Below are 57,671 nucleotides of genomic sequence, written 5' to 3'. Positions count from 1 at the left end.
CTCGGCGCCAACGACGGGCGCGGGGGTTCCGCGCACGGCAATCGCTTCAAACTTTGATTTCAGGGGGAGTATCTTCATGGGGTTTATCGGGCCTCCACGGTCGGGAAACAACGTTTGCCACGAAGCTTCTCCTCAAGCGTGAGGATCCCTTCGATCAAGGCCTCAGGCCGCGGAGGACAACCCGGCACATAAACATCCACAGGAATGAGCTTATCCACACCCTCGACAATGCCATATTGGCCGGGGAACTTAAAAGGGCCGCCGGAGATGGCACAATTTCCCATAGCCAGCACCCACTTGGGCTCAGGCATCTGATCATAAAGCGTCACCACCGCAGGCGCCATTTTGCGACTGATGGTTCCGCTCACGATCATCAGATCGCTCTGGCGCGGAGAAGGCCGGAAGACTTCACAGCCAAACCGGGCCATATCAAATCGAGAAGCACCTGTCGCCATCATCTCAATGGCACAGCAGGCCAACCCGAAAGTCATCGGCCACAGTGAATTGGCGCGAGCCATATTCAACACATCATCAAGCATTGCGAAGTGGATTAAGCCTGGGGGGACTTCAACTTGCTTTTCCATGAAAAAACGCCTTTCTTCCAAGCATAAACAATCACCAACGCCAGGATCCCGACAAAAAGCAGAACTTCTCCAAAATCCAACCAACCGGGGGTTTCGTTGTAGACAAGGGCTACAGGAAACAGGAAAAGGACGTCAACGGAGAACGCCACAAATATCAGTGCATAAAGATAATAAACGACCCCGTACCGGATCCAGGCATGCCCGATGGGCGCCACCCCGCACTCAATGCTCCGCAGGGTTTTCTGATAGACCGTCCGGGTACGCTTCGGTGCAAGCAACCAAGCCATCACCATGGCGCCAAGACCGATAACCAGTCCAGCCAAAAGGAAGGCCAGTAAATAAATTAAGCTCCAAACAACGGTATTGGTCATAAACAAAATTGCTCCGTCCCCCACCCACCCAACCAGCCATAAAAGCCGGAATTGATATCACTCCAATGGCACCAGATCAACAAAAAAAGGGAATTATTACTAATTCTATCAGTCTAATAGCCTACCCTCTATTTTGCCTTCTCTGAATCAAGGGTTCTTTCTGAAATTTTGCAGACAAGCCGGTCAAAGAGGTAACCGTGGAAGGGCAGGAAAATATACCAGTAGAGCTTCCCGTACCAGGTGTCCGTATCATAATAAGCAACCACCGAAAGCCGGTTGCCGTTGGCTTCAGGCTCAATACTGAACTTGAGCCAGGCGAATCCGGGTAGTTTCATCTCGGCCCGGAGCAATACCATCCGGTTCTTATGCAAAGACTCCACCCTCCAGAAATCGACCACATCATTCACACGCAAGGTGGATAAACTTCGCCGTCCACGTGTCGTGCCCACCCCCATAAGGAGCTTGTCCAGCATACCCCTGAGCCGCCACATCCAGTTTCCATGTGACCAACCTTCTTTGCCTCCGATCAGACAAACGGATCGGAACAGATCATGACTACTTCTCGCCGACACCACCGAGGCCGAAGCGGTAAATCGGGGAGGATGAGTCAGTTCATGCAGCTTGACACTATACTCATGATGGGGGGGATACGAATCTGACCACCGGGTATGTACTGAGTCCTGGGCTTCATGAACCAGGGCTTCCCGTACGGCATCCCTGTAGGGGATCTGACGAAATGGGATCAGCGTGGTAATTCGCGAGTCAAGACACACCACATCATTTCTCAGCCCCTCCATCAAACTGCGCGTGATCGGAGCGGGCACAGGAGTCAATAAGCCGCACATATACGCGTATAACCTGACATCTGACAGGAAAATTGGGATGAAAAGGCGCTTTTTTCCCAGCACCTCCGCAACGACCCGTAACATTTCCTCGTAGGATAGAATGTCGGGTCCTCCAATGTCATAGGACTGTCCGGCAGTTTCGGGACGCTCCAGCACGCCCACGAGATACCTGATGACATCCCGAATGCTGATCGGCTGGCATTTGGTACGCCCCCACCAGGGGATGGCGATCACAGCCAGTCGCCGGACAAGATGTTGAATGATTTCGTAGGAGGCGCTTCCGGACCCGATAATGACAGCGGCCCGCAGAACGGTCGTCGGGACGGTGCCATTACCCAATTCCATCGCCACATGCATCCGGCTCCGCAGGTGAGGCGAGAGAACCGTACGCACATCCCCCAGTCCTCCCAGATAGATAATGCGCGAAACCCCGTTCGCAGTGGCTGCAATCCTGAAGTTTAATGCATTGGCGTGATCAGAGGCTTCAAATTCTTTGGGGCCCAGTAACAGGGAATGAATCAAGTAGTAGGCCGAATGAATCCCCTTCAGGGCCGAGGTCAACGAGGCTACATCCGAGGCGTCAGCCACCACAATCTCCGCCTCGGGCCAGCGCTCGGCATGTTCCGGCGACGCCTTTCTGACCATGACGCGTACAGTATACCCGCGGGCAAGGAGCTCATGGATCAATCTGCCTCCAATGTACCCTGTTCCGCCAGTCACTAATATCGGACCATCAGAGGGCCGGGGTTGCGTCGGCAAATCGACACAATACAAGGGTTCATGACTGGCGCCGCCAACTCCATTGGATATCGCGTGCTTCAAACTCATGAATCACTTAGGAGTCATACATCCTGGAATTGAGACCAGGCTGAGCTCTTTATTGTTCATAGTGTTCGTTACCTATTGACACGGCCGGAGGCATTGCCCTTCATGAGTGCAAGAACCTCTTCTTTCGTCACATAATTGAAATCGCCCTTAATCGAATGCTTGAGACAGCTTGCGGCAGCCGCAAACGCCAGGGCTTTCTCCGGGACGCACAGGTCAGGATTATTGAGCCCATAAATCAGACCGGCGGCAAAAGAATCCCCGCCCCCGACCCTGTCCACAATGTTGGCAATATCATAGGGCGAATAGTCACCGTTCTCGTTAAGCGGTCCATAGCTGGCTTTGCCGGAATCCGCATCGAATAGCATCGCCCCCCATTTATTATGAGTTGCAGACAGGCTTTCACGCAGCGTAATGGCAATATATTTCGCCTTGGGAAATTTTGACGCGAGTTTGATGGCCACCTCCTTGTAGTCCGAGTAATCAATCACGCCTTTTTCGGCACTACTTTTACTTGAGTGGATCCCGAAAACATCGGCCGCATCTTCCTCGTTACCAATGATCAGGGTGGCAAGAGCTGTTATTTCGCTCATGCATTTTCCCGCCAATTCCTTGGACGTAGACCCTTTACCCCAATTCCATAATTTTTTCCGGAAATTAATATCCACCGAAACCGGGACTCCACGTTTCACCGCCTGAGCCGCAAATTCAAGCGTGGCAAGATACGCTTTTTCACTCAAGGCGGGCGTAATTCCGCTCAAATGAAGCCATTTGGCATCTCTAAGAATTCCCTCGTAATCATATTCCTCAGGGCCGGTCTGCGAAATGACGGAACCCTCGCGGTCATACACCACATTTGAGGCTCTTTGGTTGGCACCGGTCTCCACAAAATAGATACCCATTCTTCCTGACTTCTTGTAGTAAATTTTATCCACGCCGACACCGAGCGATTTCATCTGCGCGGCAAACGATTCCGAAACCGGGTTGTCCGGCAGGGCAGTCGCATATCTGGACTTTTCACCAAAAATCGCAAGAGAGGCACAGACATTCGCCTCGCCCCCTCCGAATGTGGCCTCCAGCGCTCCAGGCAATACCTGTTTCAAACGCATGAATTCCCGGGGGCAAAGCCTGAGCATCACTTCTCCAAAACCGACAATATATTTTGAACTCATTTATAGAATATCCTTACTTGTTACTCATCCATGTTTTTTTGTATTTAACAATAGCCCCTGAGCCCGCGCCACAGTTGTTTTAATACTGCCCCGCTTTTGCTCAACCCACGCGGACGCACGATCTCCATAAGTCTTTCGCATCGTTTCATCGGCAAGCAGCTGATCCAGTATCTCTCGCAACTCTGCCTCGGACCCAACCTGAATCAAGGCATCCGCCGCCTTAAACTCACGGACAATGTCCGCAAAGTTTTCCATATTCGGTCCGACCACCACGGGTCTTCCGCACACCGCAGGTTCAATGATGTTCTGGCCCCCATGCTGGGTCAAGCTCTTCCCGATAAAAATCACCGTCGCCGCCGTATACAAATGCTTCAATTCACCCGTGGTATCGACCAGTAACACCTCAGGTGACTCACCGTCAATGGCCGCGTCGGCCTTACTCCGCTGGACGAACTTGAGACCCCGCTGTGCGATCATCGCCACCACCTCTTCACGTCGCTCGGCATGGCGCGGAACCAATACCAGTTTCAAGCCGGCATGTAACGATTTCGCCTGCACGAAATATTCCAACAGGACATCCTCTTCACCCGGCCAGGTGGAGCCGCCCAGTAAAATCAAATCACCCGGGCCCATTCGTCCGGAGGCGAGAATCGCTGAAGCCGTCGCCAGGTCTCCGGGCTCCTTGAGTGCCACATCATACTTGGCACTACCCGTCTCCTGCACATGTTCCGGGGCGGCTCCAAGCGCCAGGTATCGGTCCCGGTCTTGCGGACCTTGAACACAAAGATGATCCACCATTCTCAGTAAGGGGGTAAAGAGCCAGCGGAGTCGGTGATAACCTTTAAAGGACCTGTCGGACATGCGACCATTGATCAATAACACAGGAATGCCCCGTGCCTTACTCATCCGGATCAGGTTCGGCCAGAACTCACATTCCGTCAGTACCAGCATTTTCGGGTTAAGCAGGCATAGCACACGCCGAATGACCCAGTGAAAATCAACCGGAAAATACACCAGGACATCCACTTTGTTTAAAGCCTTTGACGCCAGGGTGTGCGCCGTGGAAGTATTGACGGTCATTACAAACGCAATGTCAGGTTGAACCTGCCGCCATTCCTCCATAAACCGGAGCGCCACATAGGTTTCCCCCACACTCACAGCGTGCACCCAGACTCGGGGTCGTTCACGGATGCGAGCCTTCAGCCCGACGTCATAGATCCCCAACCGTTGCATGAATCCTTTAGCGTAACCACCCCGACGACACATCCTGAACAGAAAATAGGGCAACATCGCCAGAAACAAAACTGGAAACAATAAATTGTAAATCAGCCAAATCATAATATTTCACCAAAACCCTGCTTACTCCTCTTCCCACTGCTCACTGCCCACTGCTTACTGCCCACTGCTTACTGCCCACTGCTTACTGCCCACTGCTTACTGCCCCCTGTCATCTACGCTCGTGGATGCGCATCATCGTATACTTTCTTCAATTTTTCCACCGTTACATGCGTATAGATCTGGGTGGTCGAAAGGCTAGCATGGCCCAGGAGTTCCTGCACACTGCGCAAATCGGCTCCAGCATCCAACATGTGGGTTGCAAAGGAATGGCGTAACGAATGGGGTGAAATATCGGGATTCAGGTTGGCGCCAAGCAGGTATTTCTTCAACAACCGCTCAACAGACCGGCTTGTCAGCTTGCCCCCATGCACATTCAGAAAGAGCGGACGGTCGTTCGGGCGCCGCCGTTCGATCTCCGGCCAAAGTTCATTGCGAAGCGCCAGCGAAACACGCAGAGCCTTGGCCGCCGGCCGCCCCAGGGCGCACAGTCGTTCCTTTTTGCCTTTTCCCCGCACCTGCACGACCCCGCTCAACGAGTCCACCTGCGGCTCCAGCAGACTCACAATTTCAGTAATACGCCCGCCGGTGCTATACAGGACTTCGAGAAGAGCCTGATCGCGCAAGGCGCAATATTCCACAAGCTTTCGCTCCCGGACCTGCGTGGGCTTTTTGACATCCCCCCACAACTTCATGGGCATTTCCAGCAGTCGGTTGATCTCATCACGTGACAGGAAATTCGGAAGCTTTTTGGCACGCTTAGGGGCCTTCAACCCGGCGAACGGATTCAACGCCACCATCGACTCGCGCTCCATAAATTTATAGAACGCTCGCAAACTGGATAATTTTCGGGACGTGGTGGTGGCTTCACTCCCCCGCTTCTGAAAATCGACCAGAAAGGCACGCGCTTTAAACCGATCCACGGTCCCCCAGGCATAGGGGGGTAGTGCATCACCCGTCCAGGCGAACTGGACAAACTGGGCGATATCCATGATATAATTAACAATGGTATGGCGTGAGGCATTCCGTTCATGTTCCAAATGCGCGGCATACTGCGACACACAGGGGTCGTCTGTCATCATGGCTCCCCCCTTCCCTGCCCCTCCGGGCGCAGAGACAGCGGAAGCCGAGGGAATGTGGTCAGGTTTGCGGGTTAGAGATTGATCTTTTGGTTCCATGACCGGACTCATAAATGTTCTTCCACTTTCAGTATACGGTAATGTTGGAGGGGGCCTCCGCCGCAAGGCAAGGCCAACCTTGCGATTATAGGACTCTGGGGAAAGCACCAATGCGGGACGGTGGCCCGCCTGCTCATGACCAGCCTGCGGAGTGAACGAAAGCCAGACGATATCGCCACGTTTCGGGCAATTGGACTTTTGTGATCATGCTATTCATCTCCTCGTGTATCTACTATAAAGATACGCTCCTAGTTATGTGACTACAAGCTAAACATGATCTTTCTGGTGTTTGGGATTGGCTTTTATGAAATCTCCCGTAGTTTTGGGTGACACGCATCCTTGACCCCGTTATATGATTAGTTTAAATTAATAAACCTTACTTGGGTGATCAATTCAGTTCATGAAGAGACTCGCACTAATATCACTGTTTTTGTTTGCTTATCTACTGTCCTGTTCTGCAGAACGACAAGAATGGAACGAACGCGCCCGCGTCATGTATCCCTCTGGCAATCTGACACTAACCGCCCGCTGGAATGCTGACAACGGACTGCGTCTCCGACTGACCCCCACGAATTCCATTAACTCTGTAATCCTGAATCTGAACCCCAAAAAGCCTTTTATTCAGTTTGAACCCAAAGATTGTTATCCCCAGGTTCCCATTGATGTATCGCAGTTCAATTTGGATACATTTCCCACCGGCAACAGGGAGTCCATCCAAGTGACAATCAAGTTCAGGCAGGAAACCTGGAGCATCTACATCGGGGACCGACCGATCATCGTGTTGCCCGCACCATTCCACCCTCCCGCCATCGTTTACCAATCGTCCGATACTCTGCCCACCACACTAAAGATGGAACCCCGCTTCCAAAAGACAGACGACTTCGTTTTCCACGATGATTTTCTAGTGTCCGAAGGCGACGAAAATGAACTGGCCGCATGGGAAGTGCAATCTGGCATATGGGACCTGCATTCCGTGGTGGACGACTTTACTCCAGGCCAACCTCGCAGAATCAAGGATAGGTCTAATGCCAGAGCCAACGAAAAAACCAACGAAAAAGCCAAACGCAAGCCCACCGCCTCCATGAGCCCCAACTTCTACTCGTTGCAGGGCTCCGGCACCAATGCCGTTCTGATAACCGGCTATGACTTCTACGACTCCTATACAATTGAAGGAGCCTTGCAAATCGGTTATGGCGAGGGAGGGCTGGTGTTCGACTGCACCGACTCGGGGGGATACCATGCCTTCACCGTTCAACCAGGCGATGATTCCGATACCGTCCGTTTGAGCCTCTGGAACACTGATTTTTCCAACGCCACCTCACGCACCGAACTGGCGGCTGCCACCACCGAAATCATGAACGGGCAATGGGTCAGGCTTAAGGTTCGCACCTTCCAGAATCGGATACAGTGCTTTGTCGACAAAACCAAGATCATAGACATTCCCGCAGAACTGCCGGTGGGCGGGCGCTTCGGGCTGTTCGCCGATTCGGACGTCCCGCTGCTTTTCGACGACGTTACCGCTCACTCGAATCACGATCTGGACTTTCTCGGGTTGAATGACATCCATCGCCACACGGTGGCCGAAAACGGGCAATTCTTTCCCCGCCGCGGATTCTTCAGCCTCTTTGCGCCTCGGGCGACCCCTTTTCTCTCACCTCCCCGGTCCAGTGCTCCGCAATGGTTGATTGTCGGGGCCACTTCTCATGGAGCGCATGTTTTCTCCACAGAGTTCACATCTCTCGATGCTTCCTGTAACATCGGCCTCATTGCCGGTTATGTCAGCAGTAATCACCCTTACCTGCGCTTTACCTGCCGCCGCACCGCCGCCGTCGAGACGTTTCGACTCGAAACCGTCAGCCCCACCAACGCCACCACTCTAAAGGAGTTGAGTCTGCCACGGTTCCCCTTGACGGCGGATACGCCTGAAACCATCAACCTCATGTGTGATGCCACATCAGGAAACGAACTTCGGTGTTATCGGAACAAGGAACTGGTTCTTGTGCATCACACTCCAACACCCGTCGGAGGAGCCTCAGGGCTCTATGTCGGGCCGGACAACAAAGTGCAAATTGCCCATCCTGAGTATAATTTCGAGCGGTCCGATCTTTACACGGATCAGTTTGAAAAGAACACCATCTTCGTTACTGATAATTTCATGCGCCACTGGTCATCCCCCGAAGGCCAGTGGAACGATGTGACCAATGGCACCGTCTGGTATAAAGGCGACGTCTTCGGACGCGTGTCAGTGCATATGCCGCTGGTCGACAATTCCACGGTTCATTTAGGCGTGGCGGACGGTGCCACGACCGGCGAATGGGTGGTTACCGTCACGAATCAGATCCTTTCGATAAAACAAGGCTCAGAACTGACGACATCGATAGCCCCTGTCGCCGCCATCCCCACCAATCGCATCACAGGCTTCGTTGGTTTGGCGACCAATAATGTCGTTGGCTACACCATTCACGCAGAGGGACTATGGATCTGGCTGACGAGTGGAAAAGAGTTGCTCTTTGAACACTCCTTGCCCGCGCCATTACAAGGGCGCCACATTATGATCAAAGGCTTTTCCACGGCAAAGTTGGCCTCCAGTCTGGTGGAACGGTACAACGTAAAGGATTTCCTCTTTAAGGAGTCACTCCACGAATGGACTCGCAACGGCGGCCGCTGGGAGATCATCAACCGGTTCAACTGCGATCCGCGCTGGTCGCACATGAACGGAGAATCCTCCAATACCCTGGCAGCAATCTGGAGCAAATACCGGTTCCGTGGTGACTTCTGCGTGGAAATGTACGCTGGCACCCGCCACGCCTACGAGAGCACCCCCGGGGATTTTAACCTGACGGTCATGAATCGCGATACAACCCCGAGCCAAGGGTACACCGTTACCTGTTCCGGCTGGGATTATGACCTGTCACGTCTCTACACCAAGCTTTATCGTAACGGTGAAATGTTGACCCAGTCCGACGCTTACTGTGCCCCGCGTGTCAGGGAGGGTGGCAAACGCAAGGTGCATCTCCCGCTGATAGGTACTAATCGCGATGTTCATGGGGCCTGGTACTATATTAAGTTCCGTCGCACCGGCAAGAAACTTGAGTTTTATTTCGACAACGAACTGATCTTCAGCGCCACCGATCCTGAGCCACTCAGCGAAGGCTCCATGGGCGTCTGGACGTTCATGAATTCCATCATGGTGGCACGAGTCAAGATCGCCGCGGAATCAGTCACCCCGCGACCCGTCACCTTCAAGCCGGTAGCCCTACGCAGTATTCTCACCCCTGCCGGCCCCACCCCGGCGACCACCAACCATCCCTCAACACCGCTCGCCTCAAACAGTGACCGCACAACGGGCCCCATGGATCGGGACTCGTGGGAAGTTGATGACCCGGTCTCACAGGCTCGCCTCGACTGGATGACTCCAACCAACTCCAGTCCCTATTTCGCGGTAACAAGCATTCTTGGCAGCGGTTCCCTTTTGACCCGCTGCACACTCCCCCCAGTCCCCTATTCCAGTCTTGCAGGCTGGCGTTTCGACGTCAAACGAACCGATCGGGGTCAGTTCAATCTGTATTATTCCATCGGCCGCCGCAACACCCAGGGAACCTATACACCGGAACGATTCTATTTCCACCAATTATCGGGTGAAAGTTTTTCAAAGGGCAAGTATCAACTAACAGGACAAACGGCTGTGCCAGGAAGCGCCCCCATCAATGGAATTACTGCATGGCACACCAACGGAAACTGGACGACCGCAACGGCTTGGATCCCTGTTGCAGACTGGGCCGCATCTATCAACGACTCCAACGTCCTCGTCAAGATTGAAGGATTGGGCAACCTACAAGCCGGTTACATCGTACAAGGGCTGACAGGCAACGGGCCTGGCGAAGGCTACGCGATCAAAAACTTCGCCTCCATCCCGCACCATGCCGCAACGACACAGCCTCTCTCATGTGCATGGAGCAAACAGCAACCAGACACCATCGAATTCCGGTCAACATCCGGTTCACCCGACCGTGCCCTTGCCGGCGCAACCGTCACCATTGCATCAACCAGTGCTTACACACGATTTCTGCCACCCAATACTCTGGAGGCCTCTGTGCCACGTGTGAGCGACGCCGCCACCGGACCCGTCTCGAATCTCATAGTCAAAGTTGTCCATGGTACCAACACCTGTGTATTCGCCTTGAAATGGGCTGACGCCACGCAGCGCACACCCCCAATGCTCCTGAAATTGGATGGCATCAGCCCGCTGATTGAATCATTCGAATCGCGTAAAGTCTGCGGTAGACAACCCTCTCAACGCACCCTGATATCCGATTGCGACCCCGTCCAACAAAGTTTCCTAACCACATATAATCAGGGCACTGCGCAACGCCTGAGTAGCTATTTCGAGGCTCCCCTGCCGTTCGCCCGGTATCCAGTGGTGCAGTTCCGGTATCGCGGAACATCCATGGCCCGAGTGTCGCTCGACTGTGGGTCGGTTGGCCCCGTCCGCCTGAGCGAACCGGACGGACCGGCGCGCGGGGTTCGTGGTGCCGGCAACCTGATCTTGGACAACCAGTGGCACACCTGGTGGGGACTAGTCACCGATGCATTGATCGAGAAGCCCTGCCAACCGGGGGTATTCAACGCGAGCGGACTCCGGTTCGGCTCGGTCAACAGTGTTGACCAAACCGGCCTATACACGGAACTCAGCTTGGACGACCTGATGGCGGGACCCTCCGTGGCAAAGGACGAACAACTGGCCTTCACCCCGCACTACTTTGATTTTGAGGGTGTCACAAAGGTTCAAATGGCACTCCGAAACGGCCCGGAGGACTACCCGTCCCTGAATTCCGCCCAATGCGCGGATCTCATTTGGCGCGACATCCCTAACAATCAACAGACTATGCCTGACATCAAATCCCTGAGAAATGGCTTGGCGCACATTTTCCTCAAAGCCGCGAATTACAGGGACGCCGTTTCGCCGGTCACATCGATCCCATTCTTGATAGACCGAACGCCTCCATCCGCTACCGGTACCTTTGAACCAGCCACCAACGCCATGGGCAACGGTTCCTCTCTGTGCGTAAAATTCAAGACGGATGGCGAGGCCCCTCTGGATATGGAAGCGCTTAAACTCAAATGGAACGATACCATCGTCCCCATCACTCACACGCTGGGCTCAACCCTAAGCCATTCAACTAATTACGACATCCTCGCGTTGAACTGGTCACTTATTTTCCGCCAACAATTGAATCAGGCGGACTCCGGCCAAGCCTTTAAAATCATCCTGTCGGAAATCAAGGATGGTGCGGGGAACGTCTTGCCCGACCTGGAATTCCCTCGCCGGATCAATTACGCTGCCGATCATACGCCCCCAACAGTGCTGTCTGCCTCTTATCCCTCGAACATATTCTGGACAACGGTCAGCGCAAGAATGGCAGAAACTAATCCTCCCTTTACCTCACTAGCCGGCGGGACTACAACCTTGGAATGCCAACTGGGCGAAGCTCCCTATCTTTCGCTGGTATCCGGAACTTCAACCGGAGCCATGACGCATGTGTTTTCCCCAAAATGGAACGTTCAGCGTTACCCCTTTCTCGCGTTTCAACTGCGACACCCCGTATTGATCTCTAACGAAAATCCCCGCGTCGCTATCATTCTGGAGACTGAAACGACCAATACGTTTAAATTTAGTCTGTCTGAAATTCCAGCGGACGCCATTCTCCAGGCCCCTCCCCGACCCTTGACTTGGGCCTCAAATGCCTGGCAATCATTCATCATTGATGCGGGCAAACTTCTCAAAAACCAGTTGCCGGCAGGATCTACGAACCAGTTTGTAGTAAAAAACCTGACCTTCATCTCTGACGGCAATGACAAACGCTTCCGGCAGCAACTGCAAAGCGTATTTGTCTTTGCCCCATGGAGTCCCACTGACCTGATAGAAATGGACGCCTATGATGAGAGTGGTATCGCCGGAATCCAATGGGAAAACACACTACAGACAAACGGCATGAGTCTGACGCCCTACTCCTTGCCCGCATCGGTTAAAGAAACCGGATGGCTGACATTGCGCGTACGGGATAAAGCTGGCAATCTATCCATGCCGCTGCATGTAGTGATTTTCGGCCGAGAACAGGAAAATAAATAATGGTTACAAAAGTCAAAATCCCAAAACTGACCGAAAACGACGAAGAACAGGCAATCACCGCCTGGCTGAAAAAAAAGGGAGAGTACGTCAATAAGGGAGATCCGCTGATCGAACTGTCCACTAGTAAGGTGGCATTCGAGTTGGAAGCACCACGCTCGGGAGTGTTGCTTGCAACACTGGCCGAAGTGAAGAGTAGTCTCCCGGCAGGATACGTTGTCGCCCTTATCGGAGACACGATCGACAGTTTGCCTGATGTGAGCGCCTCTAACCGCCGTCTGATGGAGACGCTAACACGGAAGGTTCAAAACGTTTCCTTGGAAAAAGGCAAACAAGCCGGAGCCGTGACCGGCGCACTCCGGGCCACTCCCGCCGCACGCCGACTCGCCCGTGAACACGGAACGGATCTCGCACTGGTGCAGGCTAAGTACAAGGTGGAGGTAATCACTGAAAACGTGCTGAACAAATACCTGATGGAGAAGAAGTAACCCAAAACATCTCATGAAACTAAAAGGTAAAGTGGCCATTGTAACCGGTGGTGCGCGTGGTATTGGCCGGGCCGTGGCATTGGCACTGGGAACCGAAGGCGTCCATGTGGTGGTGAACTACGTTAATCAGGCGGCGGCCGCCGAGGAAGTCGCCGTCCTTATCCGCGGTTTTGGCCAACAGGCCCTTCCCTTCAAGGCTGATGTGCGTCATCTGGATCAGGTCAAAGCTATGATTGAACAGACAAAGCAAGCACTGGGACGGGTGGATATCCTGGTAAATAACGCGGGAATTATCCGCGATAACTACGTCACCTTCATGAAGGACGAGGAGTGGAACGACGTGCTGGACGTTGATTTGAAAGGGGCCTATCACTGCATCAAGGCGGTGGGCCGCGAGATGATCCGGCAGAAGTCCGGACGCATCATCAACATCTCCTCTGACGCCGGACTGATGGGCGACATGATGCGCGCCAATTATGCATCAGCCAAGGCCGGCCTGATCGGGTTGACAAAATCCGTGGCGCGGGAATTCGCTCCCTCTGGCATCACGGTTAACGCCGTGTCCCCCGGTATTATCGAAACAGACCTGATTGCCGGCATGTCGGCAACACGCCGAACGAAGCAACTGGAGCGCATTCCCCAGGGTCGCTTCGGTCAACCCGATGAAGTCGCCCGTGTCGTCGCCTTCCTCGCCTCAGACGAAGCGCACTACATCACCGGCCAAGTTCTGTGTGTGGATGGAGGGCTGCACATTTGAAAACAATCGTCGTCACAGGGATGGGTGCTGTATCACCGTATGGAATCGGAGTGCCGCGCCTGTGGGAGGCCTTATGCAACGGTGAATCGGCCATCGGGGACCTGACCCGGTTCGACCTCAAGGATTTCGCCTATACACGGGGCGGAGAAATTCGCGATTTTCACCTGCCACAGGACTGCGCCGCAACAGGCGCAAATACCGACCTTGCCACGCAGTTCATGTTGGCGGCGGCGGCAGAGGCGCTTCGGGATGGCGTCCCTGACCCGGCCGAAACCGGAGTGGTGCTTGCCACTAATTTCGGCGGCATCATCTCCGGCGAAAATGTCATTACCGACCTGTCAGGCAAGGACACGGCACAACCGTCAGACTATTCAGAATCTTTGTTCCAGTCCTGCGCTGACCATGTCGCCAAACAATGGCATCTCGGCGGCCCCCGCTTCGTGTTGTCTCTATCGTGTGCCTCAGGCACGGCGGCGATCGGTTACGGGATGGACCTCATCCGGCATGGACATGCCAAAGCCGTGCTGACAGGCGGGTACGACGCCCTGTCCCGATTCGCCTGGAGCGGGTTGAGTGCCCTGCGAACCATGACCAAAGACGCGCTTCGCCCGTTTGATAAGAACCGCTCCGGTACGCTGTTCAGTGAAGGCGCAGGAGCCCTGCTGCTTGAAGACGCGGAATCCGCCCGCAAACGCGGGGCCACGATCTATGCCGAGATCGCGGGATACGGGGCCAATAACAACGCCTTTCACATGACCGCTCCGGCCAAAGAGGGAGCGGGTTCAGCCGCCGTCATGCAGATGGCACTCCACGACGCACGAATGAAACCGGAGGAAATTGACCACATCAACGCCCATGGCACCGGAACCAAACCCAATGATGTCACCGAGACACAGGCCATCAAAAAAGTATTCGGTACGCACGCCTATGCGATGCCCATTACCTCAATCAAGTCGTCATCCGGCCACATGCTGGGCGCAGCCGGCAGTATCGAGGCCATCGCCTCGATCCTGTCGATCAGGAACCGGGTGATCCCGCCGACCACAAACTACCGCGATCCGGATCCTGAATGCGATCTGCCCTGTGTCGCCAATGTCAAAAAGAGCATGGACCTCCGGGCTGTCCTGTCAAACTCGGCGGGCATCGGCGGCTGTAATGCGGCCGTGATTTTCCGGAGGGCAGAATGAAAACCAGGGAAGATAAAGGCGTGTTCATTACAGGGGTGGGACCAGTCAGTTCCATCGGCATCGGACGAGAAGCGTTCATGGAGGGCGTACGCCGCTACCGGAGCGGCATCGGACAATTTGCCGCCGAGATCAGCGATTTCAACGTGGTGGACTACCTGGAAACTGAAAAAGCCTATCTGGACCGCGCTTCACAACTCGCCTTTGCGGGCATGAGCCTGGCGATTGAAGATGCCAATCTTGACCTTAAGAATATGGATCGCTCCTCCATGGGCTTGATTCTGGGTTCCGCAACCGGCTGTCTCGCAAGCACCCAGCTCTTCTTCACCGATTACCTCGAGAAAGGCCCCCGCTTTGTCAAACCGATACTCTTCCCCCATGCCTACGCCAACACCACCATCAGCCTGCTGGCAATCGAGTATGGCCTGAATGGCTATCATCTCAATTTATCATCCGGGGCCACGTCTTCATCCGGCGCACTTTTGCAGGCTTATGACATGGTCCGGACGGGCCGGTGCCCGCTGGTCTTCGCCGGCGGGTTCGAAGCCCTGAGCCCGATGCTCCTGCGGGGAACTGAATTGAATGATGACCAACAAGGATTCATGCCGGGCGAAGGCGCCGGAATAGTCGTGCTGGAGAATGCCGACCACGCCCGGCAACGCGGTGCCGTTGTTCAGGGAGAGATTCTGGGCGGCGGTATGACGGGAGGAGACATCCGTAAGGCCATGCATCTTGCCTGCCGCAGTCTCGCCCAAAGGGAAGACGAGGTAACAGGCCTTTCAGCAGCAACCCCGGGCGGTGATCTTGATCCGGTGGAAATGGCTGCCATCAGGGAATTCCAAGGCGACAGACCGGAACGAATGCCCGTGAACCTCCTCAAGGCCATACTGGGCGAGACGTCGGGCGCCGACGCGGCGTTACGCGTGATCGCCGCATTGAATGCAAAAAACCACGGTGTCACACTGGTCAACTCCATTGATCCGGGCGGTAACGTGGTGTGTCTGGCTGTGCGTGGCATGGACTCCGGAACCTGAAATCATTTCTATGACAACTCAACAAATGCTCAATTGGTATCGCACCATGTTGGTCATGCGCCTCTTCGAAGAGAAGGTGGAAAGACTCTTCTCAGATGGCGTCATTCGCGGCACGACACATCCGGCCACCGGCCAGGAAGCGGTGGCGGTGGGCGTCTGCAGTGTGCTGAAAAAAGGGGATTACATTACCAGTACCCACAGGGGGCATGGCCATTTCATCGCCCGTGGCGGAGACCCACGCCGGATCATGGCCGAGATTTTCGGCAAGGCAACAGGCTATTCACGGGGCCGCGGAGGCAGCCAGTTTATGGCCGACTACAGGATGGGATTTCTCGGAGGCAATGGCATTACCGGCGGCAGTATTCCCATCGCCACCGGCGCCGCACTGTCGGCAAAAATGAAGGATACGGGAAAGATCGCGGTGTGTTTTTTTGGCGACGGCGCATCCAATCAGGGAACTTTCCACGAATCCCTGAATCTGGCCGGCCTCTGGAAACTGCCCGTCGTGTATGTCTGCGAGAACAACCTGTACGCTATGTCAACCCATGTGGACAAGGCGATCCCCATACCCTACATAGCCGATCGCGCCGCCTCTTATGGCTTTCCAGGCGTCGTGGTGGATGGCAACGACCTCCTGGCAGTCCGCGAGGTCATGCAGGCCGCCTGTATCCGCGCTCGTAACGGAGAGGGTCCTACGCTGGTGGAATGCAAGACCTATCGCCACTCCGGCCACTCACGCGGCGATCAGCGCATCTATCGCTCACGGGAAGAGGAAGCGTTATGGATGACTCGCGCCCCCATCCGGCGTTTCCGGGCTGTACTGATCAAGCGCGGCGCACTAAACCAGGAAAACGACCGGCACCTCCGTCGCGAAGCGCGTGCCATTGTGACTGAAGCGGTACGGTTCGCCAAGCAGAGCCCTGATCCCGATCCAGCCACGCTTGAAGAAGGAGTGTTCGCTTGAGAACAATCAGCTATACCGAAGCCCTGCGGGAAGCCCTGCAAGAGGAAATGATAATCAACCCGGATGTTTTTCTCCTGGGCGAGGACATCGGTATCTATGGCGGGGCCTTCGGGGTCACACGCGGGCTCCTTGACAAGTTCGGCGCCGAGCGCGTTCGTGATACCCCGATTTCCGAGCAGGGATTCGTGGGCGCCTCCATAGGTGCGGCGCTGGCGGGTTCCCGCCCGGTGGTGGAAATCATGTTCATGGATTTCATCACCCTGGCGGTGGATCAAATGGTGAACCAGGCGGCCAAGTTGCACTATGTTCTAGGAAAACAGGCCAGGTGTCCTATGGTGCTACGTACCGTGGGCGGCGGCGGACGCTGCTATGGTCCCACCCACTCGCAAAGTCTGGAAGCCTGGTTCACGCATGTTCCCGGCCTGAAGGTGGTGGCGCCGTCAACGCCAGCCGATGCCAAAGGGCTGCTGAAGGCCGCGATCCGGGATGATAATCCGGTTGTTTTCATGGAGCATAAATTGCTTTACGGCTGTCGCGGGGAAGTATCCGAAGCACCTGATACCGTAATCCCACTGGGCAAGGCAAGAATAGCCAGGGCAGGAACGGATATCACCTTGATCGCCTGGTCATGGATGAGCGCAGAAGCCGGGCGTGCGGCGGAGGAGGATTTAAACACACAGGGAATCAGTGCCGAGGTTATCGATCTTCGGTCATTAATCCCGCTGGACATGGATACGATCATCGCCTCAGTTAAAAAGACGCATCGCGCCCTGATTGTTCAGGAGTCCTGTCGAACCGGCGGATTCGGAGCCGAAATCAGCGCCCGCATCTCCGAGACTGTCTATGACTATCTCGATGCCCCGCTCCTCCGACTGGCTACACCTGATATCCCGTTATCCGCCAGTCCGGCGCTCGAGCGAGCCGCCATACCGGATCGAAGCCGGATATTTGAAGCGGCCCGGAAACTGGTGGAGGAGTAATGCCACTCACACTCACTTCAGTGGTCACACTGACTCACAACAAGCTAGATTACACCCGTCTCTGCCTGCCGTCATTACTGGCGTCCATAGGCGCAAAGTGGGAATTGATCGTCGTGGACAACGGCTCGACTGATCATACGCCTGATTGGGTAATCGACGAGTTGACCGCTATGGCCAGAACCGCAGGTGTTAACGTCCGACTGATACGCAACAAGGGGAATGTCGGATGTTCCACAGCCCGAAACCAGGGTGCCGCCATAGCGTCCGGATCCCGGCTGGTGTTTATTGATAATGACGTGGCGCTCCGCAGCCGGAGCTGGCTGGCAACACTGGGATCGACACTTGATGCCGACCCGTCTGTCGGCATAGTAGGCCCAAAATTGGTGTACCCCCTGCCCCCGCATCTGATCCAATGTGCTGGAGTCGGCATCTCACGCACTGGCCGGGTCTTATTTCGCGGCCGGGGCGAACGACGGGACGATCCCCGCTTCAGCCAAAAACAGGATGTCCAGTGCCTGATCAGCGCCTGTTTCATGATCCGACGCGAACTGTTTGAGAATGCCGGAGGCTTTGACGAGACTTTTAACCCCGTCGAATTCGAGGATTTTGATCTTTGTTACCGCGTCCGGAGCCAGGGTCATCGCATTGTCTTTGACCCCACGGTGGAGATGTATCATTTTGAAAGTATCACCACGGCCGGAACACAAACGCTACCCAACACTGGCTTGATTATCCGCCATGGCCTGCTATTCAAGCAACGCTGGCAGTCCATGTTCGAGAGTGAGCAAGGTCCTTCCGATGAGGAAACGCCCTGGCGCCGCCTGCGTGTCGGAAAGCTGACGGAGGTAACAACGCTGCCAGTGACGGAATAGCAGGCAATACCGCGCACCGGGATGACCTGAATACTTACGCATCAACCGTTAGTATTGAAAGTGCCGCCACAACGTGCGAGACTTCCTTTAGGAGTATTACTATGACTGAAGAAAACATTGAAGACCGGCTGAAACGCATGATCGCATCAAGGCTTTTTCTCAAAATCGCCCCAGAAGCGATTGAAGACAACAAATCGCTCATGGACGACTATGGAGTGGACTCGGTGAGCCTGCTCGAATTGGTGGTAGGCATTGAAGAAGAATTTGGCATCGTCATCCCCGACGAGGAGTTCAGCATTAAACATTTCGCAACTGTCGCCGCTCTGGCCGCGTTTGTAGGCAGCAAAATGACTGCCGAATGAGTATGGAACAATCCGTTCTGATTCCAAGAGGGCGTGACACCTTGTCCGGCATGCTCTACCGTCCGGAAGGAGAGATTCGGTGCGGAATGGTGATGTGTAACCCGCTCTTCGAGGAGCGCAAGAGTTCCCACCGGATTATGGTTGACGCCGCCCGAGCCTTTGCCGCCAACGGTTGCGCCGTCCTGCGTTTCGATTATTGCGGCTGCGGTGATAGTACTGGTGATTTTAAGGATTTCTCCTGCCCGGACTGGCGTGAAGATATCACCCACGCCGCTCGTTTTATGACCGGACAAATTGGATTGAACAGGCTCGGATTGCTGGGCTTGCGTCTAGGCGCGTCACTGGCTTTTGAAGCGGCCCAAATGATTGAGTCCCTCGAATTTACCGTACTTTGGGAACCCATTATCCATGGCCGCCGTCATTTTGATTATGAACTCCGCCGAAAATTGGTTCGGGAAATGGTGACGTTCGGGCAGAGCCGCGTGACGCGGGCAACCTTGCTGAAAGATTTGGAAGATGGCCGGCCGATAGATCTGGATGGCTATGCCGTAAACTCGCGGCTGTTTCATGACATCACCACAATTGATCTGATCAAGGCGGCGGCACAGAGGCCCCGCAAAGTACTGCTGGTTCATATTGCGCCAAGCGGTGCGGGGCCACGGGAATTATCAGCACTCAAGGAGGCAAGCCTTGACGGCGGGGCCCACATTGACCTTATTTCAGCAGAAGAAGATCCGTTCTGGAATCTGGTCGGACTGGTGGAGTGTCCATCGTTAATCGATAAGACCAAGGCTTGGATTAATTTGCTCACTTCTAATACCTGACACATTCCATGGAACACCCCATCCATTTCAAGGTAAACGACCAGACTCTTTATGGCATCGTTCATGAGCCGGAGCCGGATCGCGCGGGACCACTGGTCGTGTTCCTACACGGGTGGGCCGGCTCACGCCTCGGCCCGCACCGGATGTTCGTCCATATGGCTCGACGGTTGACCGCCCGCGGCTGTGTCTGCCTGCGTTTCGATTTCCGCGGACGTGGCGATAGCGGCGGCACTACTGCTGATGCCTCTATCCGATCGATGATCGCAGACGCAACGGCCGCCTTGGACTTTATCTTGCCACAGTATCCCGAACGCCAGGTGGTTCTGCTGGCCATCTGTTCCGGGTGCAAAGTCGCGATCGGCGCGGCGGCAACCGACGCGCGGGTTGGTGGACTGGCACTCTGGTCGCCCGAACCGATGGGGCCCATGCGCGACACCTCCAGCAAGAACCGCAAATCGCTGGATGCCCTGCGCACTTACGGCCGGAAGTTGCTACGGCTGGAAACGTGGCGCAAACTCCTGACGTTTCGGATCAATGTCAGGATGGTAAAAAAAGCGGTGGGAGCCAGGGAGGCCGCCGGACAGAGGGAAATCCATGATGAAACTCTCTGGTTAAACCAACTGCGCAACTTCAAGGGCCGCATACTTTGTATCCACGGCACAAATGATCCGGAGACGGCGGCCTCCAAGGCTGGCTACACATCGCTTTGTTCACGACTCGGCATCCCTCAGGAAGTCCATGAGATTACCGGCGCCAACCATAGTTTCTATGGGCTGGACTGGGAACGCAAGGTCATTGACCTGACCGATACGTGGATGGTGTCCCGGTGAAACCGGCGCGTATTCTCTTCGTCAACCATGTCTCACGCATCAGCGGCGCGGAGCGCAGCCTTCTGGACATGTTGCGGCATATTGACAGGAACAGGTTTGATCCGATCGTCGCGCTCCCCCCCGGCGGCGAGTTAACCGAATCGCTCCGGCAGTGCGGTGCGAGATGTCTGCCCCTCCCCTTGCGCAGGATCTGCAAAACCACGAATCCCTGGTGCCTCGCTGTCAGCCTGTTGAATATCCTCAAGGTTACCGTGCAGTTGACACGACTGATTCGCCGGGAACGGATTGCCCTCATTCATGCCAACAGCAATACCGCACAGATCTACGCAGGCCCGGCGGCACGACTGTCCGGGGTTCCCTGCATCTGGCATACTCGTGACATGGTGACTTTAGGCTTACTGGGACCCTGGCTGAACCGCTTCTCGTCCCGCACCATTGCCATTTCTGATTGCGTTCACCGTCATGTTTCACCGTGCATTCACCCGCCAAATAAACTGCGAACCATTTATAACGGCATCGATACCACCCTGAATGCACCCCACGGCAAATCGCAGAACAGTCTTCCGGACGAACCAGTGGGACCACAGACTGAACGCCTGCTTCACAAGGGGCCGGTATTTGGCATGATAGCCCAGTTGGTGCCATGGAAAAACCATGGCGCCTTTATTGAAACAGCCGTCCGGCTGGCCGCGATCCTGCCCGACGCCCGGTTTGTAATCGTTGGCGACGATCTCTTCGACGAACATCGCGGTTATCGGACGACGCTTGAATCCAAAATCGCGCAACTGGGTCTTAAGAACCGCCTGCTTTTCACGGGACACCTCCAGGATGTGACCCCGCTGCTGGAGTCAATAGATATCCTGATCCACCCCGCTGTGCGAGAGCCACTGGGTCGGGTCATACTGGAAGCCATGGCCAGGGGTAAACCCGTGGTGGCGGTGAATGCCTGTGGCCCTGCCGAAATAATTCGTCATGGCATTGACGGACTTCTAGCCGCAAGCGATCGGGCGGAGGATCTGGCTGGGGAGGCACTTCGCCTGATCCACAATCCGCTGTTGGCAGAACAACTCAGTGCAGCCGGGCGGCAACGTGTTGAACAAGACTTTAACGTCAGGAAAAGAATCATGGAGATAGAGGCGATCTATGACGAACTTCTCTCTGACAGGAGCACACCATGCGCATAGCCATAGATGGAATGCTTCTGGGCCACCGCCACTCCGGCGTGGAAGGCTCCATCCTGAACCTGGTGCAAGCCCTGGCCGCTTTCGGCAAGTATGATTACACCCTCTTCACGCAGTCCGTGGTAGACAAACCGGGCGCTACTCCACACGGCTTCGGCGGGCCGCTTAGCGCCCGCCGGTCAACGGCGACCCTATCTACCCGCTGGCCTGTCAACCTTCGTCCCATCCGCATCTTGTGGGAACAGTTGGTTCTCCCATCGTTTCTGATAAACCAGTGTTTCGATCTACTCCATGCGCCAGGCTATGTGGCCCCAATTCTGTCACGGATCCCGGTGGTGATCACCCTCTACGATCTGATCGCGTTGTCCCATCCCGAGCTTTGCACACTCAGCAACCGGCTTCACTACCGCCTGCTGGTGCCTCCCTCTGTCCGCAAGGCCACAAGAATAATCGTTCCCTCCGAAACCACTCGCACCGACCTGCTGCGATATTTTCCTGCCGCCGAGAACAAAGTGCGCGTCATACCGCTCGGTGTGCGCCCTGAATTCCGTATCCTGCTGGGCGAAGATGCCTTCAGTCGTATGCGCTTGGAATACCGTTTGCCGGAGCTTTTCATACTGTTTGTCGGCGGACTGGAACCCAAGAAAAACCTGACGCGCCTGATCAAAGCCTATCGCTTACTGCGACAGAACCCGGCCATCACCCATCAACTTGTGATCGCCGGAGTCCCATCATGGGATCAGGCCAACGTGAGACGCGCTATTCGTGAGCAGGATATGAAGCAGGACGTTATCTTTACCGGTTTTATTCCTTTTGATAAATTACCACTGCTATACAACATGGCCGCTCTTTTCGTATTCCCTTCACTTTATGAGGGCTTCGGCCTGCCCCCCCTTGAGGCCATGGCATGCGGAACGCCTGTGGTTATCTCCGACAGGGGCGCCCTGCCGGAGATTGCGGGACCGGCAGCCATCACCACGGACGCGCTCGCAACCGACCGACTGGCCGCTGCCATGGAAACGGTACTGACTGACGACAAAGTGAGAACCGACCTGATCGCGAGGGGCCTGAACCATGTCCGCAAATTCTCATGGGCCAACGTTGCGGCGGACACAGAAGTCGTGTATGAGGAGGCCGCCAGCCATGCCTGACATGAAACTCGCTTATGTGCTAGGAACGTTCCCTTCCCGGACAGAGACCTTCATCCAGAGAGAGCTTGATGAACTCCGGAGAAAGGGATTCAAAATTATCATCTTCTCCCTGCGACGCCCAGCCGTCATCTGCCGCCAGGCCGGGAACCTAACCCCAAAGCATCTGGTATATTACCGTCCGTCGCTCTTATCACCTGCCGTGATCACTGCTCAGTGGTATTTCATGTTGCGGCATCCGCGCCGCACACTTCGCGCCCTGCTGCAAACTCTGGCCGCTTCCCTGCATGACCCGATTGAACTGTTGAAGTGCCTTCGGAATCTCCCGGTAGCCGCCATCTTTGCTCGCCGGGCCGGGCACTTCGGCGTGGAACATATTCACGCGCATTTCGCCTATATGCCCACAGATGTAGCCCGTATGATGGCTACTCTGCTGAATATAAGTTTCAGTTTCAGCGCCCACGCCAGAGACATTTATCTTCAGTCACGTGCAGCCCTGTCACGGAAGGCGCAGGCGGCTAAATTTGTGTCCGTATGTACCAGTTACGGCTTAGATGAACTTAACCGGCGGGCTGGTCCGTTGCCGCCAGAGAAGGTCCACCTGATCTACCACGGCTTAACACCGTCCGAGTTCTCTTCGAGTGAAGCCCCGACACCAGTCAACGGCGGACAAATAACAGAACGCCCTGTCCCACCTCTAATTCTGGCTGTCGGTCGTTTGCAACCAAAAAAAGGGTTCGTCATCCTGATCGAAGCCTGCCGAATCTTGCGTGACCGCCACCTGGCCTTCCGATGCCTCATCGTCGGCGAAGGTTCCGAGCGCCGTAATCTTGAATCCGCAATTAACCGGTTGGGACTCGCTGAAACGGTTCAGCTGCTGGGCGAGTGTTCGACAGAGGAAGTTGTCTCCCTGCTCAAACAGGCCCATGTATTTGCTCTCCCATGCATCATCGCACCCGATGGCGACCGGGACAGCCTTCCAAATGTCATCCTGGAGTCTCTGGCAGCGGGTATTCCCGTGGTCACTACTCCGGTCGCCGGGATACCGGAAGTAATCGTCCACGGTCGTACCGGCCTTTTGGCCCCACCAGGTGATGCCCGGATCTTGGCGGAAATGATCGAAGAATTGTTGAAAAGCGAATCATTGTGTCGGATACTGTCAACTTTCGGTACCACCACCATACGGGAACGATTTGATATTGCCCGGAATGCAGCTCCATTGGCAGAGCTATTTAATAATATGCGGAAAACGATATGACAGCATCTTTCGGAAGCAAGGTTATCCGGGGCACTCTGATCATCAGTGCCTTTGCGCTTTTGGCAAGACTGAGCGGGTTCATCCAGAAAGTCGTAATCGCACAACAGTTCGGCACGGGAACCGCCGCCGACGCCTATACGTTCGCCTTCAGTAGTATCGTCTTCACATTCATGATCATCCCGCACAAGCTACTCGCCCCCTTTCTGCCCCTGTTCATCGAACGTAAGGAGTCCGGAGGTGAGTCGGCGGCCTGGCGTTTTACGGGCGCAGTGGTCGCCATCGTGGCGGTGGTAATGACGGCGGCGGTGGCTCTGGGAATCGTGCTGGCTCCCTGGATGGTGCATGGCCTCTCCTCGTTCCAATCAGAAGAAACGGCAAACCTCGCCATCACACTCGTCCGAATCATGTTACCGGCCGCCTTATTCATGGCTTTGTTCGCCTTGGCCACCCTGATTTTCAATGCCGACAAGCGTTTTGCACTGCCGGCTTTTGCAGATGCTGGAAACAAAATCATGGTTATTACCATCATGGTAGCGCTGGCCCCATTTTTCGGGATCAAAGGCCTGGCCATGGGCGTTGTGGCCGGCATGGGTGCCAGTCTGGCGATCCTGCTCATCGGCCTGAGATCCAAACTGAAACTGTTACGCCTTACGGTGGATTGGCATGATCCTCTGCTTAAAAAGTTCGCCTTGCTGCTACCGCCCACACTGGCATCCATCCTGATTGCACAGGCCCGCACCATGATCGATTACCGTTTTGCCTCAGGCATGGGCCCTGGCTTCGCTTCCAGCCTGGGCTATGCCAAGGGCTTGACGGATACTCTCATCAACCTGATCCCGTTCGCTGTGGGCGTGGTGATCTATCCGTTCTTCTCCGACCTCAACGTTGGTGGAGACCGCCGCAAGACCACCGATGCTGTGATGGGTGCGTTGCGCACCATGGCTCTGATTCTCGTTCCTATTTCAGTGACGCTGATGGTCCTGCGGGTGCCTGTGGTTCAGCTTGTTTTCGAACGCGGCAAGTTCGGCATGGACTCCGTTCTGCTCACCGCAGGGCCACTGCTGTTTTTCGCAGCCGCCCTGACTTCACTCGCCCTTGAAATTATTCTGATGCGGTTCTATTTCTCGGCCCAGGACACCCTCTCCCCAGCCATCGTGGGAGTCGTCTGCGTAATCCTGCATGTTGGCATTGTCGTCGCGTTGCATGACAGCATGCAGCATCGCAGTATTGCCCTGGCGACGTTGATCAGCAAAACCGCGAAAGTGTTGGTACTCTACCTCCTGCTAAAACCCAAGCTTGGTGATCTACGCCTGGGTGAGAACATCGTATTCGGACTGCGACTGCTGCTGGCCGCCGCCAGCATGGCCATCGTTGTCCAAGCCGTCCATAACGGATTGCTACACGGCCTGCCTCCTGTCGCAGGCGGTACAAGATGGATGGCCTCCGGACTTATCGCCGCGAGAATCGGCATCGCCTCAACGGCTGGGATTCTGGCTTTTGCGGGAGCAGTGATTGCCCTGCGGATGCCTGAAGTCCACGCCATGTGGAGCTTCGTCAGACGGAGGTGATTCGTGTCAGGTGTCAAGTGTCAAGTGCTGGAAATACTGGAGGCCACCACCGGGGGAACCCGGCGCCACCTGATGGACGTTGTGACCTCTCTGGATCCCTCCCGCTTTCAAGTCACGGCGGCCTGTTCAGCACGGCGCGATCCAGCCTTTTTCAATGATATTGCCATCATGAAGTCCAAAGGCATCACGGTTCATCTGATTCCCATGCGACGCGCAATCACTCCTTTCAGCGATCTACTGGCCCTGCTGCGCCTCATTCGTTTGATGCGACACACGCGATTCGATGTCGTTCACACGCACAGCTCAAAGGCGGGATTCCTCGGTCGTCTCGCCGCCCGACTGACAGGTGTTCCGCGCATTATCCATACTCCACACACCTTCCCTTTCCAAATGAAGTCGTCCAGGCCGGTCCGGTTCGTTTACTTTCACCTGGAACGGTTCGCCGCCCACTTCACAGACCGTATTATATGCGTCTGTCCCAGCCAGCGAGTTACCGCCCAACAATTGACAAATCCAGCCCACGTGGTGGTTATTGAGAACGGCATCGATGCTTCGCCGCCACCCAACGTCGAGGAACGGGATCGGCGGCAACGCGAACTGGGGATCGGCACCGGATGCCTGGTGGCCGGCATGGTTGGCCGATTTACACTCCAGAAAGGACATGTTCATTTTGTCGCTGCCGCGCAGCAGGTAGCGGCCCGTCTGCCTGATGTGCGTTTTATTTTGGTTGGCGCTGGAGAACTAAAAGAGCGCATTGAGCGCAACATCGCGGCGGCTGGTCTACAGGAACGATTCATCCTCCTCGGCGCACGTGAGGATGTCCCCGATCTTGTACCTCTCTTCGACGTCGTGGTTCTGCCGTCGCTGTGGGAGGGATTGCCTTACACTTTGCTGGAAGCCATGGCGGCAGGAAAACCAGTTATTGCTTCCAGTGTGGCAGGGATGGCGGATGTGATAAAAAACGGTGACAACGGGTTTCTCGTCTTCTCTGAGGATTCCACCGCCTTGGCTGACGCCATGCTGAAATTGCTTGAAAACGGGAAGTTACGGTCCACTATGGGTAACCGTGCACGCGAGTCCCTCCGGCACCGGTGCCGTCTCGAGGATATGATCGAACTTCTCTCGTCGGTGTATGAGGGAAGGCTTTGAAAGGAGTTCACTATGAAACAGCGCTTAATACTCGTGATTTCAGGAATGCTTTCCCTGCTTCTGGCACAATACCCAGCCTCCGCAGGTGACCGCATCTGTAGGGAGGCTGAATCAAGCGAAGGAATTGTGGAGCCCGTGCGCATAGTAGACGCCACGTCCAACTCGGCGTCGGTTGTGGCGGGAGCGTCAGGAGGCAGATATCTGGAAATTCCAAAGGGTGCCGGCAACCCACCAAAAGTCAATCAGGGCGAGGCCAAACTCCCGTTCGAAATTGTTGAACCCGGCGAATACACCCTGTGGTGTCGCGTCTATTGGATTAGCGAATGCAACAGTTCCTTCACTCTGTCTCTCGACGGCTCGCTTCCGTTCACCTTTGGCAAGGATGCCACCTTTCTCACCTGGCACTGGGTCAAGGCCCCCCCTCGCTTGAAGCAAATGAACCTGGCCAAGGGAAAGCACGTACTCACCATCCGGAATCGCCAGGACGGAGTGAAATTTGATCAAGTACTGCTGGTGCTTGACAAAAAGTACGTCCCAGTAGGCATAGAAGAGGCCACGCCGTGACAAGTCTGTTAGCCAAAATTATTCCGCGTCTGGTCTGGATCGGAATGCTGACTATCGTTGTAGTGTCGCCAACCCAATACGGCGTCCAACTTGCAAAGAACACTTACGTTTCCGTAGTGGATCCCCTGGTGTGGCTTGTGTTCGGTTTGTGGATATTAGGAAACGCGATTCAAAGACGGTTACCGGAGACTGACGCAACCATGAACAGCGCGAACTCTCCTGCATCGCGTTGTCCACCCTTAATGGTTGTCCTGTTCATTCTGATCGCCGCGTTATCGGTCAGTCGCGCCATCCACCCGATGAAAGGCGTCAAGGACATCCTCCAACTGATCGAGTATTTCGTCGCCGCTTTTATGCTCTTTGTGAACATTCCGGATCGCCAGCGTCTGCGCCGGGTGACGGATATCTTTCTGATAGTCGCCTCGGCGGTAATCCTTCTGGGAGTCGTCCAGTATCTGCTTCCCGGCATCACAGACTTCAAGGTCTGTGCCTCCTTCGGGAACCGTAATGTGTTCGGCGGATACCTGGCGCTCGTGGTTCCGTTCATGTGCGGCATCGCCCTCTATGAGACTTCTATCTGGCGACGGGGCTGGATGCTGACAATGGTCACTCTCGCCCTGCTGATCACCCTATCCGGCGGGGCGTTGATAGCGATCACCCTGACCCTAGCCGTATTGTGCGCCATGCGAGGCAAACCGGCATTCATCACCTTCTCAACCCTCTTCATCGTAATCATGATACTGATTTTTCCACGCCTTCCACGCCATAATGATGTGGTGTTGGATCAATCCATCCGCCTATTCAACGATAACAATGAGGTCTCGCTGCGCTACAGTGAATGGCAAGCTGCGATGGTAATGCTATCCGAACATCCCTGGCTCGGAGTTGGTATTGGTAATTACCAGGACAACATTGGCGGGTATTTTGGCATTCTACCCCGTCCCACCGGCGTTGTGGAACACGACTCGGAGAATCTTTACCTGGTGTTCGCCTCATCCACCGGCCTGCCCGGGTTGGCCGCATTCCTTGGCATGTTACTTACATTCGGGATCATGGCGAGCCGTCAGTTCTTCACCCCCGCCTATCCTCGCGACCGGGGACTGGCCCTAGGTCTTCTGGGCTCCATCCTGTCGTTCGCCTTATGCGGAATCTGGCACCCGCTGCTCGTTCGTGGACTCGGGATACCGTTGACGATTATGTTTGCGCTGGCGTTCCTGCTGGATCACTCCGCCACATCCACATCAACGTGTCATGATGTCAGCCGGTAATGCACAAACCATCAGACAATATGCTCCTCGTGCCATCTACTTCAAACTCAGGATTATTACGTGATTCTTTGCTTGAGACGTTCCATATCTTCTTCCGACCACGTGACACGGTAGGTAAAATGATCATTTAGTACGATGGTAACCGAGCACCATGCTATGGATGCCTGACTGTGCCTTAGTTTCGCGAGCTTGCGAGCGTAAACTGCGGGGGCTGTTCCAAGTCATACCTGGCATGAATCCTGGCAGATCTTACGGGCTTCCTGCTGGATCTGATGGAGATGATCAACGCCCTTGAAGCTTTCAGCATAGAGCTTGCACACATCTTCGGTTCCCGACGGGCGGGAGGCAAACCAACCGCTCGCCGTGGTGACTTTGAGCCCTCCAATGGGTGCCCCATTGCCGGGTGCGGTGGTAAAGATACCGTTGATCGGTTCACCCGCAAGCGTCTTTACCTTGACCGCCGCTGGCGTGAGATTCAGCAAGGCCGCCTTCTCGGTTGCATTGGCCGGGGCATCAATACGTTCATAGGCTGGGGCACCATATTTCTTTGTCAAATCCACATAATGGAGCCCGGGATCACGGCCAGTGACCGCTGTAATTTCGGCCGCCAGCAACGCGAGAATGATTCCATCCTTGTCAGTGGTCCAGACCGAGCCGTCACGGCGGAGGAATGATGCACCGGCGCTTTCTTCGCCACCGAACCCGAATGATCCGTCTACCAGGCCCTTCACAAACCACTTGAACCCGACCGGCACCTCGCAAAGCTTTCGCCCCAACCCTGCGGCAACACGGTCAATCATCGAACTGCTCACCAGGGTCTTTCCCACAACGGCATCAGTTCTCCAACCCGGACGATTCCGATAGAGGTAATCAATGGCGACCGCCAGATAGTGATTGGGATTCAGCAAGCCCGCAGAGGGCGTGACGATACCATGCCGATCAAAATCAGGATCATTGGCAAACGCAATATCGAAGCGGTCTTTCATGGCAATCAGTCCGGCCATGGCATAGGGCGATGAGCAATCCATCCGGATTTTCCCATCCCAGTCCACAGACATAAAACCGAAGGTGAAATCGGGAATAGTATTGAAGGTCTCAATGTTCAATTTATACGTATCGGCAATAACTCTCCAATAAGCTGCCCCTGAACCGCCAAGGCCGTCGGCGCCAAGCTTGAGTTTTGCTCCTGCAATCGCTTCCAAGTTAACCACATTTGCCAGATCACGCACGTATGGCATCACATAATCGTGCATGATCGTAGTTGACGCTTTCAGTGCGTTCTCATAGGGCATCCTCTTCACCCCGGTTAACTCGCTATTCAGATAGACATTGGCACTCCTGGCAATCACACCAGTAATGGAGGTATCCGCAGGACCGCCGTCAGGCGGATTGTACTTGATACCGCCATTGTCAGGCGGATTGTGTGAAGGGGTAATGACCAAGCCATCAGCCAAACCGCCAATTCCGGCACGATTATGCATGAGAATGGCATGGGAGATGACTGGCGTAGGCGTGTATTTCAACCCCTGCTGGATCTTGGTGGTGACTCCATTTGCCGCCAGGACTTCAATAGCGGTGATATGGGCGGGCTCAGAGAGGGCATGCGTATCCATTCCGAGGAACAACGGACCGGTAATACCATTCGCCTTACGGTAATCACAGACAGCTTGAACAATGGCCAGAATATGATCTTCGTTAAAACTCGCCTTAAGCGAATTGCCGCGGTGCCCGGACGTTCCAAAACTGACCTCCTGCCCGGGAGTACGGGCATCCGGCCGAGTTGTGTAATACGCGGAAACCAACCGCGGAATATTGGTAAGTATGTTGCGAGGTGCCGGTTTCCCGGCGAGAGGATGAAGATTGCTCATGTTATTTACCTCCTGATATTTTATGTTTCTGACGCTAACATCACCTACCCATCAGCTTTTTCTTACCTCTGAAACTCACGAGGATCTAGCGGTTGAATCGCAAAATCTGGCCGCCAGTTCGGGGATTGGCTGTAAAAGGCCATCGCATTGTCACAGGTCAGACGTCGCACGTCCGATTCCGGGAATCCGTCCGACCCGAGTCGTTCCACAACCTTGACCAGACTCAAGGGATCAGACACGCCCCAATCGGCTGAGCCGTTCACAATCATCCGCTCGCTACCATACTCACGTATGATGGCCGACACCCGTTCGGGGTTGAGTTTGGAGATGGGATAGACCGTCATCCCGCAATAACATCCGCTGTCACGCGACAACCGGATGGTGTCTTCGGTGTTGTGATCAATCACCACCCAGTCGGGATTTATCCCTTCTGCCTTGATGATTTCAATCGTCCGAGTGGTTCCCCGCAGTTTATCCAGATGCGGCAAATGGACAATGACGGGCATTTTATGTTCATTCGCAATATGGAGCTGCCGAACGAAAGCAATTTCCTCATTTGGCGTAATGGCATTGAAGCCGATTTCCCCCAAGGCCACACAGCGGGGATGTTTGAGATACGGGATCATGCCGTCAATGACCTCCTTGGCCAAAACGCTATCCTCCGCCTCCTTGGGGTTGAGTGAGATGGCGGCGTAATGATCGATACCGAAACGTCGGGCTCGAATCGTTTCAAACTCAAGTATCAGGTCAAAGTAATCGAAGAACGTCCCCGCGTATCGGCGATTGCGCCCCATCCAGAACGAGGGCTCTACACAGGCTCTGATGCCAGCACGAAACATAGCGACATAGTCATCTGTCGTCCTTGAATACATATGAATATGCGGCTCAATAATGGTCATCGCATCACCTATTTTGAAAAATTAATCCGTGGATCAATTAAAGTATAACAAAAATCAGAAATAATGTTACCAAGAAGTCCTAAAATGGAGGTCAGGGCAAGAATCCCCATGAACACGGGGTAATCACGCCCCACGATCGCCTCCAAACTGAGTCGCCCCATCCCGGGAATCTCGAAAATCTGTTCAATAATGACAGAGCCGGCAAACATGACTCCAAGGATCCCTCCAATCCCCGTTGCAATCGGGATCAAGGCGTTACGTAAGGCATGACCCCATACCGCCCGCCGGGCAGAGCCGCCCTTCGCCAGTACCGTTCGCAGATAGTCCTTACCGATCTGATCCAATAGCGAATTTTTCATCAGCAAGGTCAGAACCGCAAAGCCTCCTATGACATAGCATAAGACAGGCAAAACCATGTGCCAGAGGGCATCCCACACCTGCCCCAGCCAGGAGAGTGATTCATATGATTCGGAATGGACGCCTGACAGTGGGAATAGATCCCAGAGATTATCAGCGGTTCCACACAACAGCATCTTTAGCACCATTCCAAACGCCACCGTGGGAATCGCATATCCCGTCAGCACAATCACACTGGATGCCATATCGAAGGGGCTCCCATTCTTAAGCGCCTTGGTAATCCCTAAGGGAATACAGATCAGATAGCTCAAAACCACACCCGTCAGACCAAAGACAAGTGACACAGGAACCCGTTCCCGGATCAGTTGCCAGGCGGTCTTATTGGGATACTTGAAGGAGTCCTGCCGCATCCCCAGGCGATCGTGAACAAGCCACTTCCAATATTGGGTCAGAAATGGCTTATCAAAACCAAAGTGCTTCTCCAGCGCCTTGCGCTGTTCCATGGTGATCGTGCCCGAGGCCCCGGCCGACATCTTTCCTTCACCGGCGTTGATGCCTTTCATCTGCATGATGATCTGTTCCACCGGTCCACCGGGCACCAGTTGAACGAGCCCATAACACATGAGGGTGATCCCCAAAAACGTGGGGATCACCAGCAACAAACGCCTGATAAAGTAAGTAGTCCGTTCCAAGTTAAACCACGTAGGTCGAAGACACGGTCGAACCGCCGGATCCCGTCCAATTCGTATGGAAGGCTTCACCACGCGGCTTATCCACGCGTTCATAGGTATGCGCGCCAAAGTAATCGCGTTGAGCCTGCAACAGGTTTGCTGGCAAACGCTCGCAGCGGTAGCCGTCATAATAATTCAAGGACGCACTCATCGACGGCATTGGAATGCCAAGCTTGATCGCCATGGAAAGCACTTTCCGCCATGAGGTCTGGGCCCGCGCTGTCGCCTTCTGGAAGAACGAATCCATCATAAGATTATCAAGCCCCGGGTTCCTGGTGAATGCCTGCTTGATCTTGCCCAGGAAAGCAGACCGGATAATACAGCCCCCACGCCACATCAGGGCGATGCCACCGTAATTCAAGTCCCACCCGAACTCTTTCGCCGTCGCACGCATCAATTGATACCCTTGTGCATAGGAGACAATCTTCGAGGCATAAAGTGCTTTACGGAGGTCCCTGATCATGGACTGCCGGTTCCCCTTAAACTTCGCCGTGGAACCTACCAACACCTTGGAGGCCGCCACACGCTCCGACTTAATGGCTGAAATGCAGCGGGCAAAGACGGCCTCTGAAATCAAGGTCAACGGCATCCCGGTGTCCAGAGCGGCAATAACGGTCCACTTGCCCGTTCCCTTCTGGCCTGCGGCATCAAGAATCAGATCCACCACTTCCTGCCCCTGTTCGTTCTTGAAGCCCAGGATGTCCCGAGTGATCTCGATCAGATAGCTATCCAACTCGCCCTGATTCCATTCGGCAAATACCTGATGCATTTCGGCATTGGTCATTCCCAACCCGTCCTTCATCATGTGGTACGTCTCACAAATCATCTGCATGTCACCGTACTCAATACCATTGTGAACCATCTTCACAAAATGGCCGGCACCATCCTGCCCTACCCAGTCGCAACAGGGCTCGCCCTTGTCCGTCATGGCACAGATCTTCTGAAAAATGGGTTTCACATGGGGCCAGGCCGCAGGGGAACCACCGGGCATTATCGACGGGCCAAGCAAGGCTCCTTCTTCGCCGCCGCTCACTCCGGTTCCGATATAGAGCAATCCCTTGCTTTCGACATATTTAGTGCGGCGCGTCGTGTCCGGGAAATGACTGTTCCCACCATCAATAATGATATCGCCCGCCTGCAAATGAGGAATCAACTGTTCGATGAAATCATCCACCGGTTTACCGGCCTTGACCATCAACATGACTTTCCGGGGGGCCTTAAGTTGGCCAACCAACTCCTGAATACTGTGGGCGCCCAGAAGATTCTTTCCTTTTCCGCGACCCGCGAGGAATTCATCCACCTTGCTGGTGGTCCGGTTATAACACGCCACTGTGAAACCCTTGCTCTCCATGTTGAGCACAAGATTTTCGCCCATTACCGCCAAACCGATCAATCCGATGTCCGCTTTTTGCGTCATAAATTTCTCCTTAATTCAATTCCTTAAACACCACTGAAAGCACTGAAACCCCCATCCACAGGAATCACGATTCCCGTCACAAAACCCGACGCCTCCTGGCTGGCCAACCACAACAGAACCCCGGTAAGGTCTTCGGGTCGCCCGAATTTACTCATGGGCGTATGGGCCACGATCGTGTTGCCCCGCGCCGTCAGCGACCCATCCGGCTGCGTAAGCAGCGTACGGTTTTGCTCCGTCAGGAAAAAGCCGGGCGCAATGGCGTTCACCCGAATGCCCACCTTGGACATGTGAACCGCCAACCACTGGGTAAAATTACTCACCGCCGCTTTAGCACCCCCATAGGCCATGACCTTCGTCAGGGGCAACATGGCGCTCATGGAGGTGATATTAATCACCGTGCCGCGTCCAGCCTTAGCCATACCGCGGGTAAAAACCTGCGTGGGAATCAAGGTTCCTTGAAAATTCAGATTAAAAACCAACTCAATGCCCTTGGGATCAAGGTCAAAAAATGTCGTGACGCCGATGGTCTCGCCCTTGAGATCCTCGGGCAGCAGGTATTCCCGACTGGTATTGCCTTTGGGATTATTTCCACCTGCCCCGTTAATCAAAAGCGTAACGACCCCGAATTCTTTTTCAACCAGGATATTGGCACGCTCAACACTGGCCTTGTCCAGGACATCCAGAGCAATACCCATGGCGATTCCGCCAGTAGCGCGAATCTCAAAAGCGACTTTGTCAACCGCCTCCTGACGCCGACTCGCCACCACCACCTTGGCTCCGCATTCGGCCAAAGCCTTAGCCATGCAGCTACAGAGAATGCCGCTGCCCCCCGTCACCACCACCACCTCTTTACTCAGATCAACCTTAAACGGAACCATCGAATTGTCTCCTTGTTAACTTTAACTATTAACCGCCCCACCCAATTCCCTGGGGGCATTTTTCAGTCGATACAAAACTTCGCCAGCCTTGGGCACATACAGGATCCCTTCCTCCTCACGACCCGCGTACTCAGCCGGATTGATTTTTCGATAATCCATCCATCCCATATTGATTTTCCGGCAAATCGCTTCCGGTATTCCTGTGGCCAGCACCACATTGACGCGCCCCTTCTCGACGCCATTCTCATAAGACCCGATACCCCTGACATGGGTTGAATGCGCCAGAACGCCCCAAGGGTAGGATTTAAACCGATCCCACTGCTTCAGAAAATAATCACGGGTATGATAGCCCAACTCTTCGATCAACTTTCCGTGAGAGACAGAAATCTCAGTGATATGCGGGGCATAAATAATCAACGTACCGCCATCCGCCACAACGGGCTCAAGCTTATACATGCATTTTGCCCCCACCCACAGATCGTCATACATCCTGGGAGCGCAAGAAAGCACCGTATGAAAAGGTTTCTCCTTGAACTCAATATGAATCTGCCGAGAAAGATCAGCGGCTTTTTCCCAGGCGCCTTCAGGCGTGCCGGCATAAAGACCCGCCAGGGCGCGACCCTTTACGACCATGCATAACGCCTTGCGCTCAACCTTAAGCAGGGATGCCGCGCGATCCACCACTTTGCGCACTGGCGTCCATTTGCTCCCGATGATCATCGGATTAGTGATCACCGCTCCGAGCCAGTGGAAGAAGTTCAGGATTTCTTCGCCAGCGATGCCGGGAAATAAATATTTATTCCCACCTGAGAAGCCGACGACTTCATGGGGAAAAACAGGCCCCAAAATAACTAGCAGATCATAACTCTGAACCATTCGGTTGACGGACACACCCACGTCCATCTCAAAAAGCCCCCCCGTTAATTCACGCACTTCGGCACGGGAAAGGCGCCCCACTTCAAACAACGCATCGGGATTGTTCCACTCATGATTAAAAAAACGCGTGCGGGCATATTTCAAGCGGTGATCTTCGGCTGTAATCTCAACGCGGGCATAAATCTGGTCCATCGTCATGGCGGGATGCGTACCCAGAGCCACCATGAAGTCCACTTGTGCCGCATCCGAGGCCGCTTCCTGAACCAGCCGGAACATCATTCCCAGCGGGCAGGAGCGCGTAGCATCAGGGATGACGACCAAGACTTTACGTCCGCGAACTTTCCAAGATGCAAGGGCCTCCTGACAAATTCGCCGGACGTCATCTTCCATTACTTCTCGATCTAAAAAGCCCAAACCCAAGGTTTTCATGCGCAAAATCCTATATATTCAGACGCAAGTCACGCAAGTTATATCAACACCTCATACGTTTGAGGTAGCCCTCAGACCCTCTTCCAAACCAAACTTGGGCGCATACCCCAGAGTGGCACGTATCTTGGAAATATCGGCCAAAGAGTGTTTGATATCACCGGGGCGTGCATCCATGAATTGGGGGACCACCTGCGAACCACTGATTTTTTTAAGGGTATCCAGCAACTGAAGCAATGAAACCGTTTTTCCGGTTGCCACATTGAAAACCTCGCCCCGTCCAACATTCTTGGAGCGCATGGCCAGAAGATTCGCCTGAACGACATCCTTCACATACACAAAGTCACGGGTCTGCTCGCCATCCCCGAAAATAGTGGGCGTTCGTCCAGCCCGGAGGTCATCCGTGAAACGCGAGATCACCCCTGAATACATGGATTTACCATCCTGCCGGGGCCCGAAAACGTTGAAATATCGCAGGGCAACCGTTTCCACTCCATAAAGGCTGCTAAATAGTTTCAGATAATACTCACCCGTCAGTTTGCCCAAAGCATAAGGAGATTCTGGCTCCGGCAGCATATCCTCGCGCTTGGGCAGAACGGGATTATTGCCATAGACGGCCGCCGAAGTGGCAAATACTACACGTTTTACCCCTGCTGCACGGGCGGCCTGCAACACGTTCAGGGTGCCACGAATATTAATAGAATCATTATCGATGGGCTGTTCCACGGAAACGGCCACCGACACCAGGGCCGCCTCATGAAACACGTACGAAACGCCCTTCATCGCGGCACTCAGTTCTGCCGGATCGCAGACATCACCCCGGATGACCTCAATCTCACTTCCAAAACCTTTGAGGTTTTCAAGCTTCCCACTGGAAAAATTATCAAAAACCCGAATCTTCACCCCATCCGCAACCAACGCTTCAGCAATATGCGAACCAATGAACCCGCAGCCCCCTGTAATTAATGTCATACCCATAAAATGATGATCCTTACAATTTTCCATTTAATGAAATCTGCACAATACGTTCCATTGCTTCTGCCTGAGACTCCATACTCTCCACCATTTTGAACTGCCCCCGACACCTGTCAATATTGTGGCTGGGGCGTTTGATCTTGAAATAGGTATCGCCCTGCAAATAATCCGTAAGGAACCGCATGCCAATCTCCATCGTGATCAACCGTGCAGAGAACACCAATTCCTCACGCTCGGCAGGATTCAAAAAGGCAGAAGCCTCCGATAAATAGCCGTTAGCCAACGCCTCGAAAATTTCCATGCGCATCCAGATTTTCTTCACATCCCTCTCATCCTCGGCTGCAGATGCTGTCGCGCTCCGCACCATATCACCGAAATCGTACAACGCAAGCCCCGGCATCACCGTATCCAGATCCACCACACAAATTCCTTCCCAGGTCTTTTCGTCCAGCATGACATTATTAAATTTGGTGTCATTATGAGTTATTCGCTCGGGAATTTCACCTCTCGCAAACCGTTCCAATAAGCGCCCGCAACTTGCCGCCCGGTTTTCCACGAACGTGATCTGCTCCTTCACTTCCACCGCTCGATTGCAGGGATCGCGCTGAATAACGTCCTGAAGGGCGTTGAGTCGCGAGGGGGTATTATGAAAATCAGGTATCGTTTCATGCAACCGGGGAGTAGGTAGATCGGCCAGATAGAGTTGAAACCGTGCGTAGGCACGAGCCGCTTCATAGGCCTGATGGACACTCTCCACCTTGTCATAGGTAAGCGCCCCCTCAACGAACAAATACATCCGCCACCAGTTCCCTTCGGAATCACGGAAACAGGTTTTGCCATCGCGGGTAATGACAACACAGAGAGAATGACGCGTCACATCAGGGCACCCGCTCTGAGTCAGCTTCATGCGCAGATGATTCGTCACCCGGAGAATATTATCCATCAACGCAGGAGGATCCTTAAAAATCATATGATTGATCCGTTGCAGCAGATAATGCACGGAGGCACCCGCCATGCTGAAGGTGACTTTAAACGTATCATTGATGTGGCCATTCCCATGGGGTAGCACCTCAACCATATCCCCCCACGCCCGGAAGTGAGACACAATAGATTTAAAGTCGATCTGAGTGGTATTGTGATTTTCCATAATTAAAATTCCCTTCGCATCCTTTCAAGTATCAGTCTTTAGGCATTACCCCTACCCGCCAGGTACAGGAGAAAGAGGCCGAGGGATCCACCTTGATAATCCCGGGTTTATTCATCATTTCGCCATCATGTCCGGCAGGATCGGCATGGCCATACCACGGTTCAATGCACACAAACGGTGCACCAGGCTTGGCCCAGATGCCCAGATAAGGATAACCGGGAAATTCAACCGTCACCCGGCGCGCATGCCGGCGTGAACACAGACTGATCTTTCGGGATTTGATTTTCAGGAAAATCAGTGCATCCCGATCAAACAGGTCGCGCTGTAAAGGCAGCACCGTCTTATTGGACAGAATCCGTTCGGTCTGAGCAGACAGCAAACCATTCGCGTCCAGGAGATGGGCGTCCAACCGTTCCGACTTTTCAAACTGTAATGCGTAGTCCTCCACGCGATCGCCCGCCCCCCAATTCAGCCCGAATCCAGGATGTTCACCAATCGAAAACGGCATGACAGTGGCCCCCTTGTTAGCCACCTCGGTAGTCACCTCCAAAACGCCACCGGCGAGGCGATAATGACGGATCAGGTCAAACTCAAAGGGATATTGCTTCCGGGTCGCAGGAGTGGCCTGAAGCCGATACGTCAGGGTATTTTCAGTGGCCTGCAGCAACTCGAATTCCATATCCCGGGCGAACCCATGCGAATTCATCTCATAGTGCTTACCCTCATAAAGATACCGGCCATGGACAAGCTTTCCCACAATCGGAAATAGGAGCGGAGCATGGCGCCCCCAGACGGCAGGATCCGCCTGCCATAAATATTCTGTGCCATCCGCCGCCTTTAATCCGCTCAACTCAGCACCATGCCGCTTAACCGTCACGGATAATAATGAATTTACGATCGTATTCTGCATTATATTCCTCAATTCCAAGATGTAATACAAAACGCACCTTACCGATCCAAGACCGATTCCGCAAGCGGTTGATTAATACATGGTAATCTAAGGAAATCCCTGATTCAACTTTCAGGGTAACCCCGATAGTAAAGACTATACAAAAGATTTATAGTGTAAGAATTAAGAACTTAAACAAAAAAAGATTATGGCTTACACTTATAAAATATCACGGGCGGGTGAACACATACAGATTGTAGGTAGCGGTGAGGTCGATACTGCTGATTGTATTGATATTATTACTCGCGTCATTACAGATCCCTGTTGTCGCTCCGACTCAACCGCAATTATTGATTTAAGAAATGCAGTCTATCTGACAAAGGATCGCTCAGAAGTAATGCAAATCGCGCACACTTTGGAGGCTTGTGTCGCATTTCTCAAAAACAACATCGCCATTGTCGCCAGTCGAGGTACGCTTTTCTCAGCCGAACTCCTTGCCCGGCATGTCAGGGATGTGGCTCATGCCAAAATCCGGGTATTTGTAGACCTGAATGCCGCCGAGGCTTTTTGCAGGGAAGGCACACCGCTCTGTCACGCTGGCTAGGCTTTCATCATCGCCACACCGCAGGACGATCTTTTCATCTTGTAGACTCTTCTGAGGCATGTTAACGCTGGCAGGAAATGGATGCAGATAAGGATACTGAATCCCGAAACAGGATCATGGAGCAGCGCGTAGGTCGCGCGCACCTTGCACATCGTCTCCACATGCAGTCCCACTGGGTGGCCCAAGTGATGGGATTATCAACGCCCGAGTCCCGCTGCGGTTTGTGCGGGGACCATGGCATTATCGAGGAATGCAGGGCTACACTTCAGCAGGCATCGGTTGCTCCGGTGTGGATGTCCGATTTTCATGCCGTCCTGAAGTGACACTCCATACACTCCATCAAGGTCTTTTATTTTAACTTCATATGGATAGACCCTGGAATCATATCTGGCGAGGGCTCCTTTTTCCTTGAAACGTGATCCCTATCATGGTATCTGTTTACCCCGTTACAAAGAACTGAAACACCTTAAAAGGAGGCTTGACGGCCTATGGGTTGGTTTACCAAAACGAAAAAGACAGCCGCCAAACCGGATTCCCCCACAAAAGAGGAAATCTGGATTCAATGTCCATCTTGTAAAGCCCACATTTATAAGGAAGAGTGGGAAAGAAATCTTAAAGTTTGTGACCGTTGCCATTTTCATGAACGCTTGACCTGGCAGGAACGTGTGAATTTGCTGTTAGATGAGGGCTCATTTACCGAATCAAACGAAAAAATCAGTTGGAATGATCCCCTGAAGTTCTCTGACTCGAAGGGGCCATACGCTGAAAAAGCGGCTGAGAATTGCGAAAAAACGGGAATGAAAGAGTCCGTTGTCACCGGTGCGGGTAAGATCAAAGGTGTCAAGGTCTCCTTGGCCATCATGGATTTTCGCTTCATGGGCGGAAGTTTAGCCAGCGGGACGGGTGAAAAGATCCTTCTGGCTGCTATGTATGCCGTGAAGCATAAGCTTCCATATATTATTGTGTCAGCTTCCGGTGGCGCACGTATGCACGAAGGGATTGTATCCTTGATGCAGATGCCCAAAACCTGTGCCGCACTGGCACAGCTTCGGGATGCCAATCTCCCTTATATCTCCATCATGACTGACCCCACAACAGGCGGTGTATCAGCAAGTTACGCAATGGTTGGCGATATTCATATTGCTGAACCTCGCGCCCTCATCGGATTTGCGGGACGTCGCGTGATTGAGGAAACGATCAAGCAGAAGCTTCCAGATGACTTCCAAACCGCAGAATACCTCGTAGAGCACGGCTTCGTGGACATGATTGTGCATCGCAAGGATATGAAAGAGATGCTCTACAAGATTCTGAAATACGCCGGCTGCCGCTGAGCAATGCCATGCAGATCGAACGTAAATTCGAAACCCCTAACAAACGGAGTAACGATGAGTCTGGATTTTGAAAAAGACGTCGCTGATATCGAGGCTAAAATTGAAGAATTTAAGGCCAAAAACCCTGAACCTACAGGTTCACTTGTCAAGGATCTCAACCGACTGGAACTTGAGCGGTCGGAAAAACTGAAGGAAACCTATGCCAATCTTACACCTTGGCAAACCGTGCAGGTCGCGCGGCATCCTGATCGCCCCCTGATCCGCGATTTTATCGCAGGACTTTGCTCAGAATTTATTGAACTTCACGGTGATCGACTCTTTGGTGATGACCACGGGATGATTGGCGGTTTTGCAATGATTGAGAACCATCGCGTCATGGTGATTGGTCATCAAAAAGGGCGCGACCTCGACGAAAAAATCAAGTGTAACTTCGGTCAGGCTTGTCCAGAAGGTTATCGCAAAGCCCTTCGGTTGATGAAGTTGGCGGAGAAGTTCCACATCCCGGTAGTTACGTTTATTGATACGCCGGGAGCTTTTCCCGGCCGCGACGCCGAAGAGCGCGGTCAAGCGGAGGCCATCGCCCGTAATCTGCTTGAGATGTCAGCTCTGAAAACGCCTGTAATCGCTTTGGTGACCGGAGAAGGGGGTAGCGGAGGAGCTATAGGTATTGGAGTGGGCGATGTTGTACTCATGCTTTCCAACGCCGTATACTCGGTCATTTCACCAGAAGGCTGTGCCTCCATTCTCTGGCGTGATGGTTCCAAGGCAAACGAAGCGGCAAATGCGCTCAAAATTACCGCAAAGTCATTGCTTCAACTGAAGATCATTGACGAAATCATCCCTGAACCCGTTGGCGGCGCTCATCGTAACTATGAAGGAACGATGAAAGCCACACGAAAAACACTCATTAAGCATTTAAACAGTCTCGAAAAGATAGCTCCAAAAAAACTGACCATACGTCGATTTGAAAAATTCGCCGCCATGGGCCGCTTTAAATAATTTAGAAAGGATAGATTATGGCTAAGAAAAAAACGCTTACAGCTCAGGACATCGTTCGCGACAGCGCAAATCATATTCCCCTGCGTATTACAGACACTACGCTCCGTGATGCCCACCAATCACTCTGGGCCACCCGGATGCGTACTAGCGACATCATGAAGATTATTGATGTCGTCGATAATGTCGGCTACTACTCACTTGAAGTTTGGGGGGGCGCCACATTTGATGTTTGTTTGAGGTTCCTTCGGGAAGATCCTTGGGAGCGCCTACGCCAGATCAAGGCACACGCAAAGAAAACACCGCTCCAAATGCTTCTGCGTGGCCAGAACATTTTAGGGTACAAAAACTATGCCGACGACGTCGTCGATCGCTTTGTGGCATTAGCAGTCGCTAACGGGGTGGATATTTTCCGTATTTTCGATGCCCTGAATGATTCGCGTAACTTGGAACAAGCCATCAAATGCGTCAAAAAATATGGTGGCCATGCCCAAGGCACCATCAGCTACACCGTGAGCCCTGTCCATACCGTCGACCTTTATGTCCAGGCGGCAAAAGAGCAAATTGCGATGGGAATTGATTCACTTTGCATCAAGGATATGGCGGGCATCTTAACACCCCTGGCCGCAGAACGTCTGGTATCAGCCTTGGTTCGCGAGACCAAGATCCCCATCCAGGTTCATTCCCATGCGACCAGCGGAATGGCTTCTTCCACCTATGTCGAAGCGGTTCGAGCTGGTGCGGGTGCCATCGACTGTGCAATTTCGCCGATGGCGGGATTTTCGTCCCAGCCCCCAGTTGAGACGATGCTGGCCATTTTCTCCGAAACACATTACCACGCTAACCTTGATCAGGACGCGTTGCGGCAAGTCTGCAAATTCTTTGTTGAACTCGCACCATTGCGCCAACTCAAGGCACATGAATCGGACAACATCATTGATCCAGAGGTGCTTTTGCATCACATTCCCGGGGGAATGATTTCAAACCTACGTGGTCAGTTGGCTCAGCAAGGTGCTCTGGATAAACTGGATCAAGTGTTTGAAGAGCTTCCACGTGTCCGGGCCGACCTCGGTTATCCGCCGCTCGTCACCCCGACAAGCCAGATTATCGGTATTCAGGCTGTCATGAACATTCTGTCAGGCGAACGCTATTCGCTTGTGGCGCAAGAAGTGAAGGATTACGCACTGGGCCTCTATGGCCGGTCCCCCGCTCCCATGGATAAAGCGGTGATGAAAAAAATCCTGGGTAATGAAAAGCCCATCACGGTGCGCCCGGCAGATCTACTGAAGCCTATGCTTCCCGATGCCACCGAAGGCGTTGATCCCAAGTTGATCAAAAAGGAAGAGGACATTATTTCATATTGCCTCTTCCCTGAAGTAGCACTCGATTATTTCAAATGGCGCGCCCTACCGCCTGAACAGCGTCCGGCCATACCGGCCGACGTTGAGCTAGCCAAGCAGGTGGCTGCGGAAAAACCCGCCCCGGCTCCAGTTGCGGCCGCGGCAATACCATTCCTGGCTACGTCGGACTACGAGCAGATTAATCTGTTAGTCGACAAAGTCGGCGCACTTAACTTCTCGCAGATCACGATCCAACATGGTGGCAGTGTCATCAGTATCAATGCCGCAGGGGTTACATCAGGGGCTCTGATCGCTCCCGCGACGACGACTTCGGCCGCGCCCGTCGCGGCTCCCGCCTCGAAGGCAGCGAGCACCGCGCCCGCCACCTCTACGGCTCCTGCGCCAGTTGCGGCCAAACCCGCCCCTGCAGCAGGTCCGAGTATCAATGCGCCCCTGAACGGTACGTTTTATCGCTCACCGGGTCCCGGCAAACCAGAATTTGCGCAAGAAGGTGACGTGGTCGAAGAGGGTGCCACCGTTTGTATCGTCGAAGCCATGAAACTCTTCAACCCGATCAAGGCGCCCTATAAATGCAAGGTCATCTCCATGTTAGTTACACATGGCACACCCGTGAAAAAAGATGAGCCGATGATCAGCGTTCAAAAGCTGTAATTGCACTCATAACTCCATGAGTACCGGACTGTTTGAAATTGGCACCGAGGGAGTGGATGTGCAGCAAATCATGGCTGACATCCACGAAACCGTTGCGGCCAAAATGCAGTCCGGCGCTTATGCTGGTGCCCAATTGGCCCGGGCAGAGCGGTTCAACCTGATGAATATGAAGAAGGATGAGAACTTCTTCGATTTTTACATGGAAAGCCTGCGCGAAGCCGTTTTTATTGATATCAATGACTTTGAAATCCGCGAACGACGGGCTATTTTGGCGCCTCTTCTGGTCAAGCTCAAGAGAACCATTTGGAACCTTTTAAAGTTCTACACCTATCGGCTTTGGTCTCAGCAAAATCAGGTTAACGGGCTCTTGCTATCCGCCACCGAGGAAGTGGATCGAAAATACCGCGACAAGATTAAAGCTCTTGAAGACCGCATTCTCAAACTGGAGTCTAAACTCCCCACCGGTTGATGGCTACCCCACCCCGCATAGCCTTTGTATCACCCCGATTCTCCGAGGGACCAACTATCGGAGGTGCCGAAACGCTTCTCCGCAAACTTGCTGAACGACTGGTGGCACAAGGCTGGCAAGTGGATTATCTGACCACCTGCGCCCGCAACCATTTTACCTGGGAAAACGAAATCCCCCCGGGACGAATTTCAGTTGCCGGCATCACAGTTCATTATTTCCCTGTGGATTCCGGGCGTGATCTGGATACGTTCATCAAGCTGCAGAATCGCATCAGCCGCCACGCTGAATTGACACGTGATGAGGAATTGAACTGGCAGAGAAACAATGTTAACAGCCAGGCGCTTTACGACTACCTGCAAACAGAAGGCCACCAGTACGACCGCATTGTCATGGGGCCTTATCTTTTCGCACTGGTCTATTTTTCCAGCCAGATTCATCCAGAAAAAACGCTGCTGCTTCCCTGCTTACATGATGAGGCATTTGCCTATTTGAAAACCACCCGCGAAATGTTCCTGAACGTCAAAGGCTGGATATTCAATGCCGAACCCGAACGGAACCTGGCTCAGCGATTGTATGGTCTGGATCTTTCAAAGGCTCACGTAGTCGGCATGGGCTTGGATGTCTTTGAATCAAACCCAGCTGCATTCCGCCAGTGCCATCATCTAAATACCCCTTACATTATCTATTCTGGCCGCAGGGAACTGATGAAGGGAACGCCCATCCTTTTAGATTATCTGGATGTTTTTCGTGAGCGAACCGGCATCGATCTGAAATTGGTTCTGACGGGCAGCGGCCCCTACGATCCCCCGACAAGACTGGTCCCACATATTCTGGATCTCGGGTTCGTCTCAGAACAGGAAAAACATGATGCCATGGCGGGGGCCGTAGCCTTTTGCCACCCTTCAGTTAACGAGAGTTTCAGCATCGTAATTCTAGAATCCTGGTTGGCGGGTACCCCTGTTTTGGTACATGGAGCCGGGGAGGTCATGCCGGATCATTGCCGGAAATCAAATGGAGGCTTCTGGTTCCGAAACTATCCGGAATTTGAGGAATCACTCTCCCTGTTCCTGGCCAAGCCTGCACTACGGGATGCCATGGGCAAAGCAGGCCAACTGTATGTCCGGAACTTTTATGCCTGGCCTTCTGTGGAGTGCAGACTGCTTGCCGCCTTGCGCTGAGGCCAGCTCCGCAGATTAAGAGCCTGTGCCAATAGCACTGTTCAACACTTCATTGATGCGCAGAAGGGAACGCTGAATATTCGCCACCTCCCGCTCAATGACTTCAAAACGCAAGGCGTTCTCAGTGCGATTGGCTTCTAAGGCATCCCGGCGTAAAGTGACATCTTTCACTTCCTCTTCCAATTCCATAATACGCTGCTGTGAATCGGAGATCACTTCGCGCATATGTATGATGCGAACAGCCTTGTCGGCATCCGAACTATCGATGTCGGAGACCTCCATGCCTTCAGGAATGGGGATTTCGATTTTGTTGCTACAATCAGGACAGGCAATTGTCAAACCTGCGCCACGGCAGTCAATGGCAAGACTTTTACCGCAAAAGGGACAATCAAAAACGATATCAGAATCGCGAATATCGTTCGGATCGTGGATTTCCTTATCTTTAGCCATGGTCATCTCCTCCTGATTCCATTATCCCTACCACTTTAATCTTTTGAAATCCACACAATTCAATTTTGTTCAATTTCGAGGCCAAGATCAGTAATCATCTGTACATCATGCTTCACCTCACGGCCTGGCACCGTCAATAATGGTCCAACCATGATCGAGGTTGCGCCGGCAAAAAACAGCAGGCTCTGGAGATCACGTAAATGCCCGCGTCCGCCACAAACCCGTACATCCGCCTTTAGGACCATCAGCCGTACCATGATCACCATTTTGAGTATTTCAAGCGGAGACATGGGTTCCTGATTTTCGAGAGGAGTACCGGGAATCGGTACCAAAAAATTCAATGGAATAGAATCGACCTGCTCGTTGGCAAGAATACGCGCAAACTCGACGCGCTGCTCAAGCGTTTCACCCATCCCCATCAATCCGCCACTACAAAGTTCCAAACCCACAGAGCGGGCCAAACGCAAGGTTCTCAAGCGATCTTCAAATGTATGTGTGGTACAGATTGTATTGAAAAAACTGGGAGCGGTTTCAAGGTTATGATGATACCGTCGCATGCCCGCCGCCTTCAGGCGTGCTAATTGTTGCTGTGTCAAACCTCCCAGCGATGCACACCATAAGACGGGGTGTGCTGAATTCGCCCGTATGGCCCTACACACCTCATCCAACTCAGCCTCACTCAGAGCGTCACCACTGGTCACAACCCCATAACGACGTATCGGGGTTTGCCCTGCCGACTGATACGCCGCCCCGATTTTCCCGGCGTCTTTCAACGCGTAAATCTCCACTTTTGTTTTATGATGGGACGATTGCGCACAATAGGAGCAATTTTCACTGCAGGCTCCGCTACGAGCATTAAGAATCGAACATAAATTAACGTACTTCCCGAAATAACGTGCCCGCACCCGGGTTGCCGCATCCATCAGGCGGGGAAGGTCATCCGCGTCCGCCTGCAGCACGGCCACAGCGGTCACATCATCTATGGCCTTATCCTCATCCATAGCTCTGACAATCGAGATCCAGTCCTGAACTTCCACAACAACACTTCCTCTCAAGGGGCGTTAAAACCACGCAAAAATCATTAATTAAGAACATTTTGCAACACGGATACCAGTGCATCAAGTTTATATGGCTTTTGAAGATACCCGGAAACGTTCCAATCAGGAAAACTTTCCACGATATTATCCACCATATATCCGCTACATAAAATAATTTTCATCACAGGGTCAATTTCACGCAGCATATCCAAAGCCTCTTTTCCATCCATGTTAGGCATAGTCAAATCCAGCAATACACAAAGAATGCGCGCATGCTCCTTCTTAAACACATCTATCGCCTCATTACCATCAGAGGCTTCAAGAACAGTAAATCCAATCCGCTCCAACATTCTGCGCCCTAAAGTCCGGACCGTTTCCTCATCATCTGCCAGGAGAATGACTCCAGATCCTTGCCAAGCCGCCTTGTCCGCATCAGGGGCCAGAATAACTTTATCAGATTCCTTACAACCCATCGGAAGAAGAACCCTGAACCTCGTCCCTTTCCCCACCTGACTGACAACATCTATTGTGCCATGATGGCCCTTGATAATACCAAGCACTGCCGCCAAGCCCAATCCTCGTCCGGTAAATTTAGTTGTGAAGAAAGGATCAAAGATACGTTTAGCAGTGGGCTCATCCATACCGCAACCGGAATCAATGACGTCAACAAATACATACTTTCCTACCGGCAGATCGTCTTTTAACCACATCGACGAAAACATGACATGGTCACATTGAATGACACCCGTTTTCAGGCTAATTAATCCATTTTCATTCCCGATGGCCTCGGAGGCATTAATCACAAGATTCATAAGGACCTGCCTCAATTGCGTCAGATCGCCATCCACCAGGGGAAGATTTGGTTCGAGCTCATATGCAAGTTGAACTTTTTTCCCGAGTGACACTTTCAGCATGCTGGTCATATCGCTCACCATATCGTTCAAATTTATTCCCTGAATACTGGCATGACCACGGCCAGAATAGATGAGCATCTGTCTGGCAAGTTCAGCGGCACGACACGAGGCCTTATCAATGTCCTGCAAATAATCATAAATAGGAGACCCCGCCGGCGTCTCCAAACGAGCCAGTTCAACATTCCCTAGAACCGCCATCAGAATATTATTGAAATCATGTGCGATGCCACCAGCCATGAGCCCGAGACTTTCGAGTTTCTGGGCCTGCTGCATCTTGGCCTGCAGGCTCCGTTTTTCATCCTCGATCCGAAGCCGTTCATTTATCTCCCGTGAAAGCTCTTCATTTTTCAGCGATAATGCCTCTGTCCGTGCCTGAATCCTCATCTCTAGCTCACCATGCGCTTTCAGTAGCGCCTCCTCCGCCAACCTGCGTTCATTATTTATCAGGGTATGCGTGACCTGATCTGCCATCTCGGCGACAAAACGCATTTCGTCAGTCAGCCAGTTCCGACATTTGCTGGTCTGAATGGCTGTCAGCCAGCCGGACAACTTACCGGACACGCGCAGCGGGGCAACAAGCACAGCCCTGGCATCTCCCCCCAACTCCTCTCTGATAACGTCGAATCGATCATCGTTCTGAAAATTTGAAGAGAGAACAGCACGCCCTTCTTCCAGGAGTTTCAGATAAGAGTCTCCTTCAGCAACACAGGAAATCCGCCCTGATGTATGAGTTGCCGTACCAGTTTGATAAACATCCTCAGAACGAAATTTCTCGTCATTTTTCATCTTCAACCAAAATTCCACTCGCTCGACATTAATGACCTCCGCCGTCACGCAGGTGACCGCACGGGCCATCATGTAAATGTTACCATCGGCTACAAAAGAGGAATTGGCAATTTTGAGCAAGGCGGATTGATGCTGCTGCATACGCCGTCCAACCGCATTTTTAATCTGGGATTCCTCAATTTCACGTCGCCATAAAACTGTAAACAACAGCAGCAAGAGAAGGCCACCACCAGTCAAAAACAAACGTAACATGCGCGCAAAAGCGATATCCGAAAGCCATTGTTCCCCAGGTTCATCGATTCCCAGTAACGCGACCACGTTTCCTGCAGCATCCAGAATCGGGGCATACCCCGATACAAACATGCCCCATGCATCAGAATAAAGTTTAGAAACAACAGGCACTCGAGTGTGGAAAACCCCCATAATTTCCGCAGGTGGGCTCTCATACACCTCACCCGGGGCGGCAAGGGCCTTATCCGACTCTGTGCTAAATCGTCCGGGCTCGCTATCCAACAGAAACACTACTTTACCTTCCCGAACCGCCAGCAAATACACATAACGAATAAAGGCATCGGCTTCACAAATCCGCTGACATTGCCGTTTTAAATCAAGATATGACGGCGCTTCCAGGTCATCTTTATTACCCTTCAACTCCATAACTTCCCGTGCATTCATGACTGCCGCCATGCCTCGCGATATACTCATCAGACGTCGCTCATGCTCCGAGCGACACTGTTGCTCAGCACGTTCAACTAAGAACCAACCTGCACAGACAACAATCATTACCGCTATACACGCAATCCAATGCACATACCGGATACGCCGGGCAAACTCGGAAGGATAAGTACGGGCTTTCCAGTTGTCATAGTCATACCAAAGGATCAGCGTCAACGCTCCGGCAAGAAGACATCGGAATACCTGGACAGGAATGCCGGTATTGGCCAGGAACCACTGTTCATTAAAATGGTTTGCCGGCCAGAAGTGGGCTGACGGCAGAATCAATCCTGTAATCACAGCGTAAAGGCATAAAGCCCATGGCCCAACAAAATTAGGGCTTCGCCGCAGTTCATCACCAGGCATCATTCCACCCTGCCATAACGCCAGCGCAGCCAAAATCCCGGCGGGGAAACCTAAATTTACACGAATTAACGCGGTGAAGTCGCTTGGATCCACTTTCACACCCAGCAGGATTACCAGAAGTCCGGGGTAATAAATCCAAACCCCTGCTTTCCACTTCCGGTTCCAAACAACACTTCGCCGGCCAAACTCAAAGAGACAGAAAAAGGATCCGGTCAAAATCAGCCCATGAAGAATACTGAACCAGTGCTTCGCCCCCATTGCCGGGACCAGCATATTCAACCATTCATTGAGCCCATGCAAAACGCCAAAAGCACACAAATAGCGCCAATCCGCACTGTTCCCGCGTCTTTTCACCATAGAGCCGACCGTCAAGGCGAGGAGAAAAAATATCAGTCCGTAAAGGAGATAAACGAAATCAAGATGATCAACGAAAAAATTATTCACGTCGACTTACACTTTCTTGAGTGGCTGCATGGGTTCTTATTTATCCCATCAATTCGTCGCGAATCCTACACTTTACCTCATCCTTTCCATACAGAAATATCAGCGAAGCCCCCGCTCAAGCTCCACCAGATTCCGTTCCATAATGGTGATATAAGCATTAGTGGAATTCGGACCTGATACGACAGGATCCAATGTGAAGAGTCCCGCCCCCGTCTCTCGGGAAATCGCTGTCGCCACTTTCGCTGGATACTGAGGTTCAACAAAAAGAGTCTTTACTCCAGTCGTCCGAACCAACTGGATAAGAGACGCCATCTCAGCAGCGGAAGGGGCAGAACCTGGTTCGCGCTCAATTACTCCGACCACCTTGAGCTTGAATTCATCTGCAAAATACGGAAAAGCTTCATGAAAAGTGATGATTTCCCGGCTCCGAATCTGTTGCAATTTCAAATCCATTTTCCTTTTCAAGGCCTCCAATCGGGCAATATAGGCAGAGGCATTTTTCTGATACAGATCTGCATGCACGGGATCCCATCCGGCAAGCCCATCAGCAATCCGTTGAATTTGCATGATATGCCGGCTCGGGCTGACCCATATATGAGCATTTGTGCCCCCTCCTGACACAAGCAAATTGATTCCCGCGCTTGCGTCAATGATCTTCAGTCCCGGTCTTCTACTCCCACAGTTTTCAAGAAATGCTTCCAAACCTGCCCCGTTCACAACCAATACCTCAGCCGTTGAAAGTGTAGCCATATCACGTGTCGTCAACTGATAATCATGCAAACAGCCCGTCGCTGAATCTGCCAACGCAATAACCCGGATCCCCTCTACCCCGGAAACGATATTCATAAGGGCCAGGCGAATCGGATAGAAAGTTGCCACAATTGTTCGCATGTGCTCTTTTTCCCCAGCCCCGCATAAACTCCCAAGAAACAAAGTCTGCACCAGTATGATGAAAATTTTCTTCTGCATAAACAGACTCTACTCGCAAGAGGAATTGCTTGCCAAGTCCTACCTTCATCATGACAATAGTATTTCAGAGGTTCATGGCTTACAAAGGAGATCGCACATTAATTATGAGTGATAAAACATTTGTTCTGGATACCAACGTTTTGCTCCACAATCACACCTGTATTGAATCTTTCGCCGATAACACCGTCATCCTGCCGATGCCGGTGATCGAGGAGCTCGATAAATTCAAAAAGGAAACCAATGAACTCGGGCGTAATGCGCGCGGCGTTATTCGCCGACTTGATGCACTCCGCGAACGAGGCCGCCTGGGGGAAGGTGTTCGGATGGAAAACGGCGGTATCCTCAAAATCATGGTCTCCCCCAGCCCAGCAAAAGATTCCGGCCTGGAGGATGAAGTCCCGGACAATAAAATCATCCGCGTCGCCTACTGGCTACACAAGCAGGGCGAACGTGTCTACTTCGTATCCAAGGACATAAACGCCCGCATCAAGGCGGATGCACTCGGCATTGAGGTAATGGACTTTGAAAAGGAAAAGATTAATTTTGAAGAACTTTTCGCCGGCTATCGGGAAGTGACCGTCAAAGCCCAGGTTATTGATGAATTCTATGCCAACCATAGCGTGGAAATTCCCGATCTCAATCTGCTCCCCAATGAGTTCGTTAATCTTATTTCCGAAGGTACAGAGCATCTGACCGCCTTGGGCCGGGCTGGCGGAAACGGAACGATTATTCCGATGAACTCCAAAATCGAGAGCGTCTTCCATATCAAGCCCCGTAGCCGCGAACAGCGCATGGCGTTGGAACTCCTGATGGACGACTCCGTTCATCTTGTCACGCTGGTGGGCAAAGCTGGAACCGGAAAAACGCTCCTGGCTCTCGCAGCTGGCCTCGAAAAAACACTGAACCAGAAACGTTATGACCGGATTCTTGTGACGCGCCCTATTATGCCTTTTGGCAAAGATATCGGATATCTGCCCGGGCATAAGGAGGAGAAACTTGCCAACTGGATGATGCCTATTTTTGACAACCTCACCTATCTCATGCTCAAAAGTGGTACCAATGAGCAACACAAGAACACCGTTCGCGATCGAATTGACAAGCTGATGCGAGATGAAATCATTGAGCTTGAGGCCCTGACGTATATCCGCGGGCGCTCTATTCCCCGCCAGTTCGTGATTGTGGATGAGGCCCAGAACCTCACCCCGCATGAGATCAAAACGATCATCAGTCGTGCTGGTGAAGGCACTAAAATGATCCTGACCGGCGACCCCTACCAGATTGACAACCCCTATCTGGACGCAAGTAGTAACGGCTTGGCCTACGCCGTGGAGCGGATGAAAACCCAGGCAATTCATGGCCATGTGACCCTTACCAAAAGCGAGCGCAGCACCCTGGCTGCCATCGCGGCCAACCTGCTATAACATTACACCATGAATAAAATCCAACTGGACGCCCTCTTCACCACAGATTCAGAACGCTTTATCCAAGAGTGGAAGGAATTTCTGCGTTTTCCAAGTGTTAGCATCAGCGAAAAGCACCAGCCTGATTGCGTAAAGTGCGCCGACTGGCTCATAGCCCATCTGAAGGGCATGGGGTTCAACACCAGGTTGATCCCAACCGCATCCCACCCTCTGGTATTCGCGGAACGTTCAGGCAAGCCCGGTTCCCCCACCGTTCTTTTTTATGGCCACTATGATGTCCAACCGGAAGACCCCGTTGCATTATGGAAAACTCCCCCATTCGAGCCCACCCTGATCAAGGGGCGCCTGTATGCTCGTGGAGCCCAGGATAATAAAGGGCAGCTCTTTGCCGCACTCAAGGCCATTGAGACCCTCATTCAAAAGAACGCACTCCAATGCACAGTCAAAATCCTGATTGAGGGGGATGAAGAGACCGGCAATATGCAGGTGCTCAAGGTTCTGGCTCAAGAACGCACATTGTTAAAGGCTGACATCGTCATGGCCGCCGATACCAGCGCCGTAAGTTCCGGAGCGCCGACCATTACGATGGGGCTTCGAGGGATCGCACATATGACCCTTGTTGTTTCAGGGCCGGATCATGACCTGCATTCTGGCGTTCATGGAGGGCGTGTGCCTAATCCCGCTATTGGACTGTGCAAATTAATCGCCTCGCTCCATTCAGAAGATGGCCGGGTGGCCATCAACGGTTTTTATGACTGGATTCAGCCTCCATCAGACGAAGAGCGGAAACTGGCCAACGCCAACCCGCTTGACCCCGTCTGGTACCAATCGGTAACCGGAGTTCCGCCCGTGGCAGGGGAACAGGACTTCACACCAGTTGAGCGCACCGGTTTTCGCCCTGCCATTGATATCAATGGGATTCATGCCGGATATGGCGGAGTGGGAAGCAAAACCATCATTCCTGCAAGTGCGATGGCGAAACTTTCAGCACGGCTGGTTCCCGGTCAGGAGTCTGAACGCATTCTGAAACTGATTACGGAACATCTCCACAAACATCTCCCGACCGGTTTGAACTTATCCATCATCGAACAGGGAATCGGGGGCCCGGCCTTTCGAGGGAATCTAACATCCCCTTCTGTTAAAATAGCACGCCAGGTTTTAGGAGAGCTATCCGAACTCCACACCGCATTCCTCTGGGAAGGGGCCTCCGTTCCGATCCTGTCTTATTTACCCCAAATCGCTGGTGGAGAGGCCCTCCTCGTCGGTTTCGGAAGTGAAGAAGACAATATTCATGCTCCAAATGAATCTTATTCTCTCGAGCAATTCAGGATGGGCTTCCTCTATACAGGGCTCTTCTTGTCCCGACTGGGTCAGTCCCGCTAAACCCTGAAGCATCATCATGAATCCATTACGCTCCGAACGCATCTATGACCGCCAATCCGAAGTGTTGGTCGCCTTGCTTGAGCAAGCCCAGGCGGCCGCACAGGCGGGGCAGCCACTCGACTCACTGCTGTCACGTTTTTACCGGGAACACACTGAATTCGGCTCACGGGACAGGCGCCTTTTTTCCGGAACCGCGTTCTCCTATTTCCGGTGGAAAGGCTGGCTGGATATCGTGGCTCCCGACATCAGGGTTGCGGCAATTTTTGCCCATCTACTGGACTCAACAGAACTCCATCCGGCCATGGCCAAGCTGGCCGCCACCTGCGCCATCACGACTCCCGCCTTGAGCCCGATGGGCTCGATGACGCTCGACGAAAAAGCCCTGTCCCTGGGGAAGCGGACGGGTCATTCACTGGATTGCGCCCAACTGGTTCCCGGCTGGGCAATTCCCCTGCTCCATCTACCGGATCAGCGGATTATCAGTGCCTTCCAAAATTCACTCCCCACCTGGCTGCGGGCCAAGCCGGAAACCCGTGACTCCGTTCTCACCGCGCTGAAGGAACTGAACGCCGAACCGACTCCCCACCCAGTGATTCGTTCCGCGATTGCCGTTCCCCGGGGCATCAATCTGCGCTCCCTGCCCCGCGCCATCCGGGATCAAATTGATATCCAGGATCTAGCATCACAGGCCACCACCCTGATCTGTAACCCGCAGCCCCACCAACGCTGGTGGGATGCCTGCGCCGGTTCCGGGGGGAAAACTCTCCATTTAGCCGAATTGGCCGGAGCCTCCGTCTCCATTCTGGCGACGGATATCCGCCGAACTATTCTGGAAAGCTTGGAGCGAAGACTTCTCGAGACGGGCATTCGCACCGTCACCGTGGCGCAATGGGACGGGCTGAAGGAGTCGCCGCCTCAAGGGGGCTTTGACGGGATTCTGTTGGATGCACCCTGCTCGGGAATCGGGACCTGGCATCGTAATCCGGACGCCCGATGGCGAACCACCGAAGCACGGGTGGCTGACCTGACGGCCATCCAGACCGGTTTGCTAAACGCGTGCTCGTCCCGCTTAAAGCCGGGAGGCGTGCTCGTCTACGCCACCTGCACGCTGACCCCGCAGGAGAATGATGCCATCGTCATGCGATTTCTGGCCACTGCACCGGACTTTAAACTTGAGTCATTTATCAATCCCATGAACGGGACCCCCTGCACCGGAAAACTCCAGTTTATGCCGTGGGACGGACCCTGCAACGGAATGTTTGTCGCACGATTAAAAAAATCCTAGCCTCTGGGATGATCAGGATGGCACCAGGATGCTCGCTAATGTTGCATCAATGGCCAGAAGAAACTCTGCGCCAAGTCCTTGAACCCGTGACTCATAGACAAGGATAATGCGCTCCGGCACGCTCAAGCTTAAGGAATCTGCTTTGGTTAACGCCCCGCCTCATGATTTCGAGCGGAGCGATATTATCATGGAGGCGGTTGTTCGGTGTCTGATCATTTGCGGGCCTTGCCTGTGATTGATTCCATCCGCATCCTGAAAACCCTGGTCTTATCGATGAGTTTATCGATGTACTCAAGCCCCTCTTTGACGTAGTCGGGCGAGTACTTCCTAACAAACAGGAGCAGGCCTGGTCTCTTTTCCCTGGCGGAAAGTTCCTCCACGGAACCTGTGGCAATAGCACTTTCGTACTTGGTTCCAAACTTTTCGGGTAATACCTCCGTGCGGCCGACCACGCAAAACGAGACTCTCGGGTTCGCGCAGAGAATCTCGGTCTTCTTGCCCTCCAGCGAACAATGGAAGTAAATGCTGTCCCCATCAAGTGCGAAGTTCAGGGGAATACCATGCGGCAAGCCATCTTGGCATGCCATAGAGAGGACGCCGTATTCGGCTGATTCGAGAAGACTTCTTGCTTCCTCGATGCTTATTGCTCTGTCATCGCGTCTCATTGTTTCTCACCGAACGTTCACAATCTGGCTGAGGAGCGTAGCGCCGATAGCCAGCATTGTGTTGTTGGGGGCTTATGATAATGGGGCAATTCGATCAAAAGACTGTTGATTTTTAGCTAGAGACCAGTCTTTCAGCAACTCCACCTGATGAAGCGTCGCCCATTCAATAACCAAACCCAAGGCACGAGGAGGAATCGATCCAGTAAAGACAGAAAGATGATGGATGTCAATCAGCACCTCGTGCTCGCCATAATATGCATGAAAATGGGGAGGATTGTGATCATCAAAAAACATCTTGATGACGATACCAAAGAATCTAGATATCTCAGGCACAAGCCTTCTCCAAATTAGGAATGGAAAACATCTCTTCAGGCTGCTGTCCAGTAACCTTCATGTAGAGTGAATCGGGGCATAGATCAATCTGCCCGCCCCACACTAATTCTCCCGATGACCCAATTAATACTTTGCGAAATTCGGCAACATCTCGCCACAGCGAAAAGACACCCTTCCCAACCAGGGTGGAAACATCCGCAATTCCAACCACACCATCATCAAATTCCAAACGCAACTTGTAGTCATTAAGTGTTTCAACTTTAATAATGTGCTTCATAAGGTTAAAATACCAGTTTCCAAGAAAAGCCGCAATCTGGTTTCCAGAATTTTCCTATTACATTTCCGACCTACAACTGCAGTCTTATTTGATGTAATAGCCCGATACACGCCACTTCCCGTCTTTATCCAGCATGGGTGTCACCGTCTCAGCCGCCACCCTGGCGCTCAACCCTAGACTTGAACCACTCCACGATGTCACGATCCAGTCGAATCGTAATGCGAACCTTATTCCCCGACGGGGGCACGACCGCACCGCGGCGCGCTTTACTGAAATCAAATTTATTGTTCATACTGTTTGACCTCATGTTTTAATGCTTTGCGCGCCGAAATGATTCGCCTCATCTTTCAGATTTCATCCGGCATTGGTTTCCGCACGTGCTGGACGCTTCGCCTGTCACTCGCTCCGAACTCCTTAAAGTTCTTCCGTGCTGTGCTGAGTGGAAGCTCACCATTCAGACTCCTTCGCTCAACTTGGCCTCACTGTCCCCGCCCACTCCATGGGTCCAGGGGTTCCACCCCTGGCTTTGGACTTCAACCCCTTCAGGGTTGCTGATCTATTCATCACCATTCAGCCAACGTCAGCGATGAGGGGACGGCGAACCCGCAGCGAGCGTGCGAGCTGTCGCGATCCAAAAACTGGTTGGCGGTTATCCTATAGAGAGCAGTTCAACTGCTCCGCAGTCGAACTGTTCTTTAATAACACC

General features: G+C 53.2%; 53 protein-coding genes (1 of these 53 running past the window's edge). 29 read left to right on the top strand and 24 right to left on the bottom strand.

The window, feature by feature from the left end:
- From WCI03_05245 to WCI03_05215, 7 genes are all read right to left on the bottom strand, one after another.
- Positions 1-78: the 5' end (the start) of an NADH-quinone oxidoreductase subunit C gene (locus WCI03_05245; protein ID MEI8139258.1), read on the bottom strand. Its footprint begins 411 nt before the window's first position; 78 of the gene's 489 nt are visible here — the first part of the coding sequence; the start codon lies at positions 76-78; its stop codon lies off the left edge, out of view.
- A gap of 5 nt (positions 79-83) precedes the next feature.
- Positions 84-584: an NADH-quinone oxidoreductase subunit NuoB gene (nuoB, locus tag WCI03_05240; protein ID MEI8139257.1), complete on the bottom strand. Its 501-nt coding sequence runs from the start codon at positions 582-584 to the stop codon at positions 84-86.
- Positions 551-955 carry an NADH-quinone oxidoreductase subunit A gene (locus WCI03_05235; protein MEI8139256.1) on the bottom strand — a complete coding sequence of 135 codons (405 nt, stop codon included), beginning with the start codon at positions 953-955 and terminating at the stop codon, positions 551-553. The genes nuoB and WCI03_05235 overlap by 34 nt, the downstream gene beginning before the upstream one ends.
- 128 nt (positions 956-1,083) lie before the next feature.
- The gene (locus tag WCI03_05230; protein MEI8139255.1) at positions 1,084-2,628 is read right to left on the bottom strand and encodes a DUF2867 domain-containing protein; all 1,545 of its coding nucleotides are present in this window, start codon (positions 2,626-2,628) and stop codon (positions 1,084-1,086) included.
- Between the two features lie 68 nt (positions 2,629-2,696).
- Entirely contained in the window at positions 2,697-3,797 is a 1,101-nt protein-coding gene (locus WCI03_05225) for a sugar kinase (GenBank protein MEI8139254.1), read from the bottom strand.
- A 24-nt stretch (positions 3,798-3,821) separates the two neighbouring features.
- A complete protein-coding gene (locus WCI03_05220) occupies positions 3,822-5,135 on the bottom strand; it encodes a 3-deoxy-D-manno-octulosonic acid transferase (protein ID MEI8139253.1) in 1,314 nt (437 codons plus the stop codon).
- 113 nt (positions 5,136-5,248) lie between these two features.
- The gene (locus tag WCI03_05215; GenBank protein ID MEI8139252.1) at positions 5,249-6,214 is read right to left on the bottom strand and encodes a tyrosine recombinase; all 966 of its coding nucleotides are present in this window, start codon (positions 6,212-6,214) and stop codon (positions 5,249-5,251) included.
- A 496-nt stretch (positions 6,215-6,710) separates the two neighbouring features.
- On the opposite strand from WCI03_05215, the gene WCI03_05210 reads away from it, so the two are divergent.
- From WCI03_05210 to WCI03_05125, 18 genes are all read left to right on the top strand, one after another.
- On the top strand, positions 6,711-12,440 hold the full coding sequence (locus WCI03_05210; protein MEI8139251.1) for a hypothetical protein: 5,730 nt from the start codon (positions 6,711-6,713) through the stop codon (positions 12,438-12,440).
- Complete coding sequence (locus WCI03_05205) at positions 12,440-12,925, top strand: biotin/lipoyl-containing protein (GenBank protein ID MEI8139250.1); 486 nt, start codon at positions 12,440-12,442, stop codon at positions 12,923-12,925. Before WCI03_05210 ends, WCI03_05205 begins: the two co-directional genes overlap by 1 nt.
- Positions 12,926-12,938: 13 nt before the next feature.
- On the top strand, positions 12,939-13,682 hold the full coding sequence (locus WCI03_05200; GenBank protein MEI8139249.1) for a beta-ketoacyl-ACP reductase: 744 nt from the start codon (positions 12,939-12,941) through the stop codon (positions 13,680-13,682).
- The gene (locus tag WCI03_05195; GenBank protein ID MEI8139248.1) at positions 13,679-14,869 is read left to right on the top strand and encodes a beta-ketoacyl-[acyl-carrier-protein] synthase family protein; all 1,191 of its coding nucleotides are present in this window, start codon (positions 13,679-13,681) and stop codon (positions 14,867-14,869) included. The genes WCI03_05200 and WCI03_05195 overlap by 4 nt, the downstream gene beginning before the upstream one ends.
- Complete coding sequence (locus WCI03_05190) at positions 14,866-15,900, top strand: beta-ketoacyl synthase N-terminal-like domain-containing protein (GenBank protein MEI8139247.1); 1,035 nt, start codon at positions 14,866-14,868, stop codon at positions 15,898-15,900. The genes WCI03_05195 and WCI03_05190 overlap by 4 nt, the downstream gene beginning before the upstream one ends.
- Positions 15,901-15,910: 10 nt before the next feature.
- Complete coding sequence (locus WCI03_05185; GenBank protein ID MEI8139246.1) at positions 15,911-16,864, top strand: thiamine pyrophosphate-dependent dehydrogenase E1 component subunit alpha; 954 nt, start codon at positions 15,911-15,913, stop codon at positions 16,862-16,864.
- Positions 16,861-17,844, top strand: coding sequence for an alpha-ketoacid dehydrogenase subunit beta (locus WCI03_05180; protein MEI8139245.1), 984 nt, complete (start codon positions 16,861-16,863; stop codon positions 17,842-17,844). The genes WCI03_05185 and WCI03_05180 overlap by 4 nt, the downstream gene beginning before the upstream one ends.
- The gene (locus WCI03_05175; protein ID MEI8139244.1) at positions 17,844-18,716 is read left to right on the top strand and encodes a glycosyltransferase family 2 protein; all 873 of its coding nucleotides are present in this window, start codon (positions 17,844-17,846) and stop codon (positions 18,714-18,716) included. Before WCI03_05180 ends, WCI03_05175 begins: the two co-directional genes overlap by 1 nt.
- 101 nt (positions 18,717-18,817) lie before the next feature.
- On the top strand, positions 18,818-19,078 hold the full coding sequence (locus tag WCI03_05170) for an acyl carrier protein (protein MEI8139243.1): 261 nt from the start codon (positions 18,818-18,820) through the stop codon (positions 19,076-19,078).
- Positions 19,075-19,902 (top strand): hypothetical protein, encoded by an 828-nt coding sequence (locus WCI03_05165; GenBank protein ID MEI8139242.1) that lies wholly within the window; start codon positions 19,075-19,077, stop codon positions 19,900-19,902. The genes WCI03_05170 and WCI03_05165 overlap by 4 nt, the downstream gene beginning before the upstream one ends.
- 8 nt (positions 19,903-19,910) lie before the next feature.
- The gene (locus tag WCI03_05160) at positions 19,911-20,732 is read left to right on the top strand and encodes an alpha/beta fold hydrolase (GenBank protein ID MEI8139241.1); all 822 of its coding nucleotides are present in this window, start codon (positions 19,911-19,913) and stop codon (positions 20,730-20,732) included.
- A complete protein-coding gene (locus WCI03_05155; protein ID MEI8139240.1) occupies positions 20,729-21,916 on the top strand; it encodes a glycosyltransferase in 1,188 nt (395 codons plus the stop codon). Before WCI03_05160 ends, WCI03_05155 begins: the two co-directional genes overlap by 4 nt.
- Positions 21,907-23,064 (top strand): glycosyltransferase family 1 protein, encoded by a 1,158-nt coding sequence (locus WCI03_05150; GenBank protein MEI8139239.1) that lies wholly within the window; start codon positions 21,907-21,909, stop codon positions 23,062-23,064. The genes WCI03_05155 and WCI03_05150 overlap by 10 nt, the downstream gene beginning before the upstream one ends.
- Positions 23,057-24,319 (top strand): glycosyltransferase, encoded by a 1,263-nt coding sequence (locus WCI03_05145; protein ID MEI8139238.1) that lies wholly within the window; start codon positions 23,057-23,059, stop codon positions 24,317-24,319. Before WCI03_05150 ends, WCI03_05145 begins: the two co-directional genes overlap by 8 nt.
- A complete protein-coding gene (gene murJ, locus WCI03_05140) occupies positions 24,316-25,887 on the top strand; it encodes a murein biosynthesis integral membrane protein MurJ (protein ID MEI8139237.1) in 1,572 nt (523 codons plus the stop codon). The genes WCI03_05145 and murJ overlap by 4 nt, the downstream gene beginning before the upstream one ends.
- A 3-nt stretch (positions 25,888-25,890) precedes the next feature.
- On the top strand, positions 25,891-27,036 hold the full coding sequence (locus tag WCI03_05135; protein ID MEI8139236.1) for a glycosyltransferase family 4 protein: 1,146 nt from the start codon (positions 25,891-25,893) through the stop codon (positions 27,034-27,036).
- A gap of 12 nt (positions 27,037-27,048) precedes the next feature.
- A complete protein-coding gene (locus WCI03_05130; GenBank protein MEI8139235.1) occupies positions 27,049-27,600 on the top strand; it encodes a hypothetical protein in 552 nt (183 codons plus the stop codon).
- Positions 27,597-28,868: an O-antigen ligase family protein gene (locus WCI03_05125; protein ID MEI8139234.1), complete on the top strand. Its 1,272-nt coding sequence runs from the start codon at positions 27,597-27,599 to the stop codon at positions 28,866-28,868. The genes WCI03_05130 and WCI03_05125 overlap by 4 nt, the downstream gene beginning before the upstream one ends.
- Before the next feature lie 221 nt (positions 28,869-29,089).
- Here WCI03_05125 and pgm read toward each other — a convergent pair whose 3' ends face one another.
- The 9 genes from pgm to WCI03_05080 form a co-directional block, all read right to left on the bottom strand.
- The gene (gene pgm / locus WCI03_05120) at positions 29,090-30,736 is read right to left on the bottom strand and encodes a phosphoglucomutase (alpha-D-glucose-1,6-bisphosphate-dependent) (GenBank protein MEI8139233.1); all 1,647 of its coding nucleotides are present in this window, start codon (positions 30,734-30,736) and stop codon (positions 29,090-29,092) included.
- A gap of 62 nt (positions 30,737-30,798) precedes the next feature.
- A complete protein-coding gene (locus WCI03_05115) occupies positions 30,799-31,635 on the bottom strand; it encodes a TatD family hydrolase (protein ID MEI8139232.1) in 837 nt (278 codons plus the stop codon).
- A gap of 8 nt (positions 31,636-31,643) precedes the next feature.
- The gene (locus WCI03_05110; GenBank protein MEI8139231.1) at positions 31,644-32,684 is read right to left on the bottom strand and encodes an ABC transporter permease subunit; all 1,041 of its coding nucleotides are present in this window, start codon (positions 32,682-32,684) and stop codon (positions 31,644-31,646) included.
- A gap of 1 nt (position 32,685) precedes the next feature.
- Complete coding sequence (gene gnd, locus WCI03_05105) at positions 32,686-34,140, bottom strand: decarboxylating NADP(+)-dependent phosphogluconate dehydrogenase (protein MEI8139230.1); 1,455 nt, start codon at positions 34,138-34,140, stop codon at positions 32,686-32,688.
- A gap of 23 nt (positions 34,141-34,163) precedes the next feature.
- Positions 34,164-35,018, bottom strand: coding sequence for an SDR family oxidoreductase (locus WCI03_05100; protein MEI8139229.1), 855 nt, complete (start codon positions 35,016-35,018; stop codon positions 34,164-34,166).
- A 21-nt stretch (positions 35,019-35,039) separates the two neighbouring features.
- Positions 35,040-36,323, bottom strand: a complete 1,284-nt coding sequence (locus tag WCI03_05095) for a lactate racemase domain-containing protein (GenBank protein ID MEI8139228.1) — start codon at positions 36,321-36,323, stop codon at positions 35,040-35,042.
- Positions 36,324-36,374: 51 nt separating this feature from the next.
- On the bottom strand, positions 36,375-37,298 hold the full coding sequence (locus tag WCI03_05090) for an SDR family oxidoreductase (protein MEI8139227.1): 924 nt from the start codon (positions 37,296-37,298) through the stop codon (positions 36,375-36,377).
- A 13-nt stretch (positions 37,299-37,311) separates the two neighbouring features.
- Complete coding sequence (locus WCI03_05085) at positions 37,312-38,442, bottom strand: aminoglycoside phosphotransferase family protein (GenBank protein MEI8139226.1); 1,131 nt, start codon at positions 38,440-38,442, stop codon at positions 37,312-37,314.
- 31 nt (positions 38,443-38,473) lie between these two features.
- Positions 38,474-39,352 carry an aldose 1-epimerase family protein gene (locus WCI03_05080; protein ID MEI8139225.1) on the bottom strand — a complete coding sequence of 293 codons (879 nt, stop codon included), beginning with the start codon at positions 39,350-39,352 and terminating at the stop codon, positions 38,474-38,476.
- A 187-nt stretch (positions 39,353-39,539) separates the two neighbouring features.
- Here WCI03_05080 and WCI03_05075 point away from each other — a divergent pair, with 187 nt between their 5' ends.
- The 7 genes from WCI03_05075 (at position 39,540) to WCI03_05045 (ending at position 45,921) form a co-directional block, all read left to right on the top strand.
- Positions 39,540-39,935, top strand: coding sequence for a hypothetical protein (locus tag WCI03_05075; protein MEI8139224.1), 396 nt, complete (start codon positions 39,540-39,542; stop codon positions 39,933-39,935).
- 77 nt (positions 39,936-40,012) lie between these two features.
- Positions 40,013-40,258 carry a hypothetical protein gene (locus tag WCI03_05070; GenBank protein MEI8139223.1) on the top strand — a complete coding sequence of 82 codons (246 nt, stop codon included), beginning with the start codon at positions 40,013-40,015 and terminating at the stop codon, positions 40,256-40,258.
- A gap of 165 nt (positions 40,259-40,423) precedes the next feature.
- The gene (gene accD, locus WCI03_05065) at positions 40,424-41,266 is read left to right on the top strand and encodes an acetyl-CoA carboxylase, carboxyltransferase subunit beta (protein MEI8139222.1); all 843 of its coding nucleotides are present in this window, start codon (positions 40,424-40,426) and stop codon (positions 41,264-41,266) included.
- A 54-nt stretch (positions 41,267-41,320) separates the two neighbouring features.
- The gene (locus WCI03_05060) at positions 41,321-42,265 is read left to right on the top strand and encodes an acetyl-CoA carboxylase carboxyltransferase subunit alpha (GenBank protein MEI8139221.1); all 945 of its coding nucleotides are present in this window, start codon (positions 41,321-41,323) and stop codon (positions 42,263-42,265) included.
- A gap of 17 nt (positions 42,266-42,282) precedes the next feature.
- A complete protein-coding gene (locus WCI03_05055) occupies positions 42,283-44,274 on the top strand; it encodes a pyruvate carboxylase subunit B (GenBank protein ID MEI8139220.1) in 1,992 nt (663 codons plus the stop codon).
- 16 nt (positions 44,275-44,290) lie between these two features.
- Positions 44,291-44,743 carry a hypothetical protein gene (locus tag WCI03_05050; GenBank protein ID MEI8139219.1) on the top strand — a complete coding sequence of 151 codons (453 nt, stop codon included), beginning with the start codon at positions 44,291-44,293 and terminating at the stop codon, positions 44,741-44,743.
- On the top strand, positions 44,743-45,921 hold the full coding sequence (locus WCI03_05045) for a glycosyltransferase family 4 protein (GenBank protein MEI8139218.1): 1,179 nt from the start codon (positions 44,743-44,745) through the stop codon (positions 45,919-45,921). Before WCI03_05050 ends, WCI03_05045 begins: the two co-directional genes overlap by 1 nt.
- A gap of 15 nt (positions 45,922-45,936) precedes the next feature.
- Here WCI03_05045 and WCI03_05040 read toward each other — a convergent pair whose 3' ends face one another.
- The 4 genes from WCI03_05040 to WCI03_05025 all read right to left on the bottom strand — a co-directional run bounded on the left by WCI03_05040 (position 45,937) and on the right by WCI03_05025 (position 51,601).
- Positions 45,937-46,371 (bottom strand): hypothetical protein, encoded by a 435-nt coding sequence (locus WCI03_05040; GenBank protein MEI8139217.1) that lies wholly within the window; start codon positions 46,369-46,371, stop codon positions 45,937-45,939.
- 59 nt (positions 46,372-46,430) lie between these two features.
- Complete coding sequence (gene bioB, locus WCI03_05035; GenBank protein MEI8139216.1) at positions 46,431-47,408, bottom strand: biotin synthase BioB; 978 nt, start codon at positions 47,406-47,408, stop codon at positions 46,431-46,433.
- Between the two features lie 44 nt (positions 47,409-47,452).
- Positions 47,453-50,545, bottom strand: coding sequence for a response regulator (locus WCI03_05030; GenBank protein ID MEI8139215.1), 3,093 nt, complete (start codon positions 50,543-50,545; stop codon positions 47,453-47,455).
- 186 nt (positions 50,546-50,731) lie between these two features.
- Entirely contained in the window at positions 50,732-51,601 is an 870-nt protein-coding gene (locus tag WCI03_05025; GenBank protein MEI8139214.1) for a metal ABC transporter substrate-binding protein, read from the bottom strand.
- A gap of 104 nt (positions 51,602-51,705) precedes the next feature.
- Here WCI03_05025 and WCI03_05020 point away from each other — a divergent pair, with 104 nt between their 5' ends.
- Genes WCI03_05020 through WCI03_05010 form a run of 3 tightly spaced genes read left to right on the top strand, consistent with a single transcriptional unit; the run spans position 51,706 to position 55,690 of the window.
- On the top strand, positions 51,706-53,022 hold the full coding sequence (locus WCI03_05020; protein MEI8139213.1) for a PhoH family protein: 1,317 nt from the start codon (positions 51,706-51,708) through the stop codon (positions 53,020-53,022).
- Between the two features lie 9 nt (positions 53,023-53,031).
- Positions 53,032-54,405 (top strand): M20/M25/M40 family metallo-hydrolase, encoded by a 1,374-nt coding sequence (locus WCI03_05015; protein ID MEI8139212.1) that lies wholly within the window; start codon positions 53,032-53,034, stop codon positions 54,403-54,405.
- Between the two features lie 16 nt (positions 54,406-54,421).
- Positions 54,422-55,690: an RsmB/NOP family class I SAM-dependent RNA methyltransferase gene (locus WCI03_05010; protein MEI8139211.1), complete on the top strand. Its 1,269-nt coding sequence runs from the start codon at positions 54,422-54,424 to the stop codon at positions 55,688-55,690.
- 212 nt (positions 55,691-55,902) lie between these two features.
- On the opposite strand, the gene WCI03_05005 is transcribed toward WCI03_05010, so the two are convergent.
- The 4 genes from WCI03_05005 to WCI03_04990 all read right to left on the bottom strand — a co-directional run bounded on the left by WCI03_05005 (position 55,903) and on the right by WCI03_04990 (position 57,257).
- Positions 55,903-56,355 carry a pyridoxamine 5'-phosphate oxidase family protein gene (locus WCI03_05005; protein ID MEI8139210.1) on the bottom strand — a complete coding sequence of 151 codons (453 nt, stop codon included), beginning with the start codon at positions 56,353-56,355 and terminating at the stop codon, positions 55,903-55,905.
- Between the two features lie 72 nt (positions 56,356-56,427).
- Positions 56,428-56,688: a DUF4160 domain-containing protein gene (locus WCI03_05000; GenBank protein MEI8139209.1), complete on the bottom strand. Its 261-nt coding sequence runs from the start codon at positions 56,686-56,688 to the stop codon at positions 56,428-56,430.
- Positions 56,681-56,965, bottom strand: coding sequence for a DUF2442 domain-containing protein (locus WCI03_04995; protein MEI8139208.1), 285 nt, complete (start codon positions 56,963-56,965; stop codon positions 56,681-56,683). The genes WCI03_05000 and WCI03_04995 overlap by 8 nt, the downstream gene beginning before the upstream one ends.
- A gap of 148 nt (positions 56,966-57,113) precedes the next feature.
- Positions 57,114-57,257, bottom strand: coding sequence for a BrnA antitoxin family protein (locus WCI03_04990; GenBank protein ID MEI8139207.1), 144 nt, complete (start codon positions 57,255-57,257; stop codon positions 57,114-57,116).
- 207 nt (positions 57,258-57,464) lie between these two features.
- Between WCI03_04990 and WCI03_04985 the strand changes: the two genes are divergently transcribed.
- Positions 57,465-57,671: hypothetical protein (locus tag WCI03_04985; protein ID MEI8139206.1), on the top strand; the 207-nt coding region annotated here is incomplete at its 3' end.

It is taken from the genome of bacterium (assembly GCA_037143175.1).
In the GTDB taxonomy this organism is placed as follows: Bacteria; Verrucomicrobiota; Kiritimatiellia; order CAIKKV01; family CAITUY01; genus JAABPW01.
The sequence above is the reverse complement of the archived record's forward strand: the minus strand, read 5'-3'. Positions and strand labels throughout refer to the sequence as shown.

Excerpts from the sequence above, each read along its gene's own strand:
- nuoB (MEI8139257.1), bottom strand. The coding sequence starts at position 584 with ATGGAAAAGCAAGTTGAAGTCCCCCCAGGCTTAATCCACTTCGCAATG.
- WCI03_05235 (MEI8139256.1), bottom strand. The coding sequence starts at position 955 with ATGACCAATACCGTTGTTTGGAGCTTAATTTATTTACTGGCCTTCCTT.
- WCI03_05230 (MEI8139255.1), bottom strand. The coding sequence starts at position 2,628 with ATGAGTTTGAAGCACGCGATATCCAATGGAGTTGGCGGCGCCAGTCAT.
- WCI03_05225 (MEI8139254.1), bottom strand. The coding sequence starts at position 3,797 with ATGAGTTCAAAATATATTGTCGGTTTTGGAGAAGTGATGCTCAGGCTT.
- WCI03_05220 (MEI8139253.1), bottom strand. The coding sequence starts at position 5,135 with ATGATTTGGCTGATTTACAATTTATTGTTTCCAGTTTTGTTTCTGGCG.
- WCI03_05215 (MEI8139252.1), bottom strand. The coding sequence starts at position 6,214 with ATGATGACAGACGACCCCTGTGTGTCGCAGTATGCCGCGCATTTGGAA.
- WCI03_05210 (MEI8139251.1), top strand. The coding sequence starts at position 6,711 with ATGAAGAGACTCGCACTAATATCACTGTTTTTGTTTGCTTATCTACTG.
- WCI03_05205 (MEI8139250.1), top strand. The coding sequence starts at position 12,440 with ATGGTTACAAAAGTCAAAATCCCAAAACTGACCGAAAACGACGAAGAA.
- WCI03_05200 (MEI8139249.1), top strand. The coding sequence starts at position 12,939 with ATGAAACTAAAAGGTAAAGTGGCCATTGTAACCGGTGGTGCGCGTGGT.
- WCI03_05190 (MEI8139247.1), top strand. The coding sequence starts at position 14,866 with ATGAAAACCAGGGAAGATAAAGGCGTGTTCATTACAGGGGTGGGACCA.
- WCI03_05185 (MEI8139246.1), top strand. The coding sequence starts at position 15,911 with ATGACAACTCAACAAATGCTCAATTGGTATCGCACCATGTTGGTCATG.
- WCI03_05175 (MEI8139244.1), top strand. The coding sequence starts at position 17,844 with ATGCCACTCACACTCACTTCAGTGGTCACACTGACTCACAACAAGCTA.
- WCI03_05170 (MEI8139243.1), top strand. The coding sequence starts at position 18,818 with ATGACTGAAGAAAACATTGAAGACCGGCTGAAACGCATGATCGCATCA.
- WCI03_05165 (MEI8139242.1), top strand. The coding sequence starts at position 19,075 with ATGAGTATGGAACAATCCGTTCTGATTCCAAGAGGGCGTGACACCTTG.
- WCI03_05160 (MEI8139241.1), top strand. The coding sequence starts at position 19,911 with ATGGAACACCCCATCCATTTCAAGGTAAACGACCAGACTCTTTATGGC.
- WCI03_05150 (MEI8139239.1), top strand. The coding sequence starts at position 21,907 with ATGCGCATAGCCATAGATGGAATGCTTCTGGGCCACCGCCACTCCGGC.
- WCI03_05145 (MEI8139238.1), top strand. The coding sequence starts at position 23,057 with ATGCCTGACATGAAACTCGCTTATGTGCTAGGAACGTTCCCTTCCCGG.
- murJ (MEI8139237.1), top strand. The coding sequence starts at position 24,316 with ATGACAGCATCTTTCGGAAGCAAGGTTATCCGGGGCACTCTGATCATC.
- WCI03_05130 (MEI8139235.1), top strand. The coding sequence starts at position 27,049 with ATGAAACAGCGCTTAATACTCGTGATTTCAGGAATGCTTTCCCTGCTT.
- pgm (MEI8139233.1), bottom strand. The coding sequence starts at position 30,736 with ATGAGCAATCTTCATCCTCTCGCCGGGAAACCGGCACCTCGCAACATA.
- WCI03_05115 (MEI8139232.1), bottom strand. The coding sequence starts at position 31,635 with ATGACCATTATTGAGCCGCATATTCATATGTATTCAAGGACGACAGAT.
- gnd (MEI8139230.1), bottom strand. The coding sequence starts at position 34,140 with ATGACGCAAAAAGCGGACATCGGATTGATCGGTTTGGCGGTAATGGGC.
- WCI03_05100 (MEI8139229.1), bottom strand. The coding sequence starts at position 35,018 with ATGGTTCCGTTTAAGGTTGATCTGAGTAAAGAGGTGGTGGTGGTGACG.
- WCI03_05095 (MEI8139228.1), bottom strand. The coding sequence starts at position 36,323 with ATGAAAACCTTGGGTTTGGGCTTTTTAGATCGAGAAGTAATGGAAGAT.
- WCI03_05090 (MEI8139227.1), bottom strand. The coding sequence starts at position 37,298 with ATGGGTATGACATTAATTACAGGGGGCTGCGGGTTCATTGGTTCGCAT.
- WCI03_05085 (MEI8139226.1), bottom strand. The coding sequence starts at position 38,442 with ATGGAAAATCACAATACCACTCAGATCGACTTTAAATCTATTGTGTCT.
- WCI03_05080 (MEI8139225.1), bottom strand. The coding sequence starts at position 39,352 with ATGCAGAATACGATCGTAAATTCATTATTATCCGTGACGGTTAAGCGG.
- WCI03_05075 (MEI8139224.1), top strand. The coding sequence starts at position 39,540 with ATGGCTTACACTTATAAAATATCACGGGCGGGTGAACACATACAGATT.
- WCI03_05070 (MEI8139223.1), top strand. The coding sequence starts at position 40,013 with ATGGATGCAGATAAGGATACTGAATCCCGAAACAGGATCATGGAGCAG.
- accD (MEI8139222.1), top strand. The coding sequence starts at position 40,424 with ATGGGTTGGTTTACCAAAACGAAAAAGACAGCCGCCAAACCGGATTCC.
- WCI03_05060 (MEI8139221.1), top strand. The coding sequence starts at position 41,321 with ATGAGTCTGGATTTTGAAAAAGACGTCGCTGATATCGAGGCTAAAATT.
- WCI03_05055 (MEI8139220.1), top strand. The coding sequence starts at position 42,283 with ATGGCTAAGAAAAAAACGCTTACAGCTCAGGACATCGTTCGCGACAGC.
- WCI03_05050 (MEI8139219.1), top strand. The coding sequence starts at position 44,291 with ATGAGTACCGGACTGTTTGAAATTGGCACCGAGGGAGTGGATGTGCAG.
- WCI03_05045 (MEI8139218.1), top strand. The coding sequence starts at position 44,743 with ATGGCTACCCCACCCCGCATAGCCTTTGTATCACCCCGATTCTCCGAG.
- WCI03_05040 (MEI8139217.1), bottom strand. The coding sequence starts at position 46,371 with ATGGCTAAAGATAAGGAAATCCACGATCCGAACGATATTCGCGATTCT.
- WCI03_05030 (MEI8139215.1), bottom strand. The coding sequence starts at position 50,545 with ATGGTGAAAAGACGCGGGAACAGTGCGGATTGGCGCTATTTGTGTGCT.
- WCI03_05025 (MEI8139214.1), bottom strand. The coding sequence starts at position 51,601 with ATGCAGAAGAAAATTTTCATCATACTGGTGCAGACTTTGTTTCTTGGG.
- WCI03_05020 (MEI8139213.1), top strand. The coding sequence starts at position 51,706 with ATGAGTGATAAAACATTTGTTCTGGATACCAACGTTTTGCTCCACAAT.
- WCI03_05015 (MEI8139212.1), top strand. The coding sequence starts at position 53,032 with ATGAATAAAATCCAACTGGACGCCCTCTTCACCACAGATTCAGAACGC.
- WCI03_05010 (MEI8139211.1), top strand. The coding sequence starts at position 54,422 with ATGAATCCATTACGCTCCGAACGCATCTATGACCGCCAATCCGAAGTG.
- WCI03_05005 (MEI8139210.1), bottom strand. The coding sequence starts at position 56,355 with ATGAGACGCGATGACAGAGCAATAAGCATCGAGGAAGCAAGAAGTCTT.
- WCI03_04995 (MEI8139208.1), bottom strand. The coding sequence starts at position 56,965 with ATGAAGCACATTATTAAAGTTGAAACACTTAATGACTACAAGTTGCGT.
- WCI03_04990 (MEI8139207.1), bottom strand. The coding sequence starts at position 57,257 with ATGAACAATAAATTTGATTTCAGTAAAGCGCGCCGCGGTGCGGTCGTG.